We start from the raw sequence: 57,545 nt of genomic DNA on the forward strand, positions 1-57,545 counted from the left end.
CGGAAAGACCATACTGGAACAGGCGTTGTGCCTGGTTGTGGTCACCGCTGCCGTAATTGAGCGCCAGTGTCGGCAGGGGTACGCTGTCGCGCTGTTCTAGCTGAGTGACCTGGTCTTTATCAAGCGGGCCAATCATTAGCTGGGCATTCATTTGCTGAGCCTGCTGGTACAGCTCATCCAGTGAATAGCGTGAGGCATCTAGAAAGCTGAGCTCTGTGTTATCACCTTTAGTGTCATGGTGCTTGCGCATGGCGGTCGCGATGGTGTTGGCAACGCTGCTAAGCGGGCCCGATTCGGGTAGGGCAACCACAATGCGGCGTATTTCTTGGCCTTCAAGCTCGGGTAGCGCAACATTGGCCATGCCCTGCTGGTCTAACGCTTCTCGTGCCCAGCGCTGGCGTTCCTCCAGGGTTTCCTGTTGATTAGCCTGCATCGGCAGTTCGTCGTTGAGTACCTGAGTGGCGCGTAGCACAGCACGTGGGTCATCTAGCGCCCGTGCCAGTTCAGAGAAAAGCAGCGCCCAGCGCACGCGATCGCCTTCCGATAAAAGGCTTTCATCAATGGCATCGGCGGTTTCAAACGCCTTATCACGCTCGCCTTGACCGGCCAAAATGCTGGCTGCTTCGAGGCGGGTTTTGGCGGCTTGCTCCGGTGCTTGTTGTTCTGCCTGGCTGAGTAATTGGCCGGCGTCCTCGCCGGACGCGCGGTCAACCACGCTGGGCGGCTGCATAGCACAGCCAGCAACCAGAAGTGCCATGAGGGCAGCGGCGAGTAAGCCACGTAATGACTGTTTCATGTATCCTTCCTTAAAATGTCCATTTGCGCTGTCGCAGCTTGCCTGCGATTGACGAGGCCACTGCACAAGCATAGCGCACCGGCAGAGCAAGCCATCAACGAATCGAGAGTCATCAATGACAGATCATAATCCGGGCACATTGTACGTGGTTGCTACGCCAATTGGGAACTTAGAAGACTTAACCTCACGTGCCGCCCGAGTATTAGGGCAAGTATCGCGCATTGCCGCGGAAGATACTCGTCATAGTGCCCGTCTTTTGGCACATTTAGGGCTGAATAAGCCGATGCTCTCATTGCATGAGCATAATGAGGCGCGCCGGGTAGATACGTTAGACAGCTATCTTGCTGCGGGCGAAGACATTGCGCTGATCAGTGATGCAGGTACGCCGCTGATTAGCGACCCAGGTTTTGTACTGGTGCGTGAGCTGCGCGCTCGTAATCGTCATATTGTGCCGATCCCGGGCCCTTGTGCATTAATTACCGCGCTGTCTGGGGCAGGCTTGCCAACAGACCGTTTTGTATTTGGCGGTTTTTTGCCTGCTAAACCAGGCGCTCGCCGTCAGGCGTTAGAGTCTTGGAAAACCCGCGAAGAGACGCTGGTGTTTTATGAGTCTCCTCATCGCATCGTGCATACCCTGGAGGCCTTACAAGAACAGATGGCTGAGCGGGACGTAGTGTTGGCACGTGAATTGACGAAAACCTTTGAGACGTTTCTTCATGGCACTCCCGAGCTGTTATTGGCACAGCTGGCGGAAGATCCGAATCAAGCGCGTGGCGAATTTGTGGTGATCGTGGCCGGTGCGCCGCCCGTTGTGCAAAGTGAACGCCAAGATATTTCAGCGGATGCGCTATTAGAAGCGCTATTGGCGGAGGGTGTTGGAGTGAAGCAGGGAGCCGCAATTGCCGCGCGAATGCTTGGTGGACGCAAGCAAGCTTGGTACGCTCGTTTGCAAGCAATCAAAGGTGAGCATTGAGGCTAGGCGAGGGCGCTGGTATGCTTGCCGCCGGAGTTGGCCAGACAGTCGCCGCTGATACCCCTTAAAAGGTGTCGGGGGAGGAAAGTCCGGGCTCCATAGGGCAGAGTGCCAGGTAACGCCTGGGCGGTGCGAGCCGACGGAAAGTGCAGCAGAGAGTAGACCGCCTAAGCCCCCGGATATAGATGCTGGGGGCCGGTAAGGGTGAAAGGGTGCGGTAAGAGCGCACCGCGCGCCTGGCAACAGTGCGTGGCATGGTAAACCCCACTCGGAGCAAGACCAAATAGGGACCCAATGGCGTGGCCCGCGCTGGGTCCGGGTAGGTTGCTTGAGCGCTGTGGTAACGCAGCGCCTAGAGGAATGGCTGTCCACGACAGAACCCGGCTTATCGGCCGACTCCCCTTTTTTATACCAAGGCGTGCATGCACGCCTTCCCAAATTTTCTGTGAGAGAAACATGCCTTCTCCTGACGCTGAACAGGTTGCTAACCGCTTTCGCCATACCAGCGTATTACTGGAGGGTGCTGTCGATGCCTTGGTCAATGACAACCAAGGTGTTTATCTGGATGGTACTTTCGGGAGAGGTGGTCACTCACGCGTGATCTTGGACCGGCTTGATGAGCATGGCCGGTTGCTGGCGATGGATCGCGACCCTCAGGCCATTGCGGCTGCCGCTGAAATAGACGATTCGCGCTTCCACATTACCCAGCGTGAGTTTGCCCAGCTGGGCGAGTTTGCCCGCGAGCAGGGCGTGTTCGGCAAGCTTTCAGGGATACTGCTAGATGTGGGCGTTTCATCGCCTCAGTTGGATGATCCTGAGCGCGGCTTTAGTTTTATGCGCGACGGCCCTCTGGACATGCGAATGGATCCTACCCAGGGACAAAGCGTTGCTGAGTTTCTGGCGCGGGCGAGCGAAGCCGATATTGCCTACGTGTTCAAAACCTATGGCGAAGAGCGCTATGCCAAACGCCTAGCGCGTGCCGTGGTGACCCGGCGCATTGAAAGGCCGTTCACCCATACGGTGGACTTAGCAGAAGTGCTGAAAGTCGCTCATCCCGCCTGGGAAAAAGGACGGCATCCCGCAACGAAAGCATTCCAAGGGCTGCGCATTTTTGTCAATGGTGAGCTTGAGCAGCTGGACAGCGCGCTAGATGCCGCGTTAGAGGCGCTGGCACCCGGTGGGCATTTGGTTGTGATCAGCTTTCACTCATTGGAAGATCGTCGTGTGAAACGTTTTATTCGTCATCATGTGCGCGGCGATACTCATCTGCCGCGCGGCGTGCCTATCCGCGACGATCAGTTGAATCGCCGCCTTGAAGCGCTGGGCAGAGGCGTACGGCCAAGCGGAGAGGAAGTGGATGCTAATCCTCGTTCACGCAGCGCCGTGATGCGGGCTGCGCGTAAACGGATGTAATCATGAGCATGGATCGGATTGAGCAGTGGGCAACCACGCTACGCACCGAATGGCCTTTTAAGCTGCGTTTGCGCACTTGGCCCGTCATTATTAGCCTGTTGTTTTTACTCTGCATGGCCTCTGGGTTGGGCGTCGTCGTCACGACTTACATGACGCGGGTTCAATTTGCTCAGTTGCAACAGCTAGAGCAAGAGGAGAGTCAGTTGCAAACTGAATGGGGGCAGCTATTGCTTGAGGAAGGCGCTTGGTCAACACCTGCACGGATTGAGCAAATTGCTACTGATCGCCTGGGTATGCGAATTCCCGATGTCAACGATGTAGAGGTGATTCGACCATGATGCGTGAGCGTCGAGGCGGCACCTCTCGTCAGCAGCCCGTTGCGCCTCCTTTAGGCGGCGGGCGTTTTCTTTTTATTCTTATCGCCGTTGCTTTGGCGTCTACGATCCTCATTGGCCGTATCACTCTTCTGCAGGTTATTGATCGTCCCTTTTTGCAGAGTCAGGGGGATGCCAGAACCCTTCGTCATGAAGCGATACCTGCCCACCGGGGTATGATTACAGATCGCAATGGCGAGCCGCTGGCAATTTCTACACCCGTAGTAACGCTGTGGGCCAATCCACAGGAATTGCCAGCAGACGCTATTCAACGCGTGATGTTAGCGCAAGCGCTAGGAATGACGCTGGACGATTTTGAATCGCGGGTCTCGCGCTATAGTGAACGTGAATTTATGTATTTACGTCGCCAAATGACGCCTGCTGCCGCTCAGCGAATTCTCGACTTGCGCACTCCGGGCGTTTATCCCCAGCGTGAATATAAGCGCTATTATCCTGCCGGTGAGGTGGCTGCCCAGCTGCTGGGGGTGACCAACGTGGATGATGTCGGCCAGGAGGGATTAGAACTCTCCTATCAGTCCTACTTAGCCGGGCACCCGGGGCAGCGCCGCGTGATTAAAGATCGCCGCGGCCGCTTGGTACGCGAGCTGGGTGTGATTAGTGAGGCCCAACCAGGGGGCGAGCTGATTTTAGCGATTGATCAGCGCATCCAGTACATGGCCTACCGCGAGCTGCGAGCGGCGGTCGCCAAACATGACGCGGATGGCGGTGTGCTGGTGATGATGGATGCACGCACTGGGGAGGTGTTGGCGATGGCCAACCTGCCTTCCTACAACCCCAATAACCGGGCGGGGCTTGATCCTCGTGGGCTGCGTAATCAGGCGCTGGTGGATGTGTTTGAGCCAGGCTCGGTAATGAAGCCATTGGCAATGGCCGCCGTGCTGGAAAGTGGTGTCGTAGATCGTGATGCCTTGGTAGACACCTCGCCTGGCTGGATGCGGTTGGATCAGTTTACCATTCGCGATTTTCGTGACTACGGTGAGTTAGATCTAGCGGGGATCCTTGAGCACTCTTCAAACGTGGGTATGTCTCGTTTGGCGCTACGACTCAGCGATACTGCGATTTGGGAAAAGTACAATCAGTTAGGGTTAGGGCAGGCACCTGGCACCGGCTTCCCCGGTGAGTCGACGGGCAGTTTGCCTGCCCCAGTACGCTGGTCGCGCAGCGAGCGGGCAACGCTTGCCTATGGATATGGCCTATCCGTTTCAGCGGTCCAGTTGGCGAGTGCCTACACCGCTATTGCAAACAATGGCGAACGTTTGCCGCCGTCTTTACTGCGCCTTTCTGAACCGCCTCAGGGTATACCGGCGATGTCGCCTACGGTTGCCAATGACTTGCTTAATATTCTTGAAACCTCGGTTGCCGCCTATACCGGCGGACGACGAGCGCGTGTTGAAGGCTATCGCGTGGGGGGTAAAACGGGCACGGTGCGTAAAATAGGCCAGCAGGGCTATACCACTGATGCCTATCGCAGTGTTTTTGCTGGGATTGCGCCTATTTCAGATCCGCGAATTGTTACCGTTGTCATGATTGATCACCCCAAAGAGGGTGGGTTTTACGGCGGAGCCGTTGCAGCGCCCGTGTTTTCCAGCGTAACGGGTAATGCTTTACGCTTGTTAGATGTGCCGCCAGATCACGAGGCGGAGTAGCTTTTAAGGAGATGGCATGACGCTGAGTCAAGGCGATGTGTTGACGGCGCTCAGGCAGGTATGGCCAGCGTCACCGCTGCCCGTTGACCTGCCTACGCTCCCAGCAGAGGTGCGGATCGAAACAGATTCGCGCAAGCTTCAGCCGGGCGACATTTTTGTGGCGGTGCCGGGTAGCCAGCGTGACGGGCGCGATTTTATTGAGCTGGCTATTAAAGCTGGCGCTGCGCTTGTCTTGGCGCAAGGCCTGGATGACGATATGCAGTTAGAGGGGCGGGTGTTGGCGCTTCCTCATCTGTCGGCGCGCCTGGGCGAGTTCGGCAGCGCGCTGTTTAAAGTGCCGTCTGATCTTGAAGTCATCGGCGTTACCGGTACCAATGGTAAGAGCTCAGTGACGCATTACATCGCGGCTCTCAGCGAGGCGCTGGGAACAAAAGCGGGTGTCATTGGTACGTTAGGAATGGGGCGTCCAGGTGCGCTTAATGATAGCGGTTTAACAACGCCGGGTCCGCTGATGCTTCAAGCGGCGCTGGGCGAGCTTGCGCAGCAGGGCGTTCGTCGTGTCGCGGTAGAAGTCTCTTCTCACGCGCTTGATCAGCGGCGCTTGGAGGCCGTCAACGTTAGCGTGGGCGTGTTTACCAATTTGACCCGCGATCATCTGGATTACCACGGCAGCATGGCAGCCTATGCGGCCTCAAAAGCGAAACTATTTCGTCGCTCAGAGCTTAGCTTAGTCGTTGTGAACGGTGATGATCCGTTGGCGCGTTTAATGCTGGCAGGCTGCACCAAAGGCGTTCGTGTCTTGGCGACGGGCCAAGACGAGGCGGTCACGTTCAGAGTGATGGACTGGCAGGCCTTTGAGCATGGTCAGCAGGCAATGATTGCAACGCCGGAAGGCGAGAAAATACTGTCGTTAAAACTGATGGGCCGTTTTAATTTAGACAATGTGCTGCAGGCAATGGCTGTGCTTTATGGGATCGGAGAGTCGATTGATGCGCTCTTTGAGGCCGCGCCATCGCTTACTCCCGTACCCGGCCGCATGGCGCTCTACCGCGATACTGATACGCCTAGTGTGGTCGTCGACTATGCTCATACGCCAGACGCTCTGCGCAGCGCATTGCAAGCGCTGCGAGCGCACTTGGGCAGTGCAGGTAAGCTATGGTGCTTATTTGGCTGTGGTGGCGATCGCGATACGGGAAAGCGTGCCGAAATGGCCAAGATCGCCGAACAGCTCGCGGACAACGTTGTGGTTACCGATGATAACCCTCGGTATGAGGCAGCTGCAGACATTCGTCAGCAAATATTGGCAGGCTTCTCCGCTGCTGCACAGCCTATTGAAATAGCGGATCGTCGCCAGGCCGTGGCGACCGCTATTCATGATGCTAGTGCTCAGGACGTGGTGCTGATCGCTGGAAAAGGGCATGAGGCGTATCAAGATGTGCAAGGGGTGCGCCACGCCTATGAAGACAGCCAAGAGATCCTGCGCGCCTTTGCTGTACGGAGAGCCTTGTGATGCGCTGGACGCTCGGTCAGCTAGCCACAATGCTCAGCATTGCCGTGCCTACCGCCAATGCTGAGCTGTTGATCAGCTCGATCGTCATCGATAGCCGTAAAATTGAGCCAGGGTGCCTGTTTGTGGCGCTAAGAGGGCCTACTTTTGATGGCCATGACTTTGTCAAACATGCCTATGAACTCGGCGCTGCAGCGGTTTTAGTCGATACGCCTATCGATAGCGATGTGCCTCAGCTGGTATGCCCCGACACGCGTTTAGGTCTAGGGTTGCTCGCCGGGGCGCATCGCCAAGCATGGCATGGCGTTTTAGTGGCCGTGACTGGCAATAGTGGTAAAACGTCCGTTAAGGAAATGTGTGCGGCGCTGCTGGCACCTTTGGGCAATGTTTTAGCCACTCAAGGCAATCTGAACAATGATATCGGTGCGCCACTTACGCTGTTGAGGCTAGCGCCGAGTCACGCCGCTGCCGTGATAGAGTTAGGGGCGAACCATCTAGGTGAAATTGCCTGGACGGTTCACATGGCAAAGCCTGACGTTGCGCTTATTACCAACGTGACCGGTGCTCATGTCGGTGAGTTTGGCGGAATGGGCCAGATCGCACAGGCGAAAAGCGAAGTGCTGGACGGCCTAAGCGAGAGCGGTACAGCCATAGTGAATCGCGACGATCGCTATTTTTCCTTTTGGGCCGCGCGCAATGCACCTCGGCGATTAGTGAGTTTTGGCTTTCACAGCTTGGCTGATGTTAGCGCCTCAGCGCTTTCCTGTGATCCTCAAGGACGTTATGCTTTCACGCTTATGCATAATGGTGCAGCGTTAGGCCGCGTTCAACTGCGGTTGCTGGGTAAGCATAATGTCAGTAATGCGCTGGCTGCGGCAGCAGCGGCATTAGTGCTAGGCGTTACTGCAGAGCAGGTTGTTGAACGCCTTCAGTCTCTGCAAACGTTAGCAGGTAGGTTGGCCGTTGTGCCCGGTTTACGTGGGGCCAATGTGCTCGACGATACCTATAATGCTAACCCTGGCGCGGTCAAGGCGGCTTTGGATACGCTGGCAAGCTTTCCTGCGCCCCGCTGGTGTGCGCTAGGTGCGATGGGTGAGCTAGGCCGTGAGTCGGACGCGCTGCATGCAGAGATTGGCCGCTATGCCGCGGCACTGGGGATTGATGAACTGTTGACGCTAGGCGAGGCCGCCCGTGCCGCCAGCGATGCCTTTGGTCGAGGGCTGCATTTTAACGACCACGAGGCGCTAACGCGCCATGTCACTAATACTTTGCCGCCTGATACCACGTTGCTGGTGAAAGGATCGCGCAGCGCAGGCATGGAAAATGTCGTTAAAGCGCTGCGTTCGGATGAAATAAGGTAAACGCCGTTCATGTTACTTCACTTGGCGAATTTTTTATCGCAGTACCAATCTGCTTTCCAGGTTGTTAATTACTTAACCCTGCGGGTGATTTTAGGTGCCCTCACGTCATTAATGCTGTGCCTGTGGCTAGGGCCATGGATGATCAGGCGTTTGGTTGAAGGGCAAATTGGTCAAGCAGTGCGTGATGATGGGCCTAAGTCTCATCTCTCTAAAGCAGGCACGCCCACGATGGGCGGGGCAATGATACTGCTGGCCATTGCGATCAGTACCTTGCTGTGGGGTGACTTAACGAATCTGTATATTTGGATTGTCTTGGCAGTCACCTTAGGTTTTGGCGCCATTGGCTGGGTGGACGATTATCGTAAAGTGGTTGAGAAAAATCCGCGCGGTCTGCCTGCTCGCTGGAAATACTTTTGGCAATCTATCGTGGGGTTAGGTGCCGCGGTGCTGCTTTATGTCACCGCCTCTACGCCGGTTGAAACCAGTTTGCTCGTGCCGCTATTCAAAGACGTTGCCCTGCCTTTGGGCGTTTTCTATATCGTTCTTACCTATTTTGTCATTGTGGGTAGCTCCAACGCGGTGAACTTGACCGATGGTCTGGATGGCCTGGCGATTATGCCTACCGTGCTGGTGGCGATGGGGCTGTCGGTTTTCGCGTATGCGAGCGGCAACACCGTGTTTGCCGACTACCTGCATATTCCGTTTATTGCCGGCACCGGTGAGCTAGCGGTTTTTTGCGCCACGATTGCCGGTGCTGGGCTGGGTTTCTTGTGGTTTAACACCTACCCCGCGCAAGTTTTTATGGGCGATGTGGGCGCGCTAGCACTGGGCGCTGCGCTCGGCGTGGTGGCGGTAATTGTTCGCCAAGAAATAGTGCTATTTATTATGGGCGGCATTTTTGTCCTCGAAACAGTGTCAGTGATTCTTCAGGTGGGATCTTACAAACTTACCGGGCGTCGCATCTTCCGTATGGCGCCGTTGCACCACCACTATGAATTGAAAGGCTGGCCCGAGCCTCGCGTCATCGTACGCTTCTGGATTATTACCGTAGTGCTGGTGTTACTCGGCCTTGCGACGCTCAAAATTCGTTAATGCACGTGGTCATGACGGCTACGCCTAATGGGCGTGGCATTGTGCGACAAGGAAGCCGTTGATGGTTCGAGTAGCTAAAGGTTTGACGCTGGTAGTAGGGCTAGGGGTTTCAGGTCGCGCTATTTGCCGTCATTTAACGCGCTTAAATCTGCCCTATATGGTCGCCGATACACGCGTCGCGCCACCGGGGCTGGATGACTTTCGCGCTGCTCATCCTGGGGTTGCTATTCACTGTGGCGCGCTCACAGCGCTTGATTTGAGCGATGTAAAAGAGGTAGTAGTGAGCCCAGGTCTTGATCCTCGTATGGCGGGACTAGAAAGCCTTGCTGATCGGTTAAACCCTGACACCGGCGAGCCAATGGTGGTCGGTGAAATTGCGCTCTTTGTGCGTGCAGCCCATGCACCTATTGCGGCGATCACAGGATCTAATGCGAAGTCTACGGTCACTACGCTGTTGGGCGATATGGCGGCTGCCGCCGGTGTTGATGCAGCTGTCGGCGGTAATTTAGGCACTCCCGCGCTGGATTTGCTGGCCAGTCATCCTAATGCTGAACTTTTCATACTAGAACTCTCCAGTTTCCAGCTTGAGACAACGCCTCGTTTGGGCGCCAGCTGTGCAGCTTTTTTAAATTTGTCGGAAGATCATCTGGATCGTCATGGTGACATGCACGGTTATCGCACTGCGAAGCAGCGGGTTTTTATCGGAGCGCAGCACGCCGTTGTCAATGCCGATGAGCCTTTAACGTGGCCGGACCAGCCTGTTGCCCAGGTTGCTCACTTCTCAACGAAAGTGCCTAGAAATTCTGAGTGGGGATTGGCGCTTTATCACGATACGTTGACGTTAATGCAAGGCAATAAGCCTTGGCTGGCGGTTGATGAGATGCCAATGACCGGCCTGCACAATTACGCAAACGCACTTGCAGCGCTAGCAATGGGGCAGGCGCTAGGCTTTATCGAAGCGCCCATGTGTAATGCTCTTCGCGAATTTAAAGGCTTGGCGCACCGTAGTGAAGTAGTGGCGCGTATTAACGGCGTTACCTGGGTGAACGACTCTAAAGGCACCAATGTGGGGGCTACGTTAGCGGCCATTAACGGTATTGGTGCCTCGCTGGAAGGGCGTTTAATTCTATTGGCTGGCGGAGTAGGTAAGGGGGCGAATTTTTCTCCTTTAGCGGCACCGCTTGCCTCATGTGCGCGGCATGTATTGCTATTCGGCTTAGATGCCCCGCGCTTAGCTGACGCCTTAATTAAGCATGTGAGTGTTCAAGAAGTAGACGATTTATCCGAAGCCATGGAGGCTGCCTTTAAACTCGCTCAACCCGGAGATTGCGTGCTCTTATCCCCCGCCTGTGCCAGCCTAGATCAGTTTGCCAATTATCAAGAGCGCGGCGATATGTTTCGACGCTGGGTAGAGCAGAGGGCGCAGCGTGCCATCGAGGCCTCGCTATGAGCAGGCTTCAGCGTTTGCGCAGTGCACTTACGACCCGCGATCTACCTTGCGATATTTGGCTGATTATCGCAGCCGTTGCTTTAGCGGGACTGGGGTGGGTCATGGTCAGCTCAGCATCGATTGGCCTGCTGGAAGATACCTTTCACTACTCTCGCCAGCATGGCGTTTTTTTAGTGATCTCTATTGTCGCCTGTATCTTTATGCTCTGCGTGCCGCTTGAAGTTTGGCGCCAAAATGCCGCACTGATTCTCATGGCCAGCATTTTTCTGTTGATTCTGGTGCTGTTCGTTGGCCAAGAAATTAATGGTAGTAAACGCTGGATTGCGCTGCCGGGACCCTTGCCTAGCTTACAGGTCTCTGAGTTTGCCAAAATTGGGCTTATTTTCTACATGGCGGCGTTTATGTCGCGCTTTACCTACGACCTGCGTCAGCGGGCATTTAGCATGTGGCGCCCGCTGGCTGTACTGGCGGCACCTGTTGGCCTGCTGTTTCTAGCGCCCGATTTTGGCGGCATGGTGGTGCTCGCTATTTGTGTCATCGGCATGCTGATGATGAGCGGGGCATCGCTGGTGTTACTGCTCGGTAGTGGCGGGCTGCTGGGGTTTGGCGCCGTTATGATGGTCGTTATTGAACCCTACCGGCTGGCGCGTTGGACCAGTTTTCTCGACCCATGGGCGGATCAGTTCGCTACGGGCTACCAGTTGACTCAGGCGTTAATTGCGTTTGGTCGTGGCCATGTTACCGGCACTGGTTTGGGCAACAGTGTTCAAAAGCTGCACTATTTGCCTGAGGCGCACACCGACTTTATTTTTGCCGTCATTGCTGAAGAGCTCGGCATGATTGGCGCCATTATTGTTGTCTTACTGTTTACACTTTTTATAGCCCGCGCGATGTGGATTGGGCGGCGTGCTGAGCTGGCGGGCCATCTGTTTGGTGCCTATGTCAGTTACGGTATTGGCTTTGTCATCGCGGCTCAAGCATTTATCAATATTGCGGTCAGTTCAGGCTTGCTGCCTACCAAAGGGCTAACGCTGCCGCTGATAAGCTATGGCGGCTCGAGCCTGTTGGTGACCGGTATGATGGTGGGGCTACTGCTGCGCGTCGATGCCGAAACACGCCATCGTCCTCGGCGTGCCTCTACCCCTTATAAGCCGCGCCATGAGCCGCGTTTATCGTAGGCATTTTAGGAGTTTAATGTGACCACGAACGCACGTCGAAGAGTGCTGATCATGGCAGGTGGAACCGGTGGTCACGTGTTTCCAGCGCTTTCACTCGCTCGGGCATTGCAAGCGCAGCAAGTAGACGTTGAATGGCTAGGCAGCCCCAGGGGCATTGAAAATCGCCTTGTTCCTGAGGCAGGTATTACATTGCACACCATTGCAGTAAGCGGACTACGTGGCAACGGGTTAATGGGCTGGCTCAAGACGCCGCTCAATCTTACCCGCGCCGTTTTGCAGGCGCGCGCAGTTATTCGCGATTTCAAACCCCAGGTTGTGGTAGGGCTGGGCGGCTTTGCCAGCGGCCCCGGTGGGCTGGCGGCATGGCTAATGCGCATCCCGCTGATTATTCATGAGCAGAATGCTGTGGCGGGGCTCACCAACCGCGTTTTATCACGCTTCGCCAAGCGCACCTTTGCGGCTTTTCCGGAAGCCTTTGGCGCGCGAGCTGACGTTATCGGCAACCCGGTGCGTGACGATATTGCCAGCCTAGGCAGTGCGCCGCGTGATGTGACTGTACTGTCCGCGCGCGCTCTACGATTGTTAGTAGTGGGTGGCTCGCTTGGCGCGGTTGCGCTTAATGAGCGCTTGGCGCCTGCTTTGGCGCAGCTGCCTGAAGAGCAACGCCCCCAGGTGCGCCATCAGGCAGGCAAAGGTCGTGACGCAGATACAGCAGCGCTTTACCAGCGATACGGTGTTGTCGCGGAGGTCAGTGCGTTTATCGATGACATGGCCGCTGCCTATGATTGGGCTGACCTTGTCGTATGCCGTTCGGGCGCCTTAACGGTCGCTGAGCTGGCCGCGGCGGCTAAGCCAGCGCTGCTGGTGCCTTTTCCGTTTGCGGTTGACGACCATCAGCGTATCAATGCCCAGGTGCTGGTAAACGCCGGTGCTGCACAGTGCGTTGTTCAGTCAGATCTGACCGTTGAGCGTTTAACCGATTTTTTAAATGAATTGCTCGTCCCGAATACTCTGGCAATGATGGCGTCTAAAGCACGCCAAGCCGCTCATTTAGACGCCACAGAGCGCTTAGCGGAAGGGTGTTTGGCGATGGTGTCGTTAGGAGACTCTGCGTGACCGATTTAATCAAGTCCATGACGCCCCAGCGTGGTTGTACCACGGCCCCGGGAATGCGCCGCATCCGGCGTATTCATTTTGTGGGCATCGGTGGCGTCGGTATGTGCGGTATCGCCGAGGTGCTCGCCAATCAGGGTTACACCGTTAGTGGCAGTGACATGAATGCCTCCTCCGCGGTGGAGCGGCTGCGTCAATGCGGCGTCTGTGTCGATATTGGCCATGCTGAAGCCCACGTTGATGGCGCGGATGTGGTGGTAGTATCAAGCGCCATTGATGACACGAATCCGGAAATTCGCTGGGCCCACGAGCACCGCGTGCCGGTCGTGCGCCGGGCAGAAATGCTGGCAGAGCTGATGCGTTTTCGACATGGCATTGCCGTCGCCGGTACCCATGGTAAAACGACGACGACCAGCTTAACGGCGACGCTGCTAGCTGAAGGTGGGCTTGATCCTACGTTTGTGATTGGTGGGAAGCTCACCAGTGCCGGCGCTAACGCACGCTTGGGCGCCGGTGATTACTTGGTCGCGGAAGCCGATGAATCGGATGCCTCGTTTTTGCATCTTCAACCGATGGTATCCATTGTTACCAATATCGATGCTGATCATATGGCGACGTATGGCGGTGACTTCGAGCGTCTGAAGAGCACCTTTATCGAGTTTCTGCACAACCTACCGTTTTATGGGTTGGCGGTGCTTTGCATTGATGATCCGCACATTCGCGGCCTCTGCGAGCAAGTTAAGCGCCAATTCGTGACCTATGGATTTGACAGCGATGCGGACTATCGCATTGTAGATTTTTCTCAGTGCGGTGGTGAAGTCACATTTACCGCGCTGCGCCCGGGAGACGTTGAACCGCTAAAGGTACGTTTAGCGATGCCTGGGCGTCACAATGCATTAAATGCCATGGCGGCGATTGTCGTGGCCACCGATGCTGGCGTTAGCGATGCCGCTATTTTAAGCGGTTTGGCGGGCTTTGCTGGGGTAGGGCGCCGTTTCCAGGTGCATGGCCACTTTCCTGCACCAAAAGGAGATGGCGACATCATGTTGGTAGATGACTACGGTCATCATCCGCGTGAAGTCGACATGGTGATTCAGGCCATTCGCGCAGGTTGGCCCGAACGCCGCTTGATAATGCTCTATCAGCCCCATCGCTATAGCCGGACTCGTGACTTGTACGAAGACTTTGTGCGGGTACTTTCCCAGGTTGATACGCTGGTGCTGCTGGATGTTTATAGTGCCGGTGAGGCCGTGATTCCCGGTGCAGAAGGGCGAACGCTGGCAGGCTCTATTCGCCAACGTGGCGAAGTAGACCCGCTATTTGTAGAGCATAAGCATGAGCTGCCAACTCTGCTCGCCAACGTGCTACGCCCCGGTGATATTTTAATTACTCAAGGGGCCGGCGATGTGGGCGGAATTTCTCTTCGCCTGGCGCAGGCGCAGCTAGTGATGAATGAGGTAGAACTGTGAGCGTTGATGTGACCAATACACAAAACGTCGTTGTGGTTTACGGCGGCACGTCTGCTGAGCGTGATGTGTCGCTCAAAAGCGGTACCGCGATTCTGGATGCGCTGAAGCGTAAAGGCGTGGCGGTATGTGGCTATGATCTTCGCGATAAAGGCCTAGTTGGCTTGGAGCAGTTGGCGCCTTCCGTGGTGTTTGTCGCTCTGCACGGACGTGGTGGAGAAGACGGAACGCTACAGGGCGCTTTGGAATTGCTCAATATCCCTTATACGGGCAGCGGTGTTCTTGCCTCTGCGCTGGGTATGGATAAGCAGCGCACTAAGCAAGTATGGCGCGCGATGGGTCTACCAACGCCTGAAAGCATTATGCTGGATGCAAGCTCTGACTGGTCTGCCGTGGTAGCTGAGCTTGGTTTGCCGTTGATAGTGAAGCCGGTGCATGAAGGCTCAACGCTTGGCATTAGCATTGTGAAAAGTCAGGCAGCGCTGGAATCGGCCTACCAAGAAGCAGCGCAATTTGATGCGCGCGTCATGGCGGAGCGTTTTGTCGTTGGGGATGAGTACACCGTCGCGCTGCTGGGCGATCAGGTGCTGCCGGCGATTCGCGTTGAGGTGCCGGGCGGATTTTACGACTACGAAGCCAAATATATCGCCAATACGACTCAGTATCATCTGCCCTGCGGCTTGTCTGTTGAGCAAGAGACAGCGCTTGCCGTGCTCTGCCAGCAGGCGTTTGCGGCCATTGGTTGTGAGGGCTGGGGGCGTGTTGACGTTATGCACGACGGCGAAGGGCGCTTTTGGCTATTGGAGGTCAATACCGTGCCGGGTATGACCGGTCATAGTTTGGTTCCTCAGGCGGCCGCTTACGCTGGGATTGATTTTGATGATCTCGTGCTACAAATACTCAACACCGCAAGCGAGCAGTGACAGCATGAATAATGCCTTATTAAAAAGTGCCTTATGAAAAGGCGTAATGCTTGGTTGGGGATTATCCTGCTCGCTTTGCTCATGGGGGCCGGAGGGCGTGCGCTTTGGCTGTGGCTAGATCGCCCCATTGAGCGGGTATCTATTCGTGGCGAATGGGAGTACGTGAGCGCTGATTATTTGCGCACTCAGCTTGCTCCGCTAGTCGTTAATGCTACTTGGCTGTCGGCAGACCTGGGGGAACTTCGTGATCGAGCCCTTAATATTGGCTGGTTGAATGAAGTTCGTATTTCCCGTGAATGGCCCAATGCCTTAGTGTTTGAGTTGGTTGAGCAGCAGCCCGTGGCACGTTGGAATGATGACTTTTTAGTTAATCCCGAGGGCGAGGCTTTTGCCTTTGCGCCGCTTTCTCCACCGTCCGGGCTCCCAGATTTAGCAGGGCCTAACGGAAACAGTGCAGAGGTATTGCGCTATTACCAGCGGTTAAAATCTCACTTTGCACAGTTATCGCTTGATCTAACGCAACTGCGTTTAGAGCCAAGGGGGGCTTGGCGGTTACAGTTAAATGATGGTGTTTGGGTAATGTTGGGCCGTCGGCAGCACGAAGTCCGCTTAGCCAGATTGTCTGCGTCATGGCAACGAGAGCTATATTCTCTTGGTGACAAGATTCGTTATATTGATCTTCGCTACCCTAATGGCGTTGCCGTTGCGTGGCATGGAGAAAGTGAATTTGAGGAGCCAGATGAGTAACAATGCTATTACTTAGTGCAAATAAGGTGTAAAAGTGAGTGGTTGCAATCGCTGAAAAGTCGATATTAGGCTTCATTTTGCTTTCAAAGCCTATTATTGTGTGTTTGTACTAGTCGTATTGCTACTATTGTTTCTATACTATGGCCCAAGCGCTGGTTAAATAGTTTTTAAATTCGACTATTTGTACTTAGCAAGAGTTGAGAAATATCACTGATTATTTCGGGTTGTACGCCTTCAATGTTTAACGTTGGATTAAGCGTCTCCCTATTTATATTTACTTTTAAACATGACGCAAGGAGATTTACCGACTCATGGCAGGCTCACCCAACGCATCCAATATGGTGGTCGGGCTGGACATTGGAACGTCCAAGGTCGTCGCGATAGTCGGTCAACCTACCGATGACGGCGGAATTGAAATTGCCGGTATTGGCTCGCATCCTTCGCGTGGCATGAAGCGCGGCGTGGTGATCAATATTGAATCCACCGTGCAGTCTATTCAGCGGGCAGTAGAAGAAGCTGAGTTAATGGCTGGCTGTGATATTCACTCGGTATATGTTGGCGTCGCAGGCAGCCATATTAGCTCAATGAACTCTGATGGCGTCGTGGCCATTAAAGAGCGTGAAGTAACCCCTTCAGATATTGAGCGTGTTATTGATTCGGCTCGTGCTCGTGCTATTTCAGAAGGGCAGCGCGTCCTTCATGTGTTACCTCAAGAATTTTCGATTGACGCTCAGGGCGGCATTCGTGAGCCATTAGGTATGTCAGGCGTACGTTTAGAAGCTCAGGTACATTTGGTCACCGCGGCGCTAAACGCGGTGCAGAATATCGAAAAATGCGTGCGGCGGTGTGGCTTAGAAGTAGACGCAATTATTTTAGAGCAGCTTGCCTCAAGCATGGCCGTACTCACAGAAGATGAGCGTGAACTGGGTGTGTGCATGGTAGACATCGGCGGCGGCACTACCGATATGGCTATCTTTACCGAAGGTGCTATACGTCACACAGCGGTTATTCCTATTGCTGGCGACCAGGTCACCAACGATATTGCAATGGCATTGCGTACGCCCACGCAGCATGCTGAAGAAATCAAAGTTAAATACGCTTGTGCGCTGACGCATTTAGCGGCAAGTGATGAAATGATTAAAGTTCCTAGCGTAGGCGATCGCGCTGCTCGTGATTTATCACGCCAGGCGCTTGCTGAGGTGGTAGAGCCACGTTACGAAGAGCTGTTTACGCTAATACGAGATGAATTACGTCGCAGTGGCTATGAGGATATGGTCGCTGCAGGGATAGTGCTTACCGGCGGTACTTCGCGCATGGAAGGCGTTAGCGAATTGGCGGAAGAAATTTTCCATATGCCTGTTCGTATCGCTTGCCCTCAAAATGTAAAAGGTTTGGCGGATGTCGTCCGTAACCCGATTTATGCGACGGGGGTTGGCTTGCTGCACTATGCCTTGCAGGAAACGCGTTATGGGCAAGGCTTGAAAAGCCACGGGGGAGTTGTTGCAGCTCATAAAGGCCGCAACGAACTTGCCCGGCGTGATATCAAGGAAGACCATTCGACGCTGGCAAGATTTAAAGGCTGGTTCAAAGGAAATTTCTGACAGGGCCGCAAGCGCGGTTCAGGAGACGGGGCTTATGTTCGAATTGGTAGATAACGCACCCTCGAGCAGTGCGGTCATCAAAGTGGTGGGTGTTGGCGGCGGTGGCGGCAATGCTGTTAACCATATGGTCGAAAGCAATATTGAGGGCGTAGAGTTTATTTGCGCCAATACTGACGCGCAGGCATTAAAGCGCGTGTCAGCTAAAACGGTATTGCAGCTAGGCAGTGAGATCACTAAAGGATTGGGCGCAGGTGCCAATCCCGAAGTGGGTCGTCAGGCGGCCATGGAAGACCGTGAGCGCATTGCTGAATTGCTGGTAGGCGCTGACATGGTGTTTATCACTGCCGGTATGGGCGGTGGTACTGGCACTGGCGGTGCGCCGGTTGTTGCACAGGTCGCCAAAGAGCTGGGGATACTGACAGTTGCGGTAGTAACACGCCCCTTCCCCTTTGAAGGGCCTAAGCGTATGCGTGCAGCTGAAGAGGGTATGAAAGAGCTCTCTCAGCACGTTGATTCGTTGATTACGATCCCCAACGAAAAGCTGCTTTCTGTGTTGGGTAAAAATGCCACGCTGTTGACAGCTTTTAGCGCCGCTAACGATGTGCTGCTAGGGGCGGTTCAGGGCATTGCCGAGCTGATCACAAGTCCAGGTATTATCAACGTCGACTTTGCAGATGTGCGTACGGTGATGTCCGAAATGGGCATGGCGATGATGGGTACCGGCGGCGCGACGGGTGAGAACCGTGCTCGTGAAGCAGCTGAAAAAGCTATCCGCAGCCCGCTATTGGAAGATATCGATCTTCATGGTGCGCGCGGTATTCTGGTTAACATCACTGCAGGACCTGATCTGTCGATTGGTGAGTTCAATGATGTGGGCGCGACGGTGCAAGAATTTGCTTCTCCAGACGCTACTATTGTTGTGGGCACCTCCATTGATATGGAAATGTCCGACGAACTGCGTGTCACCGTTGTGGCTGCAGGCTTAGATGGCAATCACAAAGCTAAAACGACTGCGCGTGAACCGGCACGTCGTTCGGCGGCAGAATCTTCATCTGACTATCGTAAACTGCAACAGCCAACCGTGATGCGTCAGCAGGCGACGGCCCGCTCTGAAGCGCCTGAAGCCAATGCTAAACCACGTTCTGAAAAGCGCCGGTCGACTGAAGCCGATGACTATCTGGACATCCCAGCGTTTCTACGCCGCCAGGCGGATTGATCCTCTTTATCAGGCAGGCTTTAACAGTGAGCAAGCGTTTTATTGGCTAAAACGCTCGCTTACTGTTAAAGTGAACACTGTTTGATAACTTTTTCCCTGCGGTAATCACCGTCATAAGAGTACGACTACTATCCATGATCAGACAACGCACCCTTCAAAACGTCATTCGCGCTACCGGAGTGGGCCTGCATTCTGGCAAGAAAGTCCATCTGGCTTTGCGTCCGGCGCCAGCCAATACAGGGATTGTGTTTGTTAGAACCGATCTGGAGCCCGCTGCGCACGTGCCCGCGAAAGCTGAGTTGGTAGAAGATACCCGACTATGCACGGCGCTTGCGTATAACGGGGTTAAAGTAGCCACGGTTGAGCATCTAATGTCCGCCTTTGCAGGGCTCGGTATTGATAATGCTTACGTTGATGTAAGCGAGCCTGAAGTGCCCATTATGGATGGCAGCGCTAGCCCGTTCGTATTTTTGATTCAGTCGGCGGGTATTTTAGAGCAGAATGCAGCTAAGAAATTTATCCGTATCAAGCGTCGTGTGGCCGTCACCGATGGCGATAAAGAAGCCGTTTTTCTGCCCCACCAAGGGTTTAAGGTCTCGTTCGCGATCGACTTTGACCACCCCGTGTTTGAACAGCAAAAGCAGACGGCGCTGATTGATTTTTCAACCACGTCTTTCGTTAAAGAAGTGTCGCGTGCCCGTACCTTTGGTTTTATGCGTGATTTAGAGTTTTTGCGCTCTAATAATCTGGCGCTAGGCGGCAGTCTAGATAATGCGATCGTGGTAGATGATTATCGCATTGTTAACGAAGGTGGCCTGCGTTATGAAGACGAGTTTGTTAAGCATAAAGTCCTGGACGCGATTGGTGATTTATACCAGTTGGGCTATAGCCTGATTGGTGAGTTCCGAGGTGTAAAATCAGGTCACGCGCTTAATAATCAGCTGTGTCGAGAACTAATGGCGCAGCCCGATGCTTACGAAATCATTACCTTTGAAGAAGAAAAAGCGGTTGCACCGATCTCTTATGCAGCCCCTGCTATGGCGTAAGGTCGGCGTTCATTACTGAATCGTTAATTGTCAGTTTTATAAAGCACCACTCATGTGGTGCTTTATGCATTTCAGGCCCACTTAAAGAGGCTAGTTGTGTATTCGTCAAAGCGGTTGCTTGGTTGGTGGGCGAGCATGTGAGGCAAGCCTTTCAAGAGCCCGTTTTAATGCGGGGTTGGTGGTGTCTTCGGCACACTCAGCTAATGTTTTACCAGCATCTAATGACAGGCTGCGAGTATTGCGTGCAGGGGCCACGATGGGGCGTACTGGGCGAACTTTAAACGTAAAGCCATTCACGCCTTCAAAGCCAGGCAGCTGGTGAAGCAGGTCTAGCAGGCGGCGCTGTTCGAAGCGCAGCCAAGTCAGCCAGCTAGCTTGACCACTAATAACGGTTAGGCGGCCATCGCGAAAGCCGCCCACGAAGATATGTTCGCGCATGTCTTCGGGTAAATGAGCGCGCAGGTGACGCTGCGCCTGATCGATTAAGCGAGATAGGCGCATTAACTGGCTAATATCACCGGACTTTGACAGCAGACGGGCGATGGGCTGTGCGTGAGAACGCTTAACCTTTATACTCATACACTTAATTCCTAGCTACCCCTAAATCGTTACATCGGCGGATTCAAGCCGATTACCCATTTGCAGAGCCTACCACGCTCAGGAGCCGGTCTACAGCATGTCGCCTACGCTTGAAGTACAAACTGCTCTGCCGCGGCGCCAGCGCCGCTACGGTATAGCACGTTGGTGGCTGGCTGGTTTGCTTGTAAGTTGCCTCCTACCTGCGAGCTTAAGCCCCGCGGACGCTTTTCGCGGCGGTGAACGCAACGTTACTATCTGTTTTTGGGTGCCCGCTATTTTGCGCGCCCAGTCGCACTGGGTTGCAAAAAGGCGTCGAGCACTGCGCCGCTGGTCTCAGCGTCGCCGTAGTGTCACGCCGATTCGGGCGCGATTTAACTGGCTTCCCCCGCTAATAGCCCTTGTCGCGGCGAGCGATGTTTTGACCCAACGCGGCCCGCCCTCATGCCGAGACATTCGTTCATAAAGCTACTTTGTCTCTGCTCTTGAATAAAAAGAGCTTGCAGAAAAAAGGGTAGCTCCTGAGGGGGCGCTCGTGAATATCTGGATACTCCATGCTGAATAATTTGTTACGTAAAGTCGTTGGGTCTAAGAATGACCGCGAAGTAAAACGCATGCATAAAAATGTGCCGCAGATTAACGCTCTTGAAGCGGAGTTTGAGGCTCTTACCGATGCTGACTTACAGGGCAAGACTGCCGAGCTTCGTCAGCGCCTGGATGCGGGTGAATCGTTAGATAGCTTGCTAGCGCCAGGGTTTGCTATCGTTCGCGAAGCCAGTAAGCGCGTGATGGGGATGCGCCACTTTGACGTCCAGATGGTCGGCGGGATGACGCTGCACCGTGGCCGTATCGCTGAAATGAAAACGGGCGAGGGTAAAACACTCGTCGCTACGTTGGCGGTTTATCTCAATGCGCTGACCAGTAAAGGCGTGCATGTCGTTACCGTGAACGATTACTTGGCGCGTCGTGACGCTGAGTGGATGCGTCCGCTTTATGAGTTTCTAGGCCTGAGCATAGGCGTTATTTTCTCTGGCCAAACCGGTGAAGAGAAGCGTCATGCTTATCAGTGCGATATAACCTACGGCACCAACAACGAGTTTGGCTTCGATTACCTGCGCGATAACATGGCATTCTCGTTGGAGGATAAGGTACAGCGTGGATTGCATTTCGCGATTGTCGATGAGGTTGACTCGATTCTTATCGATGAAGCGCGTACACCGCTGATTATCTCTGGGGCGGTCGATGAAAATACCGATCTTTACAAAGTGGTTAACGTACTTGCCCAGCAGCTTGAGCAAGGCGAAGCATCTGAAGATGAAGATGCCCCGGTAACCGGCGACTTTGTTGTTGATGAAAAGCAAAAACAAGTCGAGCTGACCGAACAGGGGCATAACAAGGTTGAAGAGCTCATGCGAGCTGAAAACCTGCTAGGTGTCGAAGAGTCTCTTTACGCCGCACAAAACCTTAATTTGCTTCAGCATATGCATTCAGCGCTGCGCGCTCGCTATCTGTATAACCGCGATGTTGACTACATTGTGTCGGAAGATCAGGTGGTGATTGTTGATGAGCACACCGGCCGCTCAATGCCTGGCCGCCGCTGGTCGGAAGGTTTGCATCAAGCCGTTGAGGCAAAGGAAGGCGTCACCGTACAGCGTGAAAGCCAAACGCTGGCATCGACCACTTTCCAGAATTACTTCCGGCTGTACGAGAAATTAGCCGGGATGACGGGCACGGCCGATACTGAAGCGTTTGAATTCCGCCAGATTTATGGCCTCGACGTGATCGTTATTCCGACCAATCGGGCCTTGGCACGTAAAGACCTGAACGACCTGGTTTATTTGAGCGCTGAAGAAAAATATGAAGCGATCATTAAGGACGTAAGAACGGAGACGGAAGCAGGGCGCCCGGTTTTAGTCGGTACTGCTTCGATTGAAACATCGGAATATCTGGCCACGCTGATGCGCGAAGCAGGACTCACGTTTAACGTCCTTAATGCTAAGCAGCACCAAAGTGAAGCCGAAATTATTGCCCAGGCAGGCCGCCCAGGTGCGATTACGATTGCCACCAACATGGCGGGTCGTGGTACCGACATAATGCTGGGGGGTAACTGGGAGGCTGAAGTTGCCAAACTGCATAACCCTAGCCAAGTGCAAATTGATGAATTGAAGGCCGAGTGGCAGGTGCGTCATGATGGCGTGTTAGCTGCTGGCGGTTTGCACGTGGTGGGCTCTGAGCGCCATGAGTCACGGCGCATCGATAATCAGCTGCGCGGACGTGCTGGTCGTCAAGGCGACCCTGGTTCAACGCGTTTCTTCCTGTCGCTTGAAGATAGCCTGATGCGTTTGTTTGGCTCTGATCGTGTCAAGCGTTTGATGCAGGCATTAGGCCTTGAACGCGGTGAAGCGATTGAGCATAAGATGGTGTCCAACGCCGTTGAACGTGCGCAAAAGAAAGTTGAAGGCCGCAACTTCGATATTCGTAAGCAGCTGTTGGAATACGATGACGTTGCTAACGATCAGCGTCGTGTTATCTATGAGCAGCGTAATGACATTCTTGCTGCCGACAACGTTGCTGACGCCGTTATTGGCATCCGCGAAGAGGTAATGGAAGAGGCGATTAGCGACTATGTGCCTCCTCAGAGTCTGCCCGAGCAGTGGGATTTGCCTGGCTTAGAAGCGCATCTCAAGACGGAATTTAATCTTGATGTGCCCGTCGTTAAATGGGCCGCAGAAGATGAGCGTTTCAGCGAGGAGCAGCTGCGCGAACGACTGCAAACGATGCACCGCGAAGCCTATGCCGCCAAAATTGATGCGGCGGGTGAGAAGCTTATTCGGCGCTTTGAGAAGCAGGTAATGCTGCAAGTGTTAGACACTCGCTGGAAAGAGCACCTGCAGTCAATGGACCACCTGCGTCGCGGCATTCACCTGCGCGGCTATGCTCAAAAGAACCCCAAGCAGGAGTATAAGCGCGAATCGTTCGAACTGTTCCAGCACCTGCTGACCCATATTAAAGCAGACGTAACGCGTATTCTTAGCCACGTTCAGGTACGTCAACCTGAAGAGGTAGATGCCCTTGAGCGTAGCCGGCGTGAAACGTTGGAGCGCGAAGCGACCACCGCGGCAAGCCGGCACGATGATCCTGCCGAAGAACAGCTGGAAAATGCCCAAGATGAGCCAGTCGTTGATGGACAGCCCGTGCGTCGGGAAGGGCCTAAAGTAGGTCGCAACGACCCGTGTTTTTGTGGCTCGGGTAAGAAGTACAAACAGTGCTGCGGCAAGCTGAGCTAACGGCGAAAGCGTCTCAATATGGGTCTGCCTAAAGGAGAGAATCATGGCAGTTGGAAATGTTCCTTTTCCAGAGATGCTGCCCCTTAACGGGGTGCGCCTGGGAACGGCAATGGCGGGTATTAAAAAGCCGGGTCGTCGTGATTTAGTAGTTATTGAGCTACCTGAGTCAGCAACGGTATCCGGTGTCTTTACCCGCAATGCATTTTGTGCGGCGCCTGTGGCAGTGGCGAAGCAGCACCTTGAGCACTGCCGTGCTCAAGGACGATCACCACGTTTTTGGCTGATTAATACCGGCAATGCAAACGCCGGTACCGGCGAAGCAGGCATGCGCGATGCCTACGCCAGCTGTGCAGCGCTTGCTGAGCAGGTAGGTGTTTCGGCGCAGGATGTCTTGCCGTTTTCAACCGGTGTGATTGGTGAGCCGCTACCGATGGATCGTCTGTTGGCGGGCTTGGCTCCCGCCCTTGAAAGCCTGTCTAGTGACGATATCGCCTGGCAGCATGCGGGCCAGGGTATTTTAACGACCGATACTCGAGCGAAAGGTGCAACCGCGACGCTGGAGGTTCATGGCCAGCAGGTGACGATTAACGGCATTACCAAAGGGTCGGGCATGATTAAGCCCAACATGGCGACTATGTTGGGGTTTGTGGTGACTGACGCTGCCATTGAGACGCCGCTGTTAGATCGCCTGCTGCGCGAGACAGTCGACCATTCGTTTAACTGCATCACCGTGGACAGCGATACGTCGACCAATGATGCCTGCATGTTAGCGGCCACCGGTACAGGGCCTAGCATTGTCGATAAGGGTGACGTGTCGGCATTCCGCGATGCGTTGCAGGTGGTGATGACAGAGCTTGCTCAGGCGATTATTCGCGACGCAGAAGGGGCAACGAAGTTTGTGACGCTTCACGTTGATGGGGCGAACAGCCGCCAAGAGGCGCTTGATGTGGCTTTCACTGTTGCGCATTCGCCGCTGGTGAAAACCGCGCTGTATGCCTCGGATGCTAACTGGGGGCGTATTTTAGCAGCAGTGGGTAGGGCACCTGTCAGCGATTTTGACGTTAATCGTGTGGTGATTGATTTAGGCGATGTTCGCTTAGTCGAAAATGGCGGACGTGCAGCCAGCTACAACGAAGCAGCGGGAAGTGCAGTGATGGCGCAGTCTGAGATTACTATTCGCATTAATTTGGGACGCGGTGACGAAAGTGCCACGGTGTGGACGTCTGATCTCTCCCATGACTATGTGTCTATCAACGCGGATTACCGTAGCTAACGAATTACCTCCAGCGCTGACGCGATGGCTGGGGTAAAGGGCAAACGCAGTGAGATAGCAGCGGCGGCAGTAGCGTCGCTGCGCAGACAGTGGATAAAGACGCAATGAGTGTAAAGGTGAAACGGCGGGTTCACGTCGCGGCGGCTGCAATTGTGAGCGCCGATCGGAAGCAAGTATTGATCGCTCGTCGGCCGTCAAACGTTGACCATGGCGGGCTATGGGAATTTCCGGGGGGCAAGCTTGCACCTTACGAAACCGGGCTTGAAGGCCTAAAGCGTGAGTTGCATGAAGAGCTTGGGATTGAAATTATCTGTGCCCAGCCACTGATTCGCGTGCACCATGAGTATCCTGACAAGCATATTTTGTTGGATGTATGGCAGGTGCATGAGTTTGCTGGCGAACCTTTTGGCCGTGAAGGGCAGGCGGTTCGCTGGGTGCCCATGAGCGAGCTTTCAAACTATCCCTTCCCCGCTGCTAATTTGCCTATCTTGCGTGCAGTAAGACTGCCCACCGAGTACCTGATCACTGGGGAAGAGGCTGACGATGCGCGGTTTGATGCATTTTTAGAGCGCGCGCTGCGCGAAGATCATGTCCGCTTAGTTCAACTGCGCGCAAAGCAGCTGGACGAAGCGGCCTACGTTGCGCGCGCGAAGCGAGCCTTGCAAATGTGTCGCGAGCACGGCGCACGATTGCTTCTCAATGGTGAACCAGCGCTGCTAGAGGAGGTTGATGCCGACGGTATTCATCTGACCAGCGAACGTTTAATGCAGCTTGAGCGTCGTCCCATTGCGGAAAATAAATGGCTATCTGCGTCAACACATAACCAAACACAGCTGAAAAAAGCGGCGGTGTTAGGCTGCGACTTTGTCAGCCTCTCGCCGTTACGTACCACGCCCTCGCATCCGGAAGTTTCACCGCTTGGGTGGCATGATTTCCAGCAATTGGTTGAGCGTGCAGGTATGCCCGTTTTTGCACTGGGAGGCATGACCCGCTTTGACGCGAATCATGCGCGCGCCGTGGGTGCTCAAGGTATCGCGTCGATTCGCGATTTCTGGAAGTAGTCTACCCGCTAGCCAGCCGCCAGTGTGGAATGAAAAACGCCTGCCCCTATCTTCATTGGGGCAGGCGTTTTTGTATGCTAGTGAAACGAATATTGCGTTTAACGTATGAAGAACATTCGGCTTTACTTAGTCACGATAGCGGCGGGTCATATCTGCGTAGGCATCCACGCGACGGTCTCGCAGGTAGGGCCATATACGCCGCGTGTTTTCACTGCGCGCCATGTCCAGTGTAACCACTAGCTGCTCCGCGTCTTCTTTTGCATGCGCTAATAGCTCCCCCTGCGGTCCGCAAATAAAGCTGCCGCCCCAGAACTGAATGCCGCCGCCAACGCCAGAGTGGTCTGCTTCAAACCCTACCCGGTTGGCTACTATCACAGGCAGGCCATTCGCCACGCCGTGAGCACGCTGAATGATCATCCAGGCGTCTTTTTGGCGAACGTGCTCGGCTTCGTCATCGCTTGGGTCCCAGCCAATCGCCGTCGGATAAAGCAATAAGTCCGCACCCGCGAGAGCCATCAGTCGCGCTGCTTCTGGATACCATTGGTCCCAGCAGACCAGCACGCCCAGGCGCCCTAGCGAAGTTTCAATCGGCGTAAATCCTTCGCCGCGCGCGCTGTCGTAGTCGCCAGGGGTGAAGTAAAATTTCTCGTAAAAGCCCGGGTCATCGGGGATATGCATTTTTCGGTACTGACCTACGCGGCCTTTAGCCCGGTCATATACCACTGCGGTATTGTGATATAGGCCCGGCGCGCGACGTTCAAATAGTGAGCCGACCAGCACAATATCAAGCTCCTGTGCGAGCGCGGCCAGGCGCTGTCCCGTTGGCCCATCAAGCGGTTCAGCCAAGTCGAACAGGGCAGGATCCTCAAACTGGCAAAAATAATGGGTGGCATGTAGCTCTTGAAGCAACACCAGTTGAGCACCTTGGCGAACGGCATCGCGAATACCTTGCTCGCTCACGGCTAGGCTTTGGGCTTTATCTGGCCAAGCAGATTGTTGAACAACCCCTACGGTTAGCGTAGTCGACATGATGACTCCTTTATCAAGTAGTGAGCGCTGCCAGCGTGCCTTGGGGTAGCTGCATGGTTAAGCAGTGTAGGCTGCCGTGTTGGCGAATAACGCTATTGCACTCGATCGGGATAAGCGTGTGCTCTGGAAATGCTAACGCTAGCGCCTGAAGGGCTGCGACGTCGGCTGGGTCACCATAGGTGGGTACTAGTACGGCTTGATTGATGATCAAAAAGTTAGCGTACGTCGCCGGTAGGCGATGGCCGTCGTCTGGGTCGAAGCAGGCCTGTGGCCAGGGCAGCGCAATAAGACGGTAGGGCTCGCCATTACGTTGTCGAAAGTGTTGAAGCTCCTGCTCCATCGCCGCTAGTGCCGGGTAGTGCGCGTCATTAGGATCATCGCAACGCACGTAGGCAATGGTCGCCGGATCACAGAAGCGTGCGAGCGTATCAATATGGCTGTCGGTGTCATCGCCTTCTAGATGACCGTTAGCCAGCCACAGCACGCGGTCAACGCCAAAATCTGCCGCCAGCTGTGCTTCTACGTCTGTACGCGAGAGCGTGGGATTGCGATTAGCGTTCAGTAAGCAGGCTTCGGTGGTCAGTAGAGTGCCTTCGCCATCTGTTTCGATGCCGCCGCCTTCCAGCACTAAATCTCGCGACGCTATGGGGCATGACCAAACGCCTGCGTCAGCAAGTCGCTGAGTCAACTGATTATCGTGCTCAGCGGGAAACTTACCGCCCCAGCCTGTGAAGGTGAAATCGAGCATTAATCGCTGGCCATCTTCGTCTACGACGGTAATCGGCCCATGATCCCGCGCCCAGGTATCATCGGTGGGGGCAACGATCAGCAGTAGTCGTTCACTCGGCACTTGATAGGCCGCGAAGGTGGCCGCTAGGCGTTCTTTCGTCAGCTCATTCGGTACGCAAATTAGGACGCGTTGATAGCGCGCAGTGGCCACTACAATGCGTTCAAGAGTCGCTTCGATGCAAGCCAGTAGGGGCGCCCAATCGCCGTCGTGACGAGGCCAAGTAAGCTGAATACCATCCTGTGGATGCCATTCGGGTAGTAAGCGATAAGTCATAGTAGCCAACGTCTTGAATGCCCTTTGCGAAGAGTGTATCGAGTAGATTGCAGGCAGCCTCTAGAAACACTAGCTTACACTGCGACAAGCAGTAAATCGCCGCAATGTAGGCGGTGGCGAGGTAAGTTGCAAGCATGCGCTGTGAACGCTCACGGTGTAGACCGCTCTAATGGCTGTTTGAGCATGCAGAGACATTAAAAAAACCGTACCATGAGCGCTTATTGATAAGGAATCACGCCATGCTTGATCGTTTGCCTTTTCTGGTGGGGCTGCGCTACGTGCGCGCTAAACGCCGAAACCACTTTATTTCTTTTATTTCGCTGACCTCAATGCTGGGATTAATGCTGGGCGTTGCGGTCCTTATCCTGGTGTTGTCGGTGATGAACGGCTTCGATCACGAGCTGCGCACACGCATTTTGGGGATGGTGCCCCATGCTAAAATTGAGTCCCGGGAAGGCTTAGTTGAATGGCAGTCGTTGGCTGAGCAGTTGATGCAGCGTGAGCGTGTTATCGGCGCAGCGCCCTATGTTGAACAGCAGGGTATGTTTTCGGTCGGTGGTCGCAATCAAGGCGCTATGGTCAATGGCATTAATCCTGAGTGGGAAGATAAGGTGTCCATCATCAGCGATCACATGCGTGAGGGTAAGTTGGCTGACCTTGTGCCCGGTGAATGGCACGTGGTGATGGGCTCGGCACTGGCACGCAGTTTGGGTGTTGGCGTGGGCGATCGGGTCACGCTGTTAGTGCCCGAAGCATCGATTACGCCCGCCGGGGTCTTTCCGCGCTTAAAGCGCTTTACCGTCAGCGGTATTTTTAGCGTCGGCGCTGAGCTTGATGCCAACTTGGCTTATGCCAATATTGAAGATATGCAGACCCTTGCGCGTTTAGGCGATGCAGTGGGCGGTTTGCGTCTAGAGTTGGATGATCTGTTTGCGGCTAGCAGCGAAACCCAGGCCATTATCAATGAGCTTGGTTCCGGCTATCGCGGCAGCGACTGGACGTTTACCCAGGGTAATCTGTTTCAAGCGATACAAATGGAAAAGCGCATGATTGCGCTACTGCTCACCGTCATTATTGCCGTGGCAGCGTTTAATATCGTTTCGACACTGGTCATGGTCGTCACCGACAAGCGGGCAGATATCGCCATTCTGCGCACTATTGGTGCTAAGCCAAGCTCGATTATGGGCATTTTTATTGTTCAAGGTATGGCGATCGGGATTATTGGTATCGCCATTGGTGTTGCGGTGGGGGTGCTGCTCGCGCTAACGATTGCGGACCTCATTGGTTGGGTCGAAGGAACGCTGGGCATTCAGTTTCTAGATGCCGGGGTTTACTTCATCAGTGATCTGCCCTCACGTCTGGAGTGGAGTGATGTCAGTCGTATCGTGTTGGCCGCTTTTGGATTGACGTTCCTATCAACGCTCTATCCCGCTTGGCGCGCAGCGCGGGTTCAGCCTGCTGATGTATTGCGCTATGAGTAGTCATGAGAGCGGCAATAATGAGAGCAGCAATAAGGATGCCAGGATGTCTATGAATACGATGCCTCTGAACACACGCCAAGACGCGGCGGTGATGCTCGATTGCCAGGCGCTGAGCAGGGTCTATACCGAAGGGCCCCAAGAACTTACGGTGCTGGACCAGCTCAACTTGCAGGTGCGTGCCGGAGAGCGGGTGGCTATCGTCGGCAGTTCGGGTTCAGGTAAGACAACGCTATTGAATTTACTGGGCGGCCTTGACCGCCCCAGTGAAGGCAGCGTGACCATTGCCGGAGAGCCGCTAGCAGGCTTAAATGAAACGGCGCTTGGCAACTTCCGTAATCGCTATATTGGTTTTGTGTATCAATTCCACCATTTGTTGGCGGAGTTCAGCGCTGTTGAAAACGCTGCTTTGCCGCTGATTATTCGCGGTCAGTCGAAAAAAATGGCCGAGCAGCGCGCTATGCAAATACTTGAGCGAGTAGGCATGACGCCGCGGGCTAATCATCGGCCTGGTGAGCTGTCCGGAGGCGAGCGTCAGCGCGTGGCGATCGCTCGTGCGCTGGTGACGGATCCAAGCCTGGTCTTAATGGATGAGCCGACGGGCAACCTGGATCAGACCACGGCAGCCACTATTTTGGCACTGATGGATGAGTTGGCAAAAGAAAGCGCCTGCGCGTTTGTCATTGTGACTCATGACGTTGGCTTGGCTGCTCATCAAGATCGCGTACTCAAGCTGGATGCAGGAAAACTTATCGAGCAAACGCCCGCCCTTTAGTCATCCAGCTCAGTCATCAAACTCTGCTTCGATGCGCGCACGCCGCTGCCGACGTTTTAGGCGGCGGCGTTTCCAATTATAAGAAACGTGCCAGCGCCAAATCAGGCGAATACCAATATTGGCGACGATGGCTAAAAAAAACGCTGTTACTAATGATCCGACGATCAGCGGCGGCATAATGTCGTGCATCTGTTCGGCAATCCAGTGCGTTGAAATCCTAGAAGGAGCCTCCCGCACCGGCGCGCCGAGTATAAATGTGCCAATTCGGTAGTTGCCGTAGAAAATGAGTGGCATCGTTAGAGGATTGGTAATCCATACTAGGCCGATTGATAGCGCTAAGTTACAGCGCGTTAAGCGAGCGCCCAGCGCTGCCACCACCATTTGAAAAGGAATGGGCAGCATGGCGCAAAACACGCCCACGCTAAACGCATTCGCAACGCTTCGGCGAGTTAAAAGCCACAACCCCGGGTCTGCAATCAGCGGCGCTAAGAACCGTAATGAGCGCTGTTTCCTGATAGTGTCGGGTTTGGGCATGTAGCGCTGCAGGAATCGGCGCGGCATAGCGGACACTCTTACCTATCGATCTCGCCTATTATCCATATAGCGTCGCCCTTAAGCTATGCTGGACAGTGAATGAGCTAACGCAAAGGAGAGCTGCATGCGGTTCGGTGTTGCTATGCCAGCCGCTTTTGCGGCATTGAGCGGGGGATTTTTTGCTTGGTATAGCACTTTGGTAGGGGTGACATCCAGCGCGCTCGGGTGGGGCTTTGTGGCTACGTTGTTTGTGATGACGTGGCGCCCGCGTTTTGGTATTTGGCTTTTAATCGGTCTCTGGGTGTTTGTTAACGTACAGCGCGAGTGGTCTGGCCGCCTGCCGGCCGGGTTAAGCGGTGAAGATGTCGTTGTTGAAGCAACCGTTTTAACAGCTCAGCCGCTCTCTGTACCATCTTCTCAGGCTACTCGACTATTGCTTGCGCTTGATACGTGCCATAGCCCGGCGCAGCGCCCTAGCTGCTCGGCACTTTCCAAAGTGCGGGTATCGGCCTATAGCGATGAGGTGTTTAAGCCAGGGGAACAGTGGCGAATGACGCTGCGTTTGCGTCCTCCTGGTGGTTTTGCCAATCCGCATACTTTCAATTTTGAGCAGTGGCTCTGGCGAGAAGGTATTCATGCGACGGGGTATCTGCGTCAGGATCCCCAGGCTGAACGGCTATCGACCGCTAGCGTCTCCTTGCGCCAGCTAGCGCTAGACTTCTTATCACAACAAGCACTCAGCGAACGCACCCAGCGCTGGTTGGCGGCGCTGACGCTAGGTGAAAGCGGCCAGCTGACACAAGATGATTGGTCGCTGCTAAATGCCACCGGCACCACCCACTTGGTGGTTATTTCGGGATTACACGTTGGCTTGGTAGCTTCGTTTGTACTGCTATTAGCAAAGCTCGCTGCACGGCTATTAACTCCCGGCAACTGGCGCATGCGAGTCTGGCCATGGTGGGCAGCAGCAGCGGGCTGCGTCGCATACGCCGTACTCGCGGGAATGGCGCCGCCCGCTATGCGAGCAATGGTGATGACGCTAATTGGCCTGTGGGTACTTAGCGGTCGACATGCCCCCGGCGCTTGGCAAGCATGGTGGCTGGCACTCGCGCTAGTGCTGATGTTTGATCCTCTGGCTTTATGGCGGCCTGGTATGTGGCTGTCCTTTGTTGCCGTCGCATGGTTAATCGTTATTTGGCAGGGGTGTCAACGCCCGCGGGGTATTAAAGGGTGGTGCTGGGCGCTGATCCGAACGCAATTACTCTTAGCCCCGCTCATGGCCGCCGCTGTGCTGGTGGCGTTTGGCAGAGTGGCCCCGGTGGCTCCGCTGATTAACTTAGTTGCCGTGCCCTGGGTTAGCTCGATCATGGTGCCTACGGCGCTATTAGGCTGGCTGCTAGCGCCATTTCCTCTCGTGGGCCATGTGGCGTGGTGGATATTTGAGGCAGCGCTCAACGTTTTTCATCTTTTACTGACGCTGTCGTCGCAACAATGGCCGCTTTGGGAGCCTGACCGACTGCTGACGTATCCGCTAGCCTTTGCACTGCTGCTATTGTCGCTGTGCTGGGGGTTACCGGGTGTTCTGCCTGGACTGCGGCTACTTTCGACCGCGCTGATAGTTGCGTTGCCTTGGTGGTCGCTTGCACCGCCGTTTGCGCCAGGCGTTATTAGAGTGAGCGTGCACGATGTGGGCCAGGGGCAGTTGATCGAGCTGCGTAGTCAGCACTATCGTCTTCTCTATGATGCAGGGCCGCGGTTTAGGGGTGGGTTTATGCCCTTAGAGACGCTGTGGTCGCCGGGGCAGCGTTTTGATCAAGTGATTATTAGCCACGCCGATAACGACCACGCAGGTGGGGTTGAGGCGTTACTCTCTGATCACCAGGTCAATCAGTGGCTGGCCCCCTTAGGAGAATCACTGCCCGTGCCAAGCGTTGCTTGCGCGCGAGGCCAGGCATGGGAGCGCGATGGGGTTGGCTTTCGTATTCTCTGGCCACCTGCCGGTGCTAATACGCTTTCTGCTAACGATCGCTCCTGCGTATTGGAAGTCAGCGTAGGCGAGCACAGACTGTTGATAACCGGCGATGTCGGTGCCGACATAGAGCGGCGCTTATTACACGACATGTTGCAGGACGTGCGCTCGCCGGTCAGTGTGCTGGTGGCTGGGCATCACGGCAGCCGCACTAGCTCGGGTATTCAGTTTGTGCGCCATACGACGCCCCAGCACGTTATTTTCAGCGCAGGAAAAAGCAATCAGTTCCAACACCCGGCTGATCAAGTGGTACGACGTTTTCGCTATGAAAATAGCTGTTTATGGAGCACCGCGCAGGATGGCGCGCTGCGTTTTTGGCTAGATGCTAACGATCTCATACAAATCAAAACGACACGTAAGCTATCTGGACAACGCAACCGGTGTTGAAGCACGCCGCCTTAAGGTAGAATTCAGCGCACTGCACACTATTGCCAGGAGCGCGTGTGACCGATTCAAGTTGGGATGTCTATAAGCGGTTGTTGAGCTACGTTAAGCCACATTGGCAGGCGTTTGCGCTGGCGCTGGTGGGGTTTGTGGTTTATGCCGCATCAAGCACCGCATTGGCGGAGATGATGAAGCGCCTGATTGATGGCATTCAAAACCCAGATGCAGCCTTCCGGCTATTTCTGCCACTGTTTGTCATTATTATGTTTTTCGCCCGTGGGGTTGGCACCTTCCTAAGTACCTATTTCATGTCCTACGTTGGGCGCTACGTGATCCACACGCTGCGCTGCGATGTGTTCGCCCATTTGCTTCATCTTCCCGGCTGGTTTTTTGATCATCATTCGAGCGGCCAGCTGGTGTCGCGAGTAACCTATCATGTTGAGCAGGTGGCCGGAGCAGCCACCAAAGCAGTGACCATCATTCTTCGCGAAGGCCTCTTCGTAATTGGTTTGATTCTCTATCTGCTTTGGACGAACTGGATGTTAACACTGCTGTTTTTGGGTGTGACGCCAATCATCGCCGTGGTGGTTAGCTATGTAAGTAAGCGATTTAGACGTATTTCAAAACGCATTCAACACTCTATGGGCGATGTGACCCACATTGCCTCGGAAGCCCTTTCGGGTTATCGCGTCGTGCGTACGCATGGTGCTGAAGCTTATGAGAAGCAGCGCTTTGCGCGAGTGAGCGAAGAGAACCGCCGTCAAAGTATGAAGGAAGCCATGACGCGCGCCGTTAGCTCGCCGGTGATTTTGATGCTCGTGGCCATCTCCATGGCGCTGCTGGTTTGGCTTGCCATGTCGCCCTCGCTAATGGCCAGCATGACGCCCGGTGAGTTCGTGGCGTTTATTACAGCGGCAGCGCTGATGATTAAGCCAGTGCGCCAACTGACTGAGATTAATGGTGAAATCCAAAAAGGACTGGCCGCGGCATCGGAGCTATTTGGACTGCTGGATATGTCGCCTGAACAGGACACTGGAAAGCACATAGCCAGCCGTTTAAAAGGCGATGTCGTGATTGATAACGTCAGCTTTCGCTACGCCGACGACCAGCCTGACGTACTGCATGACATTAACCTTCACTTGGCACCTGGAGAGTTAGTCGCCATCGTCGGGCGCTCGGGGAGCGGAAAGTCGACACTGGTTAGTCTGTTACCGCGATTTTATCGGTCTAGCCAGGGCGCGATTACCATTGATGGCATCAATGTTGATGACTACGCGCTAGGGCCGCTGCGTCAGCAGATTGCGCTGGTCTCTCAGCAGGTGACGCTATTTAATGCCTCGATTGCCGATAACATTGCTTACGGTGTAGCCAATCCTGATATGCAGGCGATTAAAGCCGCCGCCGAGGCTGCCTATGCGCATGAATTTATCGATAAACTGCCCAACGGCTATGCCACCACGGTCGGTGAAAATGGCGTTATGCTGTCGGGCGGACAGCGCCAGCGTTTGGCAATTGCCAGAGCCATCTTTAAGGATGCGCCATTGCTAATACTAGATGAAGCAACGTCGGCACTGGACACTGAGTCTGAGCGCTATATTCAAAAAGCCCTTGAGCGAGTTTGTGAGGGGCGCACCACGCTGGTCATTGCACACCGGCTTTCGACTATTGAGCGAGCTGACCGAATTGTGGTGATGGATCAAGGGCGTATCATCGAGGAAGGCTCCCATCAGGCGCTGCTTGAAGTGGGCGGTGCCTACGCGGCACTGTATCAACTACAGTTCCAAGAAGCGGTATGAAGCTGCCTGCGAAAACGCTAGCAGAACGATGGCTAAAAGCCGCTTATCAAGGCAGCCGCTGGCTAGCGCTACTTAAACCGCTAGGGGCTCTGTACCAGCTGGGCATGGCGCGTCGTGAACAAGCCTACCGGCGCGGAAGAAAAGCCTCTTGGAAGGCGCCGGTGCCGATCATTGTGGTTGGCAATATCACCCTTGGCGGAACGGGTAAATCCCCTTTGGTGGCCTGGCTCGCTAGCTGGCTGGTGGGGCAGGGCTACACGCCGGGGATTGTGACGCGCGGCTATGGCGGAAAAGCGCCGCATTATCCACTGCGAGTGACGGCCAGTACGAAGGTGGCTGAAAGTGGCGATGAGCCGCTCATGCTGGCACAGCAAACCGGGCTGCCGGTGGTGGCGGATCCCAATCGCGTACGGGGTGTGCAGGCGCTGATAGCGGCGGGGTGCGATATTGTTCTCAGTGACGATGGTTTACAGCACCTGGCACTGGCTAGAGATATCGAGCTGCTCGTTGTTGATGGCACCCGAGGCCTTGGTAACGGTTATTGCCTGCCAGCCGGGCCGCTGCGCGAATCGCCTAGTCGGCTACAGCGAGTCGATGCGGTGATCGTCAATGGGGATTTAAAGCAGCCGCTACCCGTTGCGCCGGTCACTCATATGCATCTGGCACCGGTGTGCTGGCGACGTCTGGCAGACGGCACTCGCTTCCCGTTAACACCTTTGCCGTTTGCATTGCCGGTGCATGGCGTGGCGGGCATCGGTCATCCCGAGCGCTTTTTTCGGACGTTATCTACTCTCGGAGTCGAGGGTGACTGGCACCCGTTAGCAGACCATCAGCGTTTTAATGCTGAGGCGCTAAGCTTTGCAGAGTCGCGGCCAGTGGTGATGACGGCCAAAGACGCCGTAAAGTGTTATGACTTGGCACCGCCCAATAGCTGGATATTAGACGTGGAAGCGACGCTTCCATCCGAATTTGAGCACTGGCTGGCAGCGCGACTGTCGGCACTTTCCTAGAGGAGACGTTCGCATGGATAAGGAACTGCTGGCAATGCTGGTCTGCCCGTTGTGTAACGGTAAGCTAAAATATGATCGTGAGGGGCAAGAGCTTCGCTGCCATTACGATGGCTTGGCCTATCCCATTCAAGAAGGTATCCCTGTCATGCTGCCGGAAGAAGCCCGCGCAATGGATGCCGATGAAAAGCTGCCTACGTCGCCGGGACGCACTGGAGACGCTTAATGGCTGTTACTGATTTTACGACGCCTGACGTCACCTTTCCTGAATTTACCGCTGTTGTACCTGCGCGCTATGGCTCTTCCCGGTTACCCGGTAAGCCGCTGCTTGAGATTGCCGGTGAGCCAATGATCGCGCACGTTTGGCGGCGTGCTTGCCAAAGCCATGCTAGTCGGGTGGTGATTGCAACCGACGATGCGCGCATACGCGATGCTATGCAGGCTTATGGCGCTGAGGTGATCATGACGCGCAATGATCACCCTTCGGGCACTGATCGCTTGGCCGAAGTGGCGACTAGTTTGGCCTTGCCGGCAGATGCGCTGCTGGTTAACGTCCAGGGCGACGAGCCGTTGATTCCTCCAACCTTGATCGACCAGGTGGCTTTGCGCCTGGCTGAGGACCAAGAGGCATCGATAGCAACGCTGGCAGAGCCGATTAGCGACATGGCGTCGCTGTTTAATCCCAATGTGGTCAAGGTGGTGCGCACTCTGCAGGGGCGAGCGCTGTACTTTTCTCGTGCGCCGATTCCCTGGGATCGCGAGCATTTTAAACAGCCGCCCACGCTACTAGCGAGCGATCAATGGCTGCGTCATATCGGCATTTATGCTTATCGTGTGCGTTTCCTAGAGGCGTATCTCGATTGGCCAGCGTCGAGTCTTGAGCAGCTCGAACAGCTCGAACAGCTGCGTGCACTACAGCATGGTCACGTTATTCAGGTGGCTTTAGCCTGCGAAGTAAATCCCGCCGGTGTCGATACCGCTGAGGATTTAGAGCGAGTACGCGCGCTATTTGCCGAGCCAAGTGCTTAAAGTGGCTGAGTTGAATATTACTCGTCATGTGGATCTCACGTCCGCCAATACGCTGGCGCTACCATGCCGGGCTGAGCGTTTTTCAGCCCCAGGTACCTTGTCCGCGCTGCGTAGTACCCTAGCGAAAGCGCGCTGCCAGGAGTGGCCAATCACGCTATTAGGCGGCGGCAGTAATGTGCTACTGCCCGAGCAGTTACCGGGCTTGACGGTACGTCCGGCGCTTAGTCAATGGTGGCTCAGCCAGCAGCAGGGCCATGTGCTAGTGCATGTGGGCGCGGGCGTAAACTGGCATGCCTTAGTAATGGCGACCGCCCGGCGAGGGCTGTGGGGGATCGAGAACCTTGCGCTGATCCCTGGCAGCTGCGGAGCGGCGCCGGTGCAAAATATTGGTGCCTACGGTGTAGAGCTTGCCGATACGCTTCAGTCGGTGCAGGTCATGGAGGTTGCCTCCGGCCAACTTGCCTGGTTAAGCGCGCAGGAGTGCCAGTTTGGCTATCGCGACAGCGTGTTTAAAGGGGCGATGGCGGATAAAGTAGTCATTACTCAGTTAGTTTTGCGCTTATCACGAAAGCCTGCCCCGCAGCTTGGCTATGGTGATCTTGCCGCTCGGTTATCGCCGGTGCCCACGCCGCTTGAGGTCGCTGAGGCGGTCTGTACGATTAGGCGTGAAAAATTGCCTGACCCAAAGGTGCTTGCCAATGCAGGGAGTTTTTTTAAAAACCCTCTGATATCTGATGACCAGGCGGCCCGTCTGCTGCGTCAGTATCCTGATATGCCGCATTTCCCTCAAATGAAAGGGCAGACAAAGCTGGCGGCTGGCTGGTTGATCGACCAGTGCGGTTTAAAGGGGATGCGTGATGGTGTCTTTGGGGTTCATCAACATCAGGCGCTGGTGCTGGTGCATTTTGGTGGCGGCGATCGCCATGGCTTGATGAAAATAGCCAGCTACATTGCTGTTCAGGTGGAGGCGCGCTTTGGCGTACGACTATCGCCAGAGCCGCGTTTAATTAATCCTTAAATCTGCCCTAAACTGAGCGGCGCCAATACATAAGCTAATGCAAATGCGAAACAAAAAAATCCCCGCCGAAGCGGGGATTTTGCTGTTGCCACACACCATCAATTTATTCTGGGAGCGTGTCTTGCTGTGTCTGTTTACGCTTCTCGCGTGGATCGTTGTGCGCACGAGTGCGCCGACGAGGCTTCGGCATCTCTTCAATAGGTGCTGCAACAGATGCTTCAACAGATGCTTCAGCAGGTACTTCTTCAGCGGTCGTTGTCTCAGCTTGCGCTTCATTGGCTAACGGGAGGCTGGGCTGAGGCTCTGCTTGCGCTGTTGGTGCAGGGCTAGCCTGTGGCTCAACGACTGATTGTTCAGCACTGATCTCGGCAGCCTGTTTTTCAGGCTCTTGGCTTTCAGGCTCTTGGATTTCAAAGTCTTGTTTTTCAAAACTTTGTTTTTCAAAATCCTGTTGCTCAGACGCCTGCTGTCCAGATGCCTGTTGCTCAGCGCCTTGCAATATCACGCTAGGCTGTTCTTCAGCCGCAGGCGCTGGCTGTTGAGCCTCAACGATATGTTCAGGAACACTAGAAGCGGCTGCTTGCTGGTGAGTTTCGTCAGCGTCGCTGGAGGCAGCGGACTGGCTATTGCTGCTTGATTCACTTTGATCCGCGCTGATGGTCGGATCGGCGGCGCGCGGCGTTTCAGCGCGTTCAGTCATGACGGGTTCGTCAGCGTGGGACGCATGTTGACTTGCCGGGGCCTGCTGAACGTCTGGCTGCTCCGTAAGCGTTTCAATTTCGGTCGCTTGCGAAGGCTCTGCCGCAGGCGCGTTGCTGGCTGAGGTCACCGGCTCGCTTGGTTTAGCAAAGGCTTCTGGCAGCTCAGTAGTTTCTGCCTCAGGCGCTGTCGGAGCCGCTTTAGGCTGGCGGCGCTGGTGCGTTGATCTGCGCGCTTTGGCATTCTCCGTCACGGGGCGTTCAGCCGTCGTCGTGTTGTCAGCGTCATTGTCGTTATCTGCCGATTTCGCCGTCTGTGCTTCACTAACAGGCACTTCACTAGCAGTCGCTTCACTGACCACGGGCTGTTCGGCAGGTGCTTCGCTTGGCGTTGGCGTGGCCTCTAGTGCTTCGCTTGGCGCTTCGGCCTGCAGTTTTAGCTGCTCGGCTTCTGCCTGAGGATTAATAGCCTGGGTGCGCGAACGATTACGTGGGTTGTTACGCGTACGCTTGGGCTTATCGTCATCCTGCTGGACTTTCGGCTGGGCGGTAGCATTAGCCGGCTGTTGAACCGTTTCCTCGCGCTGATTGTCGCGAGCTGGTTCGCGCCGCGGCTCTTTCTGGGCGGCGGGCTTGCTAGCAACATTGTTGCTGTGGCTGTCTTTTGCGGTATTAACGCTGTCTTGCGCAGTGTTTTCGTTTTGCTGAGGATGGCGGCGACGATTGCGCGTGCGGCTAGGGCCACTGCGTTTATCGCTATTCTCATCGCTCACTGAGCGTGGCGTGCTGCTGCGTGGCTCAGCCTTTTGCTCAGTTTTGGCAGGGCTTTCGCTGCGCGACTCGTTTCTACTGCTATTGCTGTCATTGCGCTCACCGCGCGCGGAGCGCTGACGAGACTCGCTGTTACGCTGGCTGCTTCTACGCTCACTTGGACGACGTGGCGCTGGCGTTTCAACCTTCGCCGCAGCCGCTGGCTCAGCGGACGTATCGTCGCTGCCTAAGAGCTTTGCAAAGCCGCGCATGAAGCGACCAATAACGCTAGGCTGCTCGCTAGGGGCTGGAGCTGCTTTGGTCGCAGTAGGCGTGGGAGCAGGCGCAGGCGCTTTTTCTTCAGTTTGCAGCGACGCCGGTGCCGGTGCGTTGTGAGTAACGCTTTTAACGGCAGCTTCAGCACGTTGAGCGGGGGGTACAAAGCTCGGTGCAGGCTCTTTACCTACTTCGGTATCGGTAGACAGTTCAAAGCTTGAAAGGCTTTGGGTGTCGTCTTCGTCCAGATGGTCATCACGCAGGCGCTGGACATCGTAATGCGGCGTATCCATATCAGGATTAGGCAGCAGCACCACACGAACACCCTGGCGGGATTCAAGATCTGCCAACACGCTGCGTTTTTCGTTAAGTAAGTAGGTGGCGACCGGTACCGGCAGAATGGCGCGAATCTGCGCGCTATTCTCTTTCATGGCTTCTTCTTCAATCAGGCGCATGATGGAAAGCGAGAGCGAGCGCACGTCGCGGATGGTGCCCTGGCCATTACAACGTGGGCAAACCACACCGCTGGTTTCACCCAGCGAAGGGCGCAGGCGCTGACGAGACATTTCCATCAAGCCAAAGCGCGAGATACGGCCGATTTGCACTCGCGCACGGTCTAGCTTGAGCGCGTCACGCATGCGGTTTTCAACGTCACGCTGGTTGCGCGCAGGCCCCATGTCGATGAAGTCGATAACCACCAAGCCACCGATGTCGCGCAGGCGCAGCTGCCGAGCGATTTCATCGGCGGCTTCGGAGTTGGTCTGTAGCGCGGTTTCTTCGATATCGCTGCCGCGGGTGGCGCGAGCGGAGTTGATATCGATGGAGACCAGGGCCTCGGTGTGATCGATGACAATCGAGCCACCAGATGGCAGCTTTACTTCGCGCTGATAGGCTGTCTCGATTTGCGATTCGATCTGGAAGCGGGAGAACAGCGCGACTTCATCAGAGTAGAGTTTAATTTTTTGCTGATAAGAGGGCATAACCTGGCGGATAAAGCCCAGCGCTTCGGCATGAACCTCTGGGCTATCGATCAATACTTCGCCGATGTCCTGACGTAAGTAGTCGCGCATGGCACGGATGATGACGTTAGATTCACGATAAATCAGGAACGGAGCAGAGCGCTTAGCAGCTTCAGTAGTGATGGACTCCCATACTTGGACTAGGTAATCCAGGTCCCACTGCAGCTCTTCTGGGTTGCGGCCAATGCCTGCGGTGCGCACGATCAGGCCCATTTTGTCAGGCACGGTCAGCTGGCCCATAGCATCTTTGAGCTGGCTGCGTTCGTCTCCTTCAATGCGACGCGAAATACCGCCAGCACGAGGATTGTTCGGCATTAAAACTAAAAATCGGCCTGCCAAACTGACAAACGTGGTCAGCGCGGCACCTTTGTTGCCACGCTCTTCTTTGTCGACCTGAACGATGACCTCTTGGCCTTCTTTGAGCACTTCTTTAATGCTCGGACGCCCGGAAACGTCTTTAACGAAGTACTCGCGAGAGATTTCTTTAAGCGGCAAAAAGCCGTGACGGTCGGCGCCGTAATCGACAAAGGCAGCTTCTAGTGAAGGTTCTACACGAGTGATTTTACCGCGATAGATATTAGCTTTTTTCTGTTCTCGAGCGCCGGATTCGATATCTAAATCGTACAGGCGTTGTCCATCAACCAAGGCGACACGCAGCTCTTCAGGCTGGGTCGCATTAATAAGCATCCGTTTCATGTTGTCTCACATAGCGTTACGTGCCGGCGAACTAACTACGGCATGGCGTAGGTGAATCGCTGGTTGCTGCGTGCTTGTGCTCGGCGCATAGCTATGCTGACGCGTAAAACCGGGAGGGCGTCATCGCCGACCCGGCCAATAGGGCGTTGAGTACGTGGCGGAGGCAGGACATGTTCCGGTGGCTGTCACGTCCATCCGGCCCTGCTGACACCGCCAACACCTGGCATTCATCGATTCACCAACGCCGGCCACCGGCACAGCGTTGAACTGGTCGTCCTGAGTCAGTCGGCACCTTGTGACGAAAAAGGAGGGGCTGCTCAGCACGTGGCGTTTTTTAAGTTTCTACCCGCCGTTAAGGGCTGGGCTTACGTTCATCTGCCGACAAAAAGAACGGGCGGCAGATTTGTTGCATTTTTAGATCATATTTCGATGCCGGAAAAACGGGCAATGCGTACACTGGTGCCGCTTTTCGTGCTCTGGCCTGCGTGTTTGTCGGGCAGGCGCATTAACCAAACTCAGCGTTGATACATTCTGCTAAGTAATTTTGCCAATTAGCTATTGATCAGCTAGTGATAGCGCTAGATAAGACAGCTTTCTGCGCTAGGCTGGTGAGCATTTTTGAATATAACAGTAAAGACAACGACCAGCAATTGACGCAATGCTCTTGGGTCTACGCTAGAATGCCGTTTTTAGCCTGACGTCATAGAGTAACAGCAGGAGTAAGCAAGTAATGTCCGAAGGGCGTGAAGTACAGTGGGTGGATATTGCCCCAGAACAAGCAGGGCAGAGAATTGATAATTTTCTCATGACACGTTTGAAGGGAGCGCCGCGGGCGCTCATCTATCGGATCGTGCGCAAGGGTGAAGTCCGCGTTAATAAAAAGCGCGTTAAGGTGGATTACCGGTTGCAGGCCGGCGATTTGGTTCGCGTGCCGCCGCTGCGTTTGGCACCGCGTGAGGCAGTGAAAGAAGTCAGTGATAATCTGCGTGATCTGTTAGTCGGCAGCGTCATTATGGAAGGCCCTGATTGGATGGTGCTCAATAAACCCTCAGGGCTGGCGGTGCACGGTGGCAGTGGGGTTAAAATTGGTTTGATCGAGGCGCTGCGCCAAGTGCGTGATGATTTGAGTTTCTTAGAGCTGGTTCACCGGCTTGATCGCGATACGTCAGGCTGTTTGCTGCTTGCTAAATCCCGCGATGCGCTAGTGACGCTCAATGAGTCATTAAAAAAGCACGGCATGGATAAGCGCTACTTGGCCTTAGTGAGCGGGCGCTGGCCTGCGCGCAAAACCTATGAAAGCGCTCGTCTGGACCGGTTTGATGCAGGTAATGGGGAGCGGCGGGTTAGGGTTGATCCTAACGGGAAGGTGTCGCGGACGCATTTTTCGGTGGTTGAAGCGTTTGAGAAAGTCACCCTGATCGAAGCTGAGCCGGTGACGGGGCGCACGCATCAAATTCGCGTTCACGCTGCCCATGCAGGCCATGCGCTGCTGGGGGACGATAAGTACGCCACCCGTGAAAGTGGCTTTCTTACTAAGCAGCTAGGGCTGGGGCGACTTTTCTTGCATGCCCGTGCGCTGACCTTTCCTGAGCCTACGAATGGCCGCCCGGTAACGGTTAAAGCACCGCTGCCAGAGGTTTTGGAAGAAACCCTCAAGCGCGCCCGTCGATAAGCGGCCGTTTGTTTATATGCCTGCCAAGAAGGATCTGTAATGCAGTACGAGCTGATAATATTTGATTGGGATGGCACGCTGATGGACTCGGTGCCGCGTATTGTCTCGTGCATGCAGGCTGCTGCCTTAGAAGCAGAGTGGGGCGCGCTCTCAGCACCGGACGTTGAGGATATTATCGGCCTAGGCCTGCCCGAGGCGATTGCTAAACTTTGCCCAGGCATTCTTCCGGCTCAGGCGGAGCGCCTTCGCGAGCGCTATTCGCACCATTTTGTGCACGCCGACGCAACGCCAATGATGTTTTTTGCCGGCGTAGAAACGCACATTGCTCGTCTGCGCGAACGCGAGGGGCAGCGTTTGGCAGTAGCGACGGGTAAAAGTCGCCGTGGTCTTGATCGCATTTTTGCGGAGACGGGTAGCGGTGCGTGGTTTGAATCCAGTCGTACGGCGGATGAGACGCGCTCGAAGCCCCATCCGCAAATGCTTACCGAGCTGTTGGCAGAGCTTTCGGTCCCGGTTGAGCGGGCGGTGATGGTGGGCGATACCGAGTATGACTTGGAAATGGCGCGAGCGATTGGCATGGACCGCATCGGGGTAACCTATGGTGTGCATACGCCAGAGCGCCTCTCGCTGAGCCGTCCTAAGTGGCTAGCGCATAGTGTCGGTGAGCTTTTTGAGCGATTGCATAGCGAGTAGCCTACGTCTATATAAGGATATTTTATGAGTGACGATCGCTGGACAGAAGGGGCCGAGGTTTCATCAGAAAACGTAGACCCAGTGGCAGGTGCGCCCGGAGACGACGCTGAAACGCTGCGTGAGCGTCAACGCCTGGCGCAGGTGGATATGATGGATCGTTGGGTCGGCGGTGTTTTAACCGAGCAGCGCCGCACGCGGCGCTGGAAGCTGTTTTTCCGTTTGATGACACTCGCAGTGGTGTTAGTGGTCCTATTCGCCACGCTTTATGGGCTGTTTTGGAATAGTCCTGGCGCGGCCGCACCTTCCCAGCGTCATTTAGGTATTGTGGAGGTTAATGGCGTGATCGCCAGTGATTCTCCTGCCAATGCTGAGCGTATTATTCTGGGGCTTAACCGCGCCTGGGAGGCGCAAAGCGCAGCCGTCGTGGTGCTGCATATTAATAGTCCTGGCGGTAGTCCGGTGCAGTCACAGCGAATTTATGCGGAGATCATGCGGCTACGAGAGCAAGGCGATAAGCCGATTATTGCGGTCATTGAAGATATCGGTGCCAGCGGTGCCTATTACATTGCCGCGGCGGCCGACGAAATTGTCGCATCGCCTGTGAGCCTGGTCGGCTCAATCGGCGTTATCTATGCGGGCTTTGGTTTTGAAGAGGCGATATCTCGTCTCGGCGTTGAACGTCGCGTGTTGACCGCGGGCGAGAACAAGGCCTTCTTAGATCCTTTTCAGCCGCTAGATGACGACGCCGAGACGTTTTGGCAGGGCGTGCTTAGCCAGACCCATCGGCAGTTTATTGACGATGTGCGTGCAGGAAGGGGCGATCGGCTCAGCGATAGTCCGGATATTTTCTCTGGCCTGATTTGGAGCGGAGAGCAGAGCCTCGAGCTGGGTTTAGTCGATCAGTTGGGTAGCCTTGAGCAGGTGGCGCGCGAGCAGGTTGGCGATACCGAATGGATTGATTACACGCCGAGCCTTGATCCGTTTGAGCGCCTGACGCGACGCTTTGCCCAGGTTGCTGCTGAGGTGTTGGGTGTGCGCGCGCCTAGCACGCCGCTGCGCTTTTAGCTTGAGTGCGCCGTATGGGTATGCCTGTATAGATAAAGCGGCTGCCTGTTATGAAGCGCCAAGCGGGTCTAGCCCTGCTTGGCGTAGCATATCGCACAGTGCGATCAGCGGTAGCCCAATCAGCGCGCTGGGGTCGCGACCTTCCAGTTTTTCAAACAACGCAATGCCTAATCCTTCCATCCGAAAGCTGCCAGCACTGTCCAACGGCTGCTCTTTGGTGACGTAATTTTCGATTTCCTGGGTGCTCAGGGTGCGAAAAACGACCTCGAAAGGCTCCACGTGCACGTGATGTCGCTGATGGCGTGTATCTAAAAGTGCGAGCCCTGTGAGAAATGTGACGCGCTGGCCGGAAAAGCGAGCAAGGTTGGCGCGTGCTTTTTCTGACGTATGCGGCTTGCCGAGAATGTCGCCTTCAAATACCGCGACTTGATCGGAACCGATAATGCAGTGATGTGGAAAGCGCGTTGCAACAGCATTGGCTTTGCTAAGCGCGAGGCGATGCACTAACGCATGCGGTGTTTCGCCGCTACGCGGTGTTTCATCAATGTCAGGCGAGTAGCATTGGTAAGGAAGCTGCAGGCGGTCAAGTAGCTCGCGTCGCCAGCGTGAGCTGGAGGCCAGTACCAGCTCGGTTGTTAATGGTTCGATCATTGGTGAAGTCACAAAAGCTCCTGGCAGCGTGATGGCATCGGTTGTTTCTGCTGTGATTAGGTTAAAGCAGTGTCTAAGTAGAGCGGTCTAAGCAGTAGAGTGTAGCGAAAGCAGTTAAGCCTGCCTATTGGGGGGTTGATTAAGCCCCAGATGGGCTGTTTATTGAGCCCTATTCGGGTTATTTATTGAGGAAGCTATGAAGAATTGCACCGACGGCTTTGACACCAGCAGGGGGAGTGCCTATCATTGCGCGCCTATGTTGACCTCACAACTCCCCAGCCGGGTTGAGCCTTATAAGCTTGCAGCCCGCCACGAACGAATCGAAGGCTTGGTAGCGCTTGATAAGCTGCCACGTCTTGCCGATGAAGCGGGTGCCCAAACTGGCGACTGTCATGTCGTGCTTGAGTTTGGCGTCGATGCTCAAGGTCGTCGTGAAATTCGTGGCCACTTGCAAGCGACATTAGCGCTTGCCTGCCGACGCTGCCTGGTGCCGCTGCCTCAACAGGTGGACAGTGACTTTCTGCTTGGAATGATCACTGATGAAGCCTTAGCGGCCGAGCTGCCTGCGAGTCATGAACCGGTGCTGGTGGAAAAGGAACAGCTGGATCTTCTGACCGTGGTTGAGGATGAATTGATTCTTAGCCTGCCTCAGGTGGTCTATCACGATGAAGCCGAATGTCATGTCTCGGCGGAGCAGCTGGTCAGCAAAACAGAAGGCGCGGCGACAGAAGTAACGCCATCGACGAACCCTTTCGCGGTGCTGAATGTCTTGAAAGGCAAAAAATAAGCACCCTTTACCTTAAATACCTTGGAGTAAACACCCATGGCAGTTCAGCAGAATCGTAAAACTCGTTCCAAGCGCGGCATGCGTCGTAGCCACGATGCACTGACCGGCCCGACTTTGTCTCAGGACAAAGAAACCGGTACTACTCACCTGCGTCACCACGTTGCCTCAGATGGCTTCTACCGTGGTCGTAAGGTTGTTGAGGTATAAGTCTCAACGGCACTGTTAAGCGGCTAAACGGATTCGGTGCGGTATGCGCCTAGCGATTGATGTAATGGGGGGTGACCAAGGCCCTCGTGCAATTGTCGCTGGCTCTGCCAGGGCTGCGGTAGAAAACCCAAGCCTAGAGCTGATTTTGTTTGGCCCGCGTCAGCAGATTCTTGCTGAGCTTTCGCGCTTGCCGCAGCCTTTGGCTGCGGCAGCGTCGCGTTTGGTGGCCTGTGATGCTCCCGATAGCATCATGCCATCAGCAACGGCTGCCTGGGCATTACGCAGAGGTCGTTCGAGTAGCATGGCGCATATGTTGCGCAGCGTTGCTCAGGGCGAAGCAGATGCGGGCGTTAGTGCGGGTAATACGGCCGCGCTGGTGGCGCTTGCAAGGCGAGAGCTGGGAATGATCAAGGGTATTTCTCGCCCAGCGATCAGTACTGCAATCCCGGCCCGCGGTGGGCATCGCTGCTATTTGCTTGATTTGGGTGCTAACGTTGATTCGCCTGCGAGTCGACTGCTCGATTTTGCGCTAATGGGTGCGGCGATGGCGCAGTGTGTCGATGGTACGCCTATGCCTCGGGTGGCGCTGCTTAACGTTGGCTCAGAAGCGACCAAAGGAAGCGCTAGCGTGCGGGAGGCCGATCGCCTGTTGCGCGAGTATGCTAACGATGATGCCTTTACCTACGAAGGCTATGCTGAAGGTGGTGATCTGTTTAAGGGCCAGCTGGACGTAGTGGTATGCGACGGCTTTGTAGGTAATGCAGTGCTTAAGACAAGCGAAGGTTTGACAAGTATGTTGGTCGAGCGCGTACAGATGGCCTTTGAGTCGCGTCTGAGCGGTCGTTTGGCAAGCCTACTGGCCAAGCCTGTGTTGAAGCGGTTGAAGCGAGAGCTTGATCCCGTTCGCTATAATGGGGCTAGTTTGTTAGGGCTGCGTGGGATTGTGGTGAAAAGTCACGGCAGCACGCATGCCGATGGTTTCTACTACGCTATTCAGCGGGCTCTAAAGGAAGTGGAACACAATTTACCTGCGAGGATCGCAGGCCGCTGGCAGGCGTCATTAGTTGAAAGCGATGGCGCTCGCTAGCCATGAGTAGATAATAAACGGTAAGAATTTTTTGCGGGCTATTAGGTGGCATCAGGATGTGCCAATGGCCTCGCCTATCGCTCATATGAGCAAATGCCTACAAGAGCAAAGGTGAACAACATGTCTCAACCCCTTGCCCTCATTTTCCCCGGGCAAGGCTCTCAGCAGTTGGGAATGCTGCGAGAGCTGGCCGAGCGCTATAGTGTAGTGGGAACGACATTTGAGGAAGCGTCTGATGCTTTGGGCTATGACTTGTGGAAAGTCGTCCAAGAAGGTCCTGAAGCATCCCTTAATGCAACTGCATGCACCCAGCCTGCGCTGCTCTCTGCAAGCGTGGCTATTTGGCGCGTCTGGCAGGAGTTAGAAGGGCCGCGTCCGAGTGTGATGGCTGGCCATAGCTTGGGCGAATACAGTGCGATGGTGTGCGCTGGCGTCATGAGCTTTGCCGAAGGCGTAAATTTAGTACGCCTGCGCGGTGATGCTATGCAGGAGGCAGTGCCCGCGGGTGAGGGCGGCATGGCGGCCATTCTTGGCTTGGCAGATGATGCTGTCGAGGCCGCTTGTGAAAAGGCGGCTCAAGGTGATGTTGTGTCTGCCGTGAATTATAACTCTCCGGGGCAGGTGGTTATTGCCGGCGCTAAAGCGGCCGTTGAGCGGGCAATGGTAGCCTGCCAAGAGGCGGGGGCTAAGCGCTCTATGGCGCTGCCGGTTTCGGTGCCATCGCACTGTGCGCTGATGTGGCCCGCTGCTGAGCGGTTGGAGGCGGCTATGCAGGATATTGAACTGCGAGTGCCGCGCTATAAAGTAATCCAGAATGTTGATGCCCAGGCCCATGCCGATATTGCTACACTGCGTACACGCCTTATTGAGCAGCTGTATCAGCCGGTGCGCTGGAGTGCCTGCGTTGAAGTGATGGCGGGTCAGGGCGTTGAGGTATTTATTGAGTGCGGGCCAGGAAAGGTGTTGACTGGTCTTAATAAGCGTATCGTGAAGGGTAGCAAGGGGCTGGCAGTGAACGACCCTGACAGTCTTAACTCGGCGCTAGCGCTAGCGCGTGAAGCGTTGATTGGCAAAGCGTGACCGCAAGCTGTTTTGATCGCTATCCTAACGTGTAGACACGGTTGAAGGCAGAACGTTATGACGCAAGAACGTAGAGTGGCACTGGTAACTGGCGCGAGTCGTGGCATTGGGCAAGCAATTGCCCGCGAGTTAGGTCGCCAGGGTCGCATTGTGATTGGCACGGCCACGAGCGAGTCCGGCGCTGAAAAAATTGATGCCGATCTCAAAGAGAATGGCATCGACGGGGCCGGGCTATGCTTGAATGTGACTGATCAGACCAGCATTGATGAAGTGTTGAAAGCCATCACTGAGCGCTTTGGTGCGCCGACTATCTTGGTTAATAATGCGGGTATCACGCGCGACAATTTGCTGATGCGCATGAAAGAGGACGAGTGGGACTCCGTCATGGATACCAACTTGAAATCTGTCTACCGTGTAAGCAAAGCCTGCTTGCGTGGTATGACCAAAGCACGTTTTGGGCGTATCGTGTCGATTAGTTCTGTGGTGGCAACCATGGGCAACCTGGGCCAAACTAACTATGCGGCCGCAAAAGCAGGTATGGAGGGCTTTAGTCGCGCTTTGGCTCGAGAGGTTTCCTCGCGCGCCATTACGGTTAACGCAGTGGCGCCGGGGTTTATCGCCACTGATATGACCGGAGCGCTGCCTGAGGCGCAGCATGAAATGCTGCTTAAGCAAATTCCGTTGGCCCGCTTAGGGGCGCCTGAAGAGATCGCCGCAGCGGTGGGGTTTTTGACCAGTGAATCAGCCGGTTATATCACCGGCGAGACGCTTCACGTTAACGGCGGCATGAATATGCGTTGATGGCCTTGGGCTTGGCGGTTGCGTCGATCCAAGGGCGTCTATAAACTACCCCGCAGCTTTTGGCTTGCGGTTTCCAAATAGCTGGTTATCAAAAACGGCTAATGTGAACGACTGGAGTACGTTAATGAGTACTATTGAAGAGCGCGTGAAGAAAGTTGTAGCAGAGCGCCTGAACGTTAAAGAAGAAGACATCCAAAACAGTTCTTCTTTTACAGAAGACTTGGGTGCTGACTCGCTCGACACCGTTGAGCTGGTAATGGCTTTGGAAGAGGAGTTTGATACTGAAATTCCTGATGAAGAAGCTGAAAAGATCACCACGGTTCAAGAAGCCATCGATTACGTGAACGCCCACCAGTAAGGGCTGTATCGATGCATCGAACCTGGGTGGGGTGCTAGCACCCGCCTTAAAAGCCGTCCTTTCGCAGGACGGCTTTTTTGCTTTGCTGCAACAATGCTTATAACGTTCAAAGTCCGTTATACTATTGACCAAATTTAAGCAGCAAATGACCCAAGTGGGTTGCATCACCATGGATGCATGGAGGAAAGCAGATGGCACGGAAAAGGGTAGTGGTAACTGGGCTAGGCCTGGTGACTCCGGTGGGTAATAGTGTTGATGAGTCGTGGGCTAACATTGTTGCAGGCAAAAGTGGCATTACACCGATTGAACATTTCGACACCAGCGGATTTAACACGCGCTTTGGTGGTTCTATTAAAAACTTTGATATTAGTCCGTATCTGAGCCCTAAAGACGCCCGTAAAATGGATCTATTTATCCAATACGGCATGGCAGCGGGTGCCCAGGCAGTTGAAGACTCGGGTATCGAGTGCAGCGAAGAAAATGCCGATCGCATCGGTGTGGCTATTGGCTCAGGCATTGGTGGTTTGCCAATGATTGAGCATAACCACAACGCGTTGAATAAAGGCGGCGCTCGTAAGGTGTCACCGTTCTTTGTGCCAGGCTCTATCATCAATATGATTTCCGGCAACATGGCGATTCAGCATGGTTTTAGAGGGCCCAATATTGCGATTACGACGGCCTGCACGTCGGGCACGCATAATATTGGTTACAGCGCGCGTACGATTGCCTATGGCGATGCTGACGTAATGGTCTGTGGCGGTGCAGAAATGGCCACCACGCCGCTTGGTCTGGGTGGGTTTTCTGCCGCGCGCGCGCTTTCCACGCGCAACGATGACCCGCAGGCTGCTAGCCGTCCGTGGGATAAGGATCGTGATGGCTTTGTATTGTCTGACGGTGCCGGTGTACTGGTACTTGAAGAGTATGAACATGCCAAAGCCCGTGGCGCGCACATGTATGCTGAGCTAGTGGGATTCGGCATGAGTGACGATGCGTACCATATGACCTCGCCACCCGAAGATGGTCGCGGCGCGGCGCTCTCTATGCGTAATGCAATTAAAGATGCCCAAATAGATGTGTCCAAACTGCATTATATCAATGCTCATGGAACGTCGACGGCCGCAGGGGATTTGGCCGAGAGTCGTGCTATTGAAAGCGTTTTGGGTGATGCCGCTAATAGCGTGGCCGTCAGCTCGACCAAATCAATGGTTGGGCATTTGCTGGGTGCGGCTGGTGCGGTAGAAGCGGTATTTTGTATCCTCGCTATCCGTGACCAGGTGGCACCGCCAACGATTAATTTGGATAACACGCAGGAAGGCTGCAATCTGGATTACGTGCCACATACCGCCCGTGACATGCGTATTGATATGACGCTTTCCAACTCGTTTGGCTTTGGTGGCACTAACGGCTCGCTGCTATTTAAGAAAGTTTAGTTAGCGATGATACCGCCCCCACTGTCAGCTGATGAGCCTGCGTTTGAGGGTCAAGTGCCCTTCGATGACCGTGGGCTCGCATACGGTGACGGTGTGTTTGAAACCGTGCTGTTGCGCGCGGGCAAGCCTGTCTTGTGGGATTACCACATGGCGCGCCTGAGGCAAGGCTGCCAGCGGCTGGGGATCAACGTGCCTTGCTCAGCGTCGCTTGACGCGACATGGCAGGGCGCGCCTACGGCCACACTGGAAGTGCTGAAAATCATCCTTACTCGTGGCAGCGGTGGCCGGGGCTATGCCCAGCCGGACACAGTAGCGCCGCGTTTGCTCAGCCGACGAACGCCATTTCAGCCGTCGGCTGAGCGCTGGCGTTCGGGGGTCACGGTACGGCTTTGTGACCTTCGCCTAAGTCGTCAGCCGCGACTGGCGGGTATAAAGCATCTTAATCGTTTAGAAAATGTGCTGGCTCGCCAAGAGTGGACCGATGCCGGTATTGCTGAAGGCCTGCTCGTCGATAGCGATGATGCTGTCGTGGAGGCCACCAGCATGAACGTGTTCTGGCAGCAGGCGGGGGAGGTGTTTACACCGCTGACTGACCAGTGCGGTGTTGCGGGAACCCTGAGTGCTGCATTAATGGATCAAGGGGCTGTAAAGCAAGCAACGCTGCGGCTTAGTCAATTGCCGGCGGTGGAGCAATGCTGGGTGGCGAACTCTGTTCAGGGCATGTGGCCCGTTACCACGCTACTGGCAGCCGACGGGTCGGTGCTAAAGCGCTGGCCTGCATGTAAAGCGGATTCTCTGCAGCATTTGGCGCACCAGCTATTAGGCTATGCGCCAGAATCCTATTAGGTATCGCCCCGCAATTTTCAACGAGGTGTCATGGTGAAACGGTTATTAACCGCTTTGTTAGTACTAGTGGTCGTTGGGGCTACAAGTGTGGTGGGCGGCTATTTTTATTGGCAGAGTCGGTTAAATGCACCGCTCGCCCTGGATGCACCCATGCTCTACCAGGTTCCTTCCGGTGCCGGGTTCAATCAGGTGGTTGCGCAGCTAGAGGCGCAAGGCGTAGTAGACGATGCCTGGGCATTCCAGCTGCTGGCGAAGGTTGAGCCAGAGCGTGTGCCGCGTTTACGTACCGGCGAGTATCAGCTATTGCCTGAAATGAGCGGGCTGGAAATGATGGCGCTGCTGGGCAGTGACAAAGTCGTGACCTACTCGCTGACTATTCCTGAGGGCTGGTCGTTTCGGCAAATGCGCGAGCTGCTGAATGCAGCACCGAAGCTTGCACACCGTACAGCAGATATGAGCGATGCCGAGGTCATGACGCTGCTTGGCCGCGAAGACGTATTTCCGGAAGGTTGGTTTTTCCCCGATACCTATCGCTATCACCTAGGCATGAGCGATGTGGATGTTTTGCGGCAATCCCTAGCGCGCATGGAGCGTATTCTTGACGAAGTTTGGGAAGAGCGCGGCGATGACTTAACGATTGAGTCTGCTTACCAAGCGCTCATTATGGCCTCGTTAATTGAGCGTGAGACCGGTGCGCCGCAGGAGCGCAATGAGATTGCCGGTGTGTTTAAACGGCGCATGGAGCAAGGCATGCGTTTACAAACAGACCCAACGGTTATTTACGGTATGGGCGAGCGTTATGACGGGCGGATTACCCGTGCTGACCTGCGTGAGGCAACGCCTTACAATACCTATGTGATTGACGGCATGCCGCCCACGCCCATTGCCATGCCGGGGCGCGCGTCGTTAGAGGCCGCGGTGAATCCGTTACCGGGTGAAACGCTTTACTTCGTTTCCCGTGGGGATGGTACTCACCAGTTCTCGCGTACGCTGCGTGAGCATAATAATGCCGTCAATCGCTATATTCGTAATCGATAATCGTCGGGATCTTTCGCCAATGATTGATCACTGACGATTCATCACCACAGTAAGGAAGCACGATGACCAAGCGTGGACGCTTCATTACGCTGGAAGGCGGTGAGGGCGTGGGAAAATCCACTAATGTAGGCTTCGTCGCCGAGTGTTTGGAAACCCAGGGCCTGGAGGTGGTGCGTACCCGCGAGCCGGGTGGCACCGAGCGCGGCGAAGCTATGCGCGCATTGCTGCTGGACCCCGCTCCTCTAGAGCCGCTGCATGTCGACGCTGAGCTGCTGTTGATGTTTGCTGCCCGAGCACAGCATCTGGCGGAAAAAATCCTTCCTGCGCTGGCCCGGGGCGCCTGGGTGGTGTGCGACCGTTTTACCGATGCTACTTTTGCTTACCAGGGTGGTGGTCGTGGCATCCCCGTAGAGCGCATCGCCGTATTGGAAGCGTTCGTTCAGCAGGGGCTTGCGCCCGATTTAACGCTGCTGCTCGATATGCCTGAGGCAGCTGCGAAGCAACGCCTAGAGTCACGACTACGTGACCGCTCAGAGCAGCGGGATCGTTTTGAGCAAGAACACGTCAATTTCTTCCAGGCCGTGCGGAGTGCCTACTTAGCGCGTGCCGAGCAGGCGCCCGAGCGTTTTGCCGTGATTGATGCCCAGCACACACTAGAAAATGTTCAAGCACAAATTCGTCAAGCCCTGATGGGGCGGATTGCTGAATGGTATTAACCGGCGTTATGCCGTGGCATCAAGCCACCTGGCAGCAGTTAATCCGCTTGGCTGACGGAGGACGAATGCCCCATGCGCTCCTCATTAACGGTGCCCATGGCGTTGGCAAGCAGCAGCTTGCCGAAGCGTTGATCGCCCGAACGCTATGTGCAGGCCCTGCAGATCTTGCCTGTGGGCACTGCCATAGCTGTTCCATGCTGGCATCCGGGTATCATCCGGACCTGCTGCGCGTCTCGCCGGAAGAGGGCAAACGCCAGATTCGTATTGATCCCATTCGCGAGGTTAACCGCTTTGTCTCGCAAACGGCTCAGCAGGGTGGCTACCGGGTCATCGTTATTTCTCCTGCGGAGGCAATGAATATCGCTGCCGCCAATGCGCTGCTTAAAAGCCTTGAAGAGCCCGGTGAAAAGACGCTGTTTATCCTGCTGTCAGACGTGCCTTCGCGCATGCTGCCTACCATTCGCTCTCGTTGCCAACAGTGGTCGTTACCCACCGTTGCCTTTGAAGCGTGCCGTGGATGGCTAATTGAGCAGCTGAGCAGCGCTGATGAAGCCTACTTTTGGTGGCAAGTGGCGGGCGGTCTGCCGCTACTTGCCGTTGAGCTGGCGGCGCCGGAAGAGCGCGCCCTGCGCCATAAAATTCACGACAGTTTTGAGCAGTTAGTGCGCGGCGCCGAGCCCGTTTCAGAAGCCGCGCGTTTGGATCGCCAGGCGATTGATGCCATCTTGTGGTACGGTATTGCATGGCTTGAAGACTTGATTCGCTTAGGTTTATCCGGTGACGCAGCGGTACTGCACAACCCTGATCTTGAGCCTCTCTATCGTCAAGCGGTTAAAAATGGTCGCGTGCAAGACTGGTTTCGCTTGCTGGACTACGCCCGTGAGCAGCGGCGGCTATTGTCGGTGGGGGCCAACCCCAATCCCCAGCTAGTGCTAGAAGCATGGCTAGTGCGCTGGGCGGCGCTGCTACGCTCATAGCTGCGTTAACGCTCTTATCGCTCGCCGTGCAACGAGGTCGCTATGACAGCTCAGAAAGCGCTATCACTCAACGTCCCCGATGTAGCAACGCTGCTCTCTGCATACATGCCTTTTCTGAACCGCGGCGGCATCTTTATTCCCACGCTAACGCCTTACACGATGGGCCAGCAGGTTTTTTTATTACTCACGCTGCCGGGCGAAAGCCAGCGTCGCTCGGTGACTGGCCAGGTTGCATGGGTATCACCTGAAGGCGTTAGCGGGCAACGTATTGCTGGTATTGGCGTGCACTTTAGCCCGCACGCTTCATCCGTACGTGAACGGATTGAAACGCTGCTTGCCGGCCAGTTAGATAGCGTCGCGCCCTCGTTCACGCTCTGAATAATACTTCTCTGAATAACACAGCTCTGAATAACACTGTTTAGCTTCTTTTCCTTCGCTGCCGAGACCCGCATGTTTGTCGATTCCCACTGTCATCTAGATCGTTTATCCGACCAGACCCATGGAGGCGATCTCGCCGCCACCTTGGCGGCTGCGCGCGCTGCCCACGTTAGTCAGTTCCTGGCCGTTGCGGTCAACTTAGATGATATGCCCGCGCTAGCGGCGATAGCGCGTGATCATCAAGATGTAGCGATTTCGGCTGGCCTGCACCCGCTGCATACGCCCGAAAGGGAGCCCAGCGTTGAGGATATTAAAGACGCCGCTGAGCAATACGGCGCGGTAGCCATCGGTGAAACGGGCCTGGATTATCACTACCGCGATAGCGTTGCGGTTGAAATTCAGCATGAGCGCTTCAAGCGTCATTTGATTGCCGCGCGAGAGCTTGCCCTGCCGGTGATTATTCACACGCGAGAAGCCAAAGAGGAAACCCTGGCCCTGCTGCGAGAGTATAGCGACCCTCAAGTGGGCGGTGTATTACACTGCTTCACTGAGGACTTAGCGATGGCGCGTGAAGCGGTGCGGCTAGGCTTTTATATTTCCCTCTCGGGTATTATTACTTTCGGTAATGCAGCGGCGCTGCGAGAGCTGGCCCGCCAGCTGCCGTTGGATCGCTTGCTTATTGAAACCGATAGCCCTTATCTGGCGCCAGTGCCTCATCGTGGCAAGCCCAACCAGCCTGCCTGGGTAGTGGCCGTCGCCGAGTGCATTGCTCAAGAACGGGGCATCAGCGTTGATGAAGTCGCGATGCAAACCACCGCGAATTTTTATCAACTTTTTCGTGCGGCCGCACCTGATACTCCCGCACATGTTAAAGAGGCGCTGGCAAAATCGGGGCTTGTGTAGCCCGTTAGAGCCATCGGCATGATTAAACGAGGTGGGTAATGAATATTGATCGATTGATACAGCAGCGCGATTCAGCAGAAGAAAATGCCAGCGCTATCCCTCCTTTAGATGAGTGGCATCCAGCGCTTTGCGGTGACATGAATCTAAGTATTCATGCTGATGGCACCTGGTGGCACGAGGGGCGGCCGTTTGCCCGCACCAAGGTGGCCCGTTTGCTAGCAACGTTGCTGCGCCAAGATGCCGATGGCTACTGCTTAGTGACGCCAGTTGAGCGCTGGCGCGTTCAGGTTGAAGATCTTCCGCTGGTCGCTGTTGAAGCCGACTTTCATGACGATGCCTGGTGGTTCACCACCCAGTTTGATGACGTCGTTCGCTTAGATGCCGACCATCCGCTTAGCGTTACTTTAAACTCCCAGGGTGAGCGAGTGCCGCAGCTGCCGGTACGTTTTGGGCTAGCCGCACGGCTGCATCGCAACGTCTACTACCAGTTGGTTGAGGCCGCAGAGGCCCGCGATGTTGGCAATGGCGTGACCGAGATTGGCTTAGTCAGCGCCGAGGGCTGGTTTGCGCTGGGCCAGCTGGACGATGATTCAACAGGCGAGGCGCCGTGAAGTTAACCGCTGAACAGCAAGCCGTTGTTAATCATAGTACTGGGCACGCGCGGGTAGCGGCCGTGGCGGGGGCAGGCAAGACCACGACCATGGCTGCCCGAGTGCTGTATTTATTGGCAAGCGGCGTGCCGTCCAAGCGTATTTTGGTACTGATGTTTAACCGCTCTGCGAAGGATGATTTTCAGCGCCGCTTAGCGTCGATGGCGCCCGCCGGGCAAGTGCTGCCCGATGTGCGGACCTTTCATTCGCTGGGGCACCGCTTAACGCAAAGTCTAAGCCGCTGGGGCGCGCTTGCCTCACGTCACCTATTATCCGCCGATTGGCAGTTAGAAAGGTTGCTTCGTCAAGCGAGCCTTAATGTGCTGCGTGATGCCGTCGAGCGCCGTGATGCTGCCCTGGAAGGCGACCGGCTTGAAACCCTGGCGCACTTCTGCGGCTTAGTGAAAGCGGAAATGATCACGCCTGAGACGCTTTACGAGCGGCTTAATTTCGATGCCGATACCGACTATTTTCCGGCCGCTTTTGTCGAAGCAGAGCGGCTATT

The 57,545-nt window shown here is 55.1% G+C and carries 52 protein-coding genes and 1 other RNA gene (2 of these 53 cut by a window edge); 46 read left to right on the top strand and 7 right to left on the bottom strand.

Going from position 1 to position 57,545, the window contains the following annotated elements; all coding sequences use genetic code 11:
* Window positions 1-796 carry the 5' portion of a penicillin-binding protein activator gene (locus ACT3TF_RS05690; protein ID WP_441684070.1) on the bottom strand. The gene continues 710 nt to the left of window position 1, outside the view, so the window shows 796 of its 1,506 coding nt (coding positions 1-796); it begins with the start codon at window positions 794-796; its stop codon lies off the left edge, out of view.
* A 115-nt stretch (window positions 797-911) separates the two neighbouring features.
* On the opposite strand from ACT3TF_RS05690, the gene rsmI reads away from it, so the two are divergent.
* The 17 genes from rsmI (at window position 912) to lpxC (ending at window position 19,923) form a co-directional block, all read left to right on the top strand.
* The gene (gene rsmI, locus ACT3TF_RS05695; protein ID WP_192535903.1) at window positions 912-1,769 is read left to right on the top strand and encodes a 16S rRNA (cytidine(1402)-2'-O)-methyltransferase; all 858 of its coding nucleotides are present in this window, start codon (window positions 912-914) and stop codon (window positions 1,767-1,769) included.
* 32 nt (window positions 1,770-1,801) lie between these two features.
* Window positions 1,802-2,173, top strand: an RNA gene (rnpB, locus tag ACT3TF_RS05700) — RNase P RNA component class A.
* A gap of 52 nt (window positions 2,174-2,225) precedes the next feature.
* Window positions 2,226-3,182: a 16S rRNA (cytosine(1402)-N(4))-methyltransferase RsmH gene (rsmH, locus tag ACT3TF_RS05705; RefSeq protein ID WP_441684072.1), complete on the top strand. Its 957-nt coding sequence runs from the start codon at window positions 2,226-2,228 to the stop codon at window positions 3,180-3,182.
* Window positions 3,183-3,184: 2 nt separating this feature from the next.
* Entirely contained in the window at window positions 3,185-3,520 is a 336-nt protein-coding gene (ftsL, locus tag ACT3TF_RS05710) for a cell division protein FtsL (RefSeq protein WP_192535905.1), read from the top strand.
* A complete protein-coding gene (locus tag ACT3TF_RS05715) occupies window positions 3,517-5,223 on the top strand; it encodes a peptidoglycan D,D-transpeptidase FtsI family protein (RefSeq protein WP_441684075.1) in 1,707 nt (568 codons plus the stop codon). Before ftsL ends, ACT3TF_RS05715 begins: the two co-directional genes overlap by 4 nt.
* Before the next feature lie 16 nt (window positions 5,224-5,239).
* On the top strand, window positions 5,240-6,733 hold the full coding sequence (locus ACT3TF_RS05720) for a UDP-N-acetylmuramoyl-L-alanyl-D-glutamate--2,6-diaminopimelate ligase (protein ID WP_444625849.1): 1,494 nt from the start codon (window positions 5,240-5,242) through the stop codon (window positions 6,731-6,733).
* Entirely contained in the window at window positions 6,733-8,091 is a 1,359-nt protein-coding gene (locus tag ACT3TF_RS05725; RefSeq protein WP_441684079.1) for a UDP-N-acetylmuramoyl-tripeptide--D-alanyl-D-alanine ligase, read from the top strand. The genes ACT3TF_RS05720 and ACT3TF_RS05725 overlap by 1 nt, the downstream gene beginning before the upstream one ends.
* 9 nt (window positions 8,092-8,100) lie before the next feature.
* Complete coding sequence (gene mraY, locus ACT3TF_RS05730; protein ID WP_192535909.1) at window positions 8,101-9,183, top strand: phospho-N-acetylmuramoyl-pentapeptide-transferase; 1,083 nt, start codon at window positions 8,101-8,103, stop codon at window positions 9,181-9,183.
* A gap of 61 nt (window positions 9,184-9,244) precedes the next feature.
* Window positions 9,245-10,633, top strand: a complete 1,389-nt coding sequence (murD, locus tag ACT3TF_RS05735; protein ID WP_444671754.1) for a UDP-N-acetylmuramoyl-L-alanine--D-glutamate ligase — start codon at window positions 9,245-9,247, stop codon at window positions 10,631-10,633.
* The gene (ftsW, locus tag ACT3TF_RS05740) at window positions 10,630-11,811 is read left to right on the top strand and encodes a putative lipid II flippase FtsW (RefSeq protein WP_193062563.1); all 1,182 of its coding nucleotides are present in this window, start codon (window positions 10,630-10,632) and stop codon (window positions 11,809-11,811) included. Before murD ends, ftsW begins: the two co-directional genes overlap by 4 nt.
* Before the next feature lie 18 nt (window positions 11,812-11,829).
* Window positions 11,830-12,927 (top strand): undecaprenyldiphospho-muramoylpentapeptide beta-N-acetylglucosaminyltransferase, encoded by a 1,098-nt coding sequence (murG, locus tag ACT3TF_RS05745; RefSeq protein WP_441684085.1) that lies wholly within the window; start codon window positions 11,830-11,832, stop codon window positions 12,925-12,927.
* A 17-nt stretch (window positions 12,928-12,944) separates the two neighbouring features.
* Window positions 12,945-14,393, top strand: a complete 1,449-nt coding sequence (gene murC / locus ACT3TF_RS05750) for a UDP-N-acetylmuramate--L-alanine ligase (protein WP_193062703.1) — start codon at window positions 12,945-12,947, stop codon at window positions 14,391-14,393.
* Window positions 14,390-15,313: a D-alanine--D-alanine ligase gene (locus ACT3TF_RS05755; protein WP_441684087.1), complete on the top strand. Its 924-nt coding sequence runs from the start codon at window positions 14,390-14,392 to the stop codon at window positions 15,311-15,313. Before murC ends, ACT3TF_RS05755 begins: the two co-directional genes overlap by 4 nt.
* 33 nt (window positions 15,314-15,346) lie before the next feature.
* Complete coding sequence (locus ACT3TF_RS05760) at window positions 15,347-16,060, top strand: cell division protein FtsQ/DivIB (protein WP_441684089.1); 714 nt, start codon at window positions 15,347-15,349, stop codon at window positions 16,058-16,060.
* A gap of 311 nt (window positions 16,061-16,371) precedes the next feature.
* Entirely contained in the window at window positions 16,372-17,661 is a 1,290-nt protein-coding gene (gene ftsA / locus ACT3TF_RS05765) for a cell division protein FtsA (RefSeq protein ID WP_193062572.1), read from the top strand.
* Between the two features lie 34 nt (window positions 17,662-17,695).
* Window positions 17,696-18,877: a cell division protein FtsZ gene (gene ftsZ / locus ACT3TF_RS05770; protein WP_193062574.1), complete on the top strand. Its 1,182-nt coding sequence runs from the start codon at window positions 17,696-17,698 to the stop codon at window positions 18,875-18,877.
* Window positions 18,878-19,011: 134 nt separating this feature from the next.
* Window positions 19,012-19,923, top strand: a complete 912-nt coding sequence (lpxC, locus tag ACT3TF_RS05775; RefSeq protein ID WP_193062576.1) for a UDP-3-O-acyl-N-acetylglucosamine deacetylase — start codon at window positions 19,012-19,014, stop codon at window positions 19,921-19,923.
* Between the two features lie 105 nt (window positions 19,924-20,028).
* On the opposite strand, the gene ACT3TF_RS05780 is transcribed toward lpxC, so the two are convergent.
* On the bottom strand, window positions 20,029-20,502 hold the full coding sequence (locus ACT3TF_RS05780) for a DUF721 domain-containing protein (RefSeq protein ID WP_193062578.1): 474 nt from the start codon (window positions 20,500-20,502) through the stop codon (window positions 20,029-20,031).
* A 551-nt stretch (window positions 20,503-21,053) separates the two neighbouring features.
* Here ACT3TF_RS05780 and secA point away from each other — a divergent pair.
* From secA to ACT3TF_RS05795, 3 genes are all read left to right on the top strand, one after another.
* Window positions 21,054-23,786, top strand: a complete 2,733-nt coding sequence (gene secA, locus ACT3TF_RS05785) for a preprotein translocase subunit SecA (RefSeq protein ID WP_193062580.1) — start codon at window positions 21,054-21,056, stop codon at window positions 23,784-23,786.
* A 43-nt stretch (window positions 23,787-23,829) separates the two neighbouring features.
* Window positions 23,830-25,059 (top strand): bifunctional glutamate N-acetyltransferase/amino-acid acetyltransferase ArgJ, encoded by a 1,230-nt coding sequence (gene argJ / locus ACT3TF_RS05790; RefSeq protein WP_444671755.1) that lies wholly within the window; start codon window positions 23,830-23,832, stop codon window positions 25,057-25,059.
* Window positions 25,060-25,163: 104 nt separating this feature from the next.
* Window positions 25,164-26,120, top strand: a complete 957-nt coding sequence (locus ACT3TF_RS05795) for a Nudix family hydrolase (RefSeq protein WP_444671756.1) — start codon at window positions 25,164-25,166, stop codon at window positions 26,118-26,120.
* Window positions 26,121-26,246: 126 nt separating this feature from the next.
* On the opposite strand, the gene ACT3TF_RS05800 is transcribed toward ACT3TF_RS05795, so the two are convergent.
* Window positions 26,247-27,149, bottom strand: a complete 903-nt coding sequence (locus tag ACT3TF_RS05800) for a carbon-nitrogen hydrolase (protein WP_444671757.1) — start codon at window positions 27,147-27,149, stop codon at window positions 26,247-26,249.
* A 13-nt stretch (window positions 27,150-27,162) separates the two neighbouring features.
* On the bottom strand, window positions 27,163-28,212 hold the full coding sequence (locus tag ACT3TF_RS05805; protein ID WP_444671758.1) for an agmatine deiminase family protein: 1,050 nt from the start codon (window positions 28,210-28,212) through the stop codon (window positions 27,163-27,165).
* A gap of 239 nt (window positions 28,213-28,451) precedes the next feature.
* On the opposite strand from ACT3TF_RS05805, the gene ACT3TF_RS05810 reads away from it, so the two are divergent.
* Together ACT3TF_RS05810 and ACT3TF_RS05815 are read left to right on the top strand one after the other, a co-directional pair.
* Window positions 28,452-29,693, top strand: coding sequence for a lipoprotein-releasing ABC transporter permease subunit (locus ACT3TF_RS05810; RefSeq protein WP_193062591.1), 1,242 nt, complete (start codon window positions 28,452-28,454; stop codon window positions 29,691-29,693).
* Window positions 29,694-29,736: 43 nt separating this feature from the next.
* A complete protein-coding gene (locus ACT3TF_RS05815; protein ID WP_444671759.1) occupies window positions 29,737-30,465 on the top strand; it encodes an ABC transporter ATP-binding protein in 729 nt (242 codons plus the stop codon).
* 9 nt (window positions 30,466-30,474) lie between these two features.
* Here the strand turns inward: ACT3TF_RS05815 and ACT3TF_RS05820 are convergent, their stop codons facing one another.
* Window positions 30,475-31,026: a DUF2062 domain-containing protein gene (locus tag ACT3TF_RS05820; protein WP_193062596.1), complete on the bottom strand. Its 552-nt coding sequence runs from the start codon at window positions 31,024-31,026 to the stop codon at window positions 30,475-30,477.
* Window positions 31,027-31,123: 97 nt separating this feature from the next.
* Between ACT3TF_RS05820 and ACT3TF_RS05825 the strand changes: the two genes are divergently transcribed.
* From ACT3TF_RS05825 to murB, 6 genes are read left to right on the top strand one after another with little or no spacing between them, the layout of a single operon-like run.
* Window positions 31,124-33,415, top strand: a complete 2,292-nt coding sequence (locus tag ACT3TF_RS05825) for a DNA internalization-related competence protein ComEC/Rec2 (protein WP_444671760.1) — start codon at window positions 31,124-31,126, stop codon at window positions 33,413-33,415.
* 56 nt (window positions 33,416-33,471) lie between these two features.
* On the top strand, window positions 33,472-35,208 hold the full coding sequence (gene msbA / locus ACT3TF_RS05830) for a lipid A export permease/ATP-binding protein MsbA (protein ID WP_444625840.1): 1,737 nt from the start codon (window positions 33,472-33,474) through the stop codon (window positions 35,206-35,208).
* On the top strand, window positions 35,205-36,218 hold the full coding sequence (gene lpxK / locus ACT3TF_RS05835; protein WP_444671761.1) for a tetraacyldisaccharide 4'-kinase: 1,014 nt from the start codon (window positions 35,205-35,207) through the stop codon (window positions 36,216-36,218). The genes msbA and lpxK overlap by 4 nt, the downstream gene beginning before the upstream one ends.
* A 13-nt stretch (window positions 36,219-36,231) precedes the next feature.
* A complete protein-coding gene (locus ACT3TF_RS05840) occupies window positions 36,232-36,441 on the top strand; it encodes a Trm112 family protein (RefSeq protein ID WP_096280618.1) in 210 nt (69 codons plus the stop codon).
* On the top strand, window positions 36,441-37,244 hold the full coding sequence (kdsB, locus tag ACT3TF_RS05845) for a 3-deoxy-manno-octulosonate cytidylyltransferase (protein WP_444671762.1): 804 nt from the start codon (window positions 36,441-36,443) through the stop codon (window positions 37,242-37,244). Before ACT3TF_RS05840 ends, kdsB begins: the two co-directional genes overlap by 1 nt.
* A gap of 10 nt (window positions 37,245-37,254) precedes the next feature.
* A complete protein-coding gene (murB, locus tag ACT3TF_RS05850; RefSeq protein ID WP_444625878.1) occupies window positions 37,255-38,262 on the top strand; it encodes a UDP-N-acetylmuramate dehydrogenase in 1,008 nt (335 codons plus the stop codon).
* Between the two features lie 103 nt (window positions 38,263-38,365).
* Here murB and rne read toward each other — a convergent pair whose 3' ends face one another.
* Complete coding sequence (gene rne, locus ACT3TF_RS05855) at window positions 38,366-41,701, bottom strand: ribonuclease E (RefSeq protein WP_444625837.1); 3,336 nt, start codon at window positions 41,699-41,701, stop codon at window positions 38,366-38,368.
* A 730-nt stretch (window positions 41,702-42,431) separates the two neighbouring features.
* Here rne and ACT3TF_RS05860 point away from each other — a divergent pair.
* The 3 genes from ACT3TF_RS05860 to sppA are packed head-to-tail and all read left to right on the top strand — an operon-like array spanning window position 42,432 to window position 45,131.
* Window positions 42,432-43,373: an RluA family pseudouridine synthase gene (locus ACT3TF_RS05860; protein WP_096280609.1), complete on the top strand. Its 942-nt coding sequence runs from the start codon at window positions 42,432-42,434 to the stop codon at window positions 43,371-43,373.
* A gap of 39 nt (window positions 43,374-43,412) precedes the next feature.
* A complete protein-coding gene (locus tag ACT3TF_RS05865) occupies window positions 43,413-44,066 on the top strand; it encodes an HAD family hydrolase (RefSeq protein WP_444625836.1) in 654 nt (217 codons plus the stop codon).
* A 24-nt stretch (window positions 44,067-44,090) separates the two neighbouring features.
* Complete coding sequence (sppA, locus tag ACT3TF_RS05870) at window positions 44,091-45,131, top strand: signal peptide peptidase SppA (protein WP_444625835.1); 1,041 nt, start codon at window positions 44,091-44,093, stop codon at window positions 45,129-45,131.
* A gap of 48 nt (window positions 45,132-45,179) precedes the next feature.
* Here sppA and ACT3TF_RS05875 read toward each other — a convergent pair whose 3' ends face one another.
* Window positions 45,180-45,782, bottom strand: a complete 603-nt coding sequence (locus ACT3TF_RS05875; protein WP_444671773.1) for a Maf family protein — start codon at window positions 45,780-45,782, stop codon at window positions 45,180-45,182.
* A gap of 256 nt (window positions 45,783-46,038) precedes the next feature.
* Here ACT3TF_RS05875 and ACT3TF_RS05880 point away from each other — a divergent pair, with 256 nt between their 5' ends.
* The 15 genes from ACT3TF_RS05880 to ACT3TF_RS05950 all read left to right on the top strand — a co-directional run.
* The gene (locus tag ACT3TF_RS05880; RefSeq protein WP_444671763.1) at window positions 46,039-46,569 is read left to right on the top strand and encodes a YceD family protein; all 531 of its coding nucleotides are present in this window, start codon (window positions 46,039-46,041) and stop codon (window positions 46,567-46,569) included.
* A 36-nt stretch (window positions 46,570-46,605) separates the two neighbouring features.
* Entirely contained in the window at window positions 46,606-46,776 is a 171-nt protein-coding gene (gene rpmF, locus ACT3TF_RS05885) for a 50S ribosomal protein L32 (RefSeq protein ID WP_096280598.1), read from the top strand.
* A gap of 43 nt (window positions 46,777-46,819) precedes the next feature.
* Window positions 46,820-47,863 (top strand): phosphate acyltransferase PlsX, encoded by a 1,044-nt coding sequence (plsX, locus tag ACT3TF_RS05890; protein WP_193062615.1) that lies wholly within the window; start codon window positions 46,820-46,822, stop codon window positions 47,861-47,863.
* 120 nt (window positions 47,864-47,983) lie between these two features.
* Window positions 47,984-48,943, top strand: a complete 960-nt coding sequence (gene fabD / locus ACT3TF_RS05895; protein WP_444671764.1) for an ACP S-malonyltransferase — start codon at window positions 47,984-47,986, stop codon at window positions 48,941-48,943.
* 57 nt (window positions 48,944-49,000) lie between these two features.
* Window positions 49,001-49,744 carry a 3-oxoacyl-ACP reductase FabG gene (gene fabG, locus ACT3TF_RS05900; RefSeq protein WP_193062619.1) on the top strand — a complete coding sequence of 248 codons (744 nt, stop codon included), beginning with the start codon at window positions 49,001-49,003 and terminating at the stop codon, window positions 49,742-49,744.
* Between the two features lie 124 nt (window positions 49,745-49,868).
* Entirely contained in the window at window positions 49,869-50,102 is a 234-nt protein-coding gene (gene acpP, locus ACT3TF_RS05905; RefSeq protein WP_008956801.1) for an acyl carrier protein, read from the top strand.
* Between the two features lie 191 nt (window positions 50,103-50,293).
* Window positions 50,294-51,532, top strand: coding sequence for a beta-ketoacyl-ACP synthase II (fabF, locus tag ACT3TF_RS05910; protein WP_441684121.1), 1,239 nt, complete (start codon window positions 50,294-50,296; stop codon window positions 51,530-51,532).
* Window positions 51,533-51,538: 6 nt separating this feature from the next.
* Complete coding sequence (gene pabC / locus ACT3TF_RS05915; protein WP_444671765.1) at window positions 51,539-52,378, top strand: aminodeoxychorismate lyase; 840 nt, start codon at window positions 51,539-51,541, stop codon at window positions 52,376-52,378.
* A 30-nt stretch (window positions 52,379-52,408) separates the two neighbouring features.
* A complete protein-coding gene (gene mltG / locus ACT3TF_RS05920; protein ID WP_193062625.1) occupies window positions 52,409-53,416 on the top strand; it encodes an endolytic transglycosylase MltG in 1,008 nt (335 codons plus the stop codon).
* A 62-nt stretch (window positions 53,417-53,478) separates the two neighbouring features.
* Complete coding sequence (gene tmk, locus ACT3TF_RS05925; RefSeq protein WP_193062626.1) at window positions 53,479-54,132, top strand: dTMP kinase; 654 nt, start codon at window positions 53,479-53,481, stop codon at window positions 54,130-54,132.
* On the top strand, window positions 54,123-55,109 hold the full coding sequence (locus tag ACT3TF_RS05930) for a DNA polymerase III subunit delta' (RefSeq protein ID WP_193062628.1): 987 nt from the start codon (window positions 54,123-54,125) through the stop codon (window positions 55,107-55,109). The genes tmk and ACT3TF_RS05930 overlap by 10 nt, the downstream gene beginning before the upstream one ends.
* Before the next feature lie 42 nt (window positions 55,110-55,151).
* Window positions 55,152-55,487 (top strand): PilZ domain-containing protein, encoded by a 336-nt coding sequence (locus ACT3TF_RS05935; RefSeq protein WP_193062629.1) that lies wholly within the window; start codon window positions 55,152-55,154, stop codon window positions 55,485-55,487.
* Window positions 55,488-55,559: 72 nt separating this feature from the next.
* Entirely contained in the window at window positions 55,560-56,390 is an 831-nt protein-coding gene (locus tag ACT3TF_RS05940; protein WP_444671766.1) for a TatD family hydrolase, read from the top strand.
* Window positions 56,391-56,428: 38 nt separating this feature from the next.
* On the top strand, window positions 56,429-57,001 hold the full coding sequence (locus ACT3TF_RS05945) for a DUF1285 domain-containing protein (protein ID WP_193062632.1): 573 nt from the start codon (window positions 56,429-56,431) through the stop codon (window positions 56,999-57,001).
* Window positions 56,998-57,545, top strand: the 5' portion of a protein-coding gene (locus ACT3TF_RS05950) for an ATP-dependent helicase (RefSeq protein ID WP_193062634.1). It continues 1,663 nt past the right edge of the window; the window shows 548 of its 2,211 coding nt (coding positions 1-548); it begins with the start codon at window positions 56,998-57,000; its stop codon lies off the right edge, out of view. The genes ACT3TF_RS05945 and ACT3TF_RS05950 overlap by 4 nt, the downstream gene beginning before the upstream one ends.

This window comes from Halomonas sp. AOP25-F1-15 (assembly GCF_052378675.1).
GTDB lineage: Bacteria > Pseudomonadota > Gammaproteobacteria > Pseudomonadales > Halomonadaceae > Vreelandella > Vreelandella casei.

Coding starts and splice junctions, on each gene's coding strand:
- fabF (WP_441684121.1), top strand. CDS start 50,294: ATGGCACGGAAAAGGGTAGTGGTAACTGGGCTAGGCCTGGTGACTCCG.
- ACT3TF_RS05725 (WP_441684079.1), top strand. CDS start 6,733: ATGCGCTGGACGCTCGGTCAGCTAGCCACAATGCTCAGCATTGCCGTG.
- lpxC (WP_193062576.1), top strand. CDS start 19,012: ATGATCAGACAACGCACCCTTCAAAACGTCATTCGCGCTACCGGAGTG.
- ACT3TF_RS05940 (WP_444671766.1), top strand. CDS start 55,560: ATGTTTGTCGATTCCCACTGTCATCTAGATCGTTTATCCGACCAGACC.
- ACT3TF_RS05800 (WP_444671757.1), bottom strand. CDS start 27,149: ATGTCGACTACGCTAACCGTAGGGGTTGTTCAACAATCTGCTTGGCCA.
- ACT3TF_RS05825 (WP_444671760.1), top strand. CDS start 31,124: ATGCGGTTCGGTGTTGCTATGCCAGCCGCTTTTGCGGCATTGAGCGGG.
- ACT3TF_RS05860 (WP_096280609.1), top strand. CDS start 42,432: ATGTCCGAAGGGCGTGAAGTACAGTGGGTGGATATTGCCCCAGAACAA.
- ftsW (WP_193062563.1), top strand. CDS start 10,630: ATGAGCAGGCTTCAGCGTTTGCGCAGTGCACTTACGACCCGCGATCTA.
- ACT3TF_RS05795 (WP_444671756.1), top strand. CDS start 25,164: ATGAGTGTAAAGGTGAAACGGCGGGTTCACGTCGCGGCGGCTGCAATT.
- kdsB (WP_444671762.1), top strand. CDS start 36,441: ATGGCTGTTACTGATTTTACGACGCCTGACGTCACCTTTCCTGAATTT.
- secA (WP_193062580.1), top strand. CDS start 21,054: ATGCTGAATAATTTGTTACGTAAAGTCGTTGGGTCTAAGAATGACCGC.
- argJ (WP_444671755.1), top strand. CDS start 23,830: ATGGCAGTTGGAAATGTTCCTTTTCCAGAGATGCTGCCCCTTAACGGG.
- mraY (WP_192535909.1), top strand. CDS start 8,101: ATGTTACTTCACTTGGCGAATTTTTTATCGCAGTACCAATCTGCTTTC.
- sppA (WP_444625835.1), top strand. CDS start 44,091: ATGAGTGACGATCGCTGGACAGAAGGGGCCGAGGTTTCATCAGAAAAC.
- murD (WP_444671754.1), top strand. CDS start 9,245: ATGGTTCGAGTAGCTAAAGGTTTGACGCTGGTAGTAGGGCTAGGGGTT.
- mltG (WP_193062625.1), top strand. CDS start 52,409: ATGGTGAAACGGTTATTAACCGCTTTGTTAGTACTAGTGGTCGTTGGG.
- murC (WP_193062703.1), top strand. CDS start 12,945: ATGACGCCCCAGCGTGGTTGTACCACGGCCCCGGGAATGCGCCGCATC.
- ACT3TF_RS05875 (WP_444671773.1), bottom strand. CDS start 45,782: ATGATCGAACCATTAACAACCGAGCTGGTACTGGCCTCCAGCTCACGC.
- ACT3TF_RS05865 (WP_444625836.1), top strand. CDS start 43,413: ATGCAGTACGAGCTGATAATATTTGATTGGGATGGCACGCTGATGGAC.
- ACT3TF_RS05930 (WP_193062628.1), top strand. CDS start 54,123: ATGGTATTAACCGGCGTTATGCCGTGGCATCAAGCCACCTGGCAGCAG.
- ACT3TF_RS05820 (WP_193062596.1), bottom strand. CDS start 31,026: ATGCCGCGCCGATTCCTGCAGCGCTACATGCCCAAACCCGACACTATC.
- rpmF (WP_096280598.1), top strand. CDS start 46,606: ATGGCAGTTCAGCAGAATCGTAAAACTCGTTCCAAGCGCGGCATGCGT.
- plsX (WP_193062615.1), top strand. CDS start 46,820: ATGCGCCTAGCGATTGATGTAATGGGGGGTGACCAAGGCCCTCGTGCA.
- ACT3TF_RS05840 (WP_096280618.1), top strand. CDS start 36,232: ATGGATAAGGAACTGCTGGCAATGCTGGTCTGCCCGTTGTGTAACGGT.
- ACT3TF_RS05945 (WP_193062632.1), top strand. CDS start 56,429: ATGAATATTGATCGATTGATACAGCAGCGCGATTCAGCAGAAGAAAAT.
- ACT3TF_RS05880 (WP_444671763.1), top strand. CDS start 46,039: ATGTTGACCTCACAACTCCCCAGCCGGGTTGAGCCTTATAAGCTTGCA.
- ACT3TF_RS05720 (WP_444625849.1), top strand. CDS start 5,240: ATGACGCTGAGTCAAGGCGATGTGTTGACGGCGCTCAGGCAGGTATGG.
- rne (WP_444625837.1), bottom strand. CDS start 41,701: ATGAAACGGATGCTTATTAATGCGACCCAGCCTGAAGAGCTGCGTGTC.
- fabD (WP_444671764.1), top strand. CDS start 47,984: ATGTCTCAACCCCTTGCCCTCATTTTCCCCGGGCAAGGCTCTCAGCAG.
- fabG (WP_193062619.1), top strand. CDS start 49,001: ATGACGCAAGAACGTAGAGTGGCACTGGTAACTGGCGCGAGTCGTGGC.
- ACT3TF_RS05805 (WP_444671758.1), bottom strand. CDS start 28,212: ATGACTTATCGCTTACTACCCGAATGGCATCCACAGGATGGTATTCAG.
- ACT3TF_RS05715 (WP_441684075.1), top strand. CDS start 3,517: ATGATGCGTGAGCGTCGAGGCGGCACCTCTCGTCAGCAGCCCGTTGCG.
- ACT3TF_RS05780 (WP_193062578.1), bottom strand. CDS start 20,502: ATGAGTATAAAGGTTAAGCGTTCTCACGCACAGCCCATCGCCCGTCTG.
- pabC (WP_444671765.1), top strand. CDS start 51,539: ATGATACCGCCCCCACTGTCAGCTGATGAGCCTGCGTTTGAGGGTCAA.
- acpP (WP_008956801.1), top strand. CDS start 49,869: ATGAGTACTATTGAAGAGCGCGTGAAGAAAGTTGTAGCAGAGCGCCTG.
- ACT3TF_RS05760 (WP_441684089.1), top strand. CDS start 15,347: ATGAAAAGGCGTAATGCTTGGTTGGGGATTATCCTGCTCGCTTTGCTC.
- ACT3TF_RS05810 (WP_193062591.1), top strand. CDS start 28,452: ATGCTTGATCGTTTGCCTTTTCTGGTGGGGCTGCGCTACGTGCGCGCT.
- tmk (WP_193062626.1), top strand. CDS start 53,479: ATGACCAAGCGTGGACGCTTCATTACGCTGGAAGGCGGTGAGGGCGTG.
- lpxK (WP_444671761.1), top strand. CDS start 35,205: ATGAAGCTGCCTGCGAAAACGCTAGCAGAACGATGGCTAAAAGCCGCT.
- rsmI (WP_192535903.1), top strand. CDS start 912: ATGACAGATCATAATCCGGGCACATTGTACGTGGTTGCTACGCCAATT.
- ftsZ (WP_193062574.1), top strand. CDS start 17,696: ATGTTCGAATTGGTAGATAACGCACCCTCGAGCAGTGCGGTCATCAAA.
- ftsL (WP_192535905.1), top strand. CDS start 3,185: ATGAGCATGGATCGGATTGAGCAGTGGGCAACCACGCTACGCACCGAA.
- rsmH (WP_441684072.1), top strand. CDS start 2,226: ATGCCTTCTCCTGACGCTGAACAGGTTGCTAACCGCTTTCGCCATACC.
- ACT3TF_RS05815 (WP_444671759.1), top strand. CDS start 29,737: ATGTCTATGAATACGATGCCTCTGAACACACGCCAAGACGCGGCGGTG.
- ftsA (WP_193062572.1), top strand. CDS start 16,372: ATGGCAGGCTCACCCAACGCATCCAATATGGTGGTCGGGCTGGACATT.
- ACT3TF_RS05935 (WP_193062629.1), top strand. CDS start 55,152: ATGACAGCTCAGAAAGCGCTATCACTCAACGTCCCCGATGTAGCAACG.